Here is a 57,671-nt window from a genome sequence, read left to right on the forward strand (position 1 = left end):
TTTTATCAAAAAGGGAGTCTTCTTTCTATTTTTTTTATGATTCAGTTTTGAATCTCCAAAAGTAATTTTACACTAACAATCATCCCAAGGAGTGTTGCTTATTAAAAATAAAATCCCGCAAGCAGAAAGAAATACTTGCGGGTTTTCATTTCTAAATTATTTTATTAAAGATTCTTTTTAGAGATTATTAGCAGCTAAAATAGCATCTTTAACCATTTCTGCATCTACTTCAAATGGCATATTATGGATTGTTTCACCTTCAGCTGTACTTGCTTTAGCAACCTCTAAAATCTTGTCTTCTTTTACATCAGTTACACCGAGATCAGCTAATTTTGTTGGAAGCCCAACGGTTTTGCAAAAAGCAATAACCTGTTCTATTTCTACAGGATCTCTATCTTCTAAAACCATCTGGACGATAGTAGCAAAAGCTACTTTCTCACCATGTGTATTGCTGTGGGTTTCTTCTAATACGGTTAAACCATTGTGAATTGCATGCGCTGCAGCTAAGCCTCCACTTTCAAAACCTAAACCACTTAATAAAGTATTTGCTTCTACAACTTTTTCTAAGGCTTCAGTAACTACACCTGCTTCTGCAGCTGACTTAGCAGATTTACCATATTTGAGTAGTGTGTCATAACTTAATCTAGCAAGACTAACAGCTGTCATTGTCTGGCTTCCACCAGCAATTGTCGGAGCTTTGGTTTGATCACAGGCAGCTGCTTCAAAGTAAGTTGCTAGTGCATCACCCATCCCAGAAACTAAAAATCTAACTGGAGCATCGGCTACAATTTGAGTATCAATAATTACAACATCAGGGTTTTTGGGTAAGAAGAGATATTCTTCAAATACTCCCTCTTCTGTATAAATTACTGATAAAGCACTACAAGGTGCATCAGTTGCAGCTATTGTTGGTACAATCACTACCGGAAGCTCTGCATAATAAGCTACTGCTTTAGCAGTATCTAAAGTTTTACCACCACCAACTCCAATAACCATTTCTACTGCTTCAGCTTCAGCAACAGCTTGAAGCCTATCGATTTCGAGCTTAGAACACTCACCATTAAATTCTTTCATTACAACATCTTTTCCTTCTAAGCCTGATTCTAGTTCTTCCGAAAATAATTCATCTACAACTGGATCAGCAATCACCAGAACTTTTTCTCCAAAATCCTGAAGATAATCTGCCATTTCAGCAATGACATTTTTCCCCTGAACATACTTTCCTGGAGACTGTAATACTCTTGCCATAAATAACCACTCCTTAATTGAATTATTTTTCACAAACTCTTTCTCATTAACATAAATTAAAGATTTATCCTTCTATTCCTGCCTCAAAACAATTTTTTTTAAAAATTGGACAAAAAATCACTATTGGAAAACAGAATTTAATTGTGATGGTAATTTTTAGTTATTTTGTTGTAGAAAAGCAATTTTTTTCGATTTCTACTTATAATTTGTAAATGCTTTTATTAAATAGTTATTTTTGATATAATCTTTTCAAAGGTAGGTGTTTAATTTGAAAAAATACTATAAAGTAGATGCTTGGCAAGTTATTGAAGAGGGTTTTGATAAAGATTATAATAGAGTTACCGAAAGTATAATGAGCCTTGGTAATGGACATATGGGCTTAAGGGGCAATTTTGCTGAAAAATATAGTGGAGACAGCCTCCAGGGAACATATATTGCAGGTGTCTATTATCCTGATAAGACTATTGTTGGTTGGTGGAAAAATGGTTATCCTGAATATTTTGCCAAAATAGCAAATGCAACAAATTTTATTGGTATTGATCTAAAAATAGATGATACTGTAATTGATTTAAATCAAGTTGAGTTTAGTTCTTTTAAAAGGGTTTTAAATATGAAAGAAGCATATTTAAAAAGATCTTTTATTGTTAATATTAATAATCAAGAACTAGAAATTATCGAAAAAAGATTTTTAAATCAAAAAAATAAAGAAATAGCTGCAATTAACTATTCAATTAAAGCTCTTAGTGGAAAACATAAGCTAGAATTAAAGCCTTATCTAGATGGGAATGTAAAAAATGAAGATGCCAATTATGGCGATTTTTTCTGGAAAGGTGAAGAAGAAATAAATAATGAGCAGCAGTCATTATTAAGTATGAAAACTAAAAAATCGAATTTTAAAGTCAGTACTGCTATGAAATGGGAAGTAAATAAAGAATATCAAGAGCTGAAAAAAATTAAAGAAAAAAATTATATTGCGGATATTATAACTTTAAAGATAGAAAAAGGCGAAACAGTGGAGCTTAAAAAATATATAGCTCTTTGTACAAGCAGAGATTATAAAAAAGATTTAGTTAATGATCAAGCTTTAGAGAAAGTTAAGTCAGCAGCTGCTGATGGTTATCAAAAGCTCTTTGCTGAGCATAAAAAGGCCTGGGCCAAAATTTGGCAGGAAAGTGATATTAAAATCGAAGGTGATCTGGAAGCTCAGCAGGGAATTCGATTTAATATTTTTCACCTAAACCAAACTTATACAGGCCATGATCCCCGCTTGAATATTGGTCCTAAGGGCTTTACAGGTGAAAAATATGGTGGTTTAACTTATTGGGATACAGAAGCTTATTGTTTGCCATTTTATTTAGCAACTCACAGCCAGGAGGTTGCAAAAAATCTCCTAATATATAGATATAAACATCTGGAGAAGGCTATAGAAAATGCCGATAAACTTGGGCTTAAAGGTGCTCTCTATCCAATGGTGACTATCAATGGTGAAGAATGTCATAATGAATGGGAAATTACATTTGAAGAGATTCATCGTAATGGAGCAATTGCTCATGCAATCAAAGATTATATTGATTACACAGGTGACCAGGAATATATCAAAGATTATGGTTTTGAAGTTTTAGCAGAAATCTCTCGTTTTTGGGCTGATAGAGCTCATTTTAATCCCCGCAAAGATAAATATATGATCATCGGAGTTACCGGTCCCAATGAATATGAAAATAATATTAATAATAATTGGTATACCAATAAAATAGCTGTCTGGACCCTCAAATATACCTTAGAAAATAAAGAATATCTAAAAAATAATTATCCAGAAAGATATCAAGAATTAGTAGACAAGCTGCAGCTAAGTGAAGAGGATTATCAGCTCTGGCAGGATATGATAGAAAAAATGTACTATCCCTATTTAGACGACTATGATATTTATGCTCAACAGGATGGTTATTTGGACAAAGAACAAAAACTGGTTTCTGATTTAAAAGAAGAAGATATTCCCCTCCATAAAAACTGGTCCTGGGATAAAATTCTTCGTTCTCCCTATATCAAGCAGGCTGATGTTCTCCAGGGAGTGTATTATTTTGAAGATGAATTTGATCAAGCTAGTATGGAAAGACATTTTGATTTTTATGAACCACGAACAGTTCATGAATCATCCTTATCACCCTGTATTTATTCAATTATAGCGGCAGAAATTGGGAGAAAGGAAAAAGCTTATCAGCTTTATCTCAGAACTGCCAGACTGGATCTTGATAATTATAATTATGATACAGATGATGGCCTCCACATTACAAGTATGGCCGGAACCTGGATGTCAATAGTTAAAGGCTTTGCTGGCTATGAGGTTAAAGATTCTCAGCTGCAATTTAGACCCTTTTTACCAAAAGCATGGGAATCCTATGATTTTATGATCATTTTTAGAGGAAGAAGAATTAAGGTTGAGGTTAATAAAGAAAAAATAATCTTTGAACTTGAAGCAGGTAAAAAGTTGACGCTTAAAGTTTATGCTGAAGAATATCAGTTATCAGCTGAGCAAAAATTAATAATTGAAAAGTAAAATTAAATATAAATTAGCAAAAGGTTGTAATTAAAATTTTTATCAGAAATTAATTACAACCTTTTTTATTAAAGTTCCTTTTTTATTAAGTCGTAAAACTCTTTTAAACTACCCTGCCAGAATAGATCAGCTTCTTTACTTTCATTTTCAATCAAATGATTATTAATTATTAAAGTAGGAATACCAAGCTTTTGAGCTGCAGCATCTTCTGTCATATCATTACCTATCATCAAGCATTGATCAGGCTCTGCATCTATTTTTTCAAGTATTTCCTGATAATAATTAGGATTTGGTTTTGCATAACTCATGTTTTCATAGCTGGTTATTAAATCAAAGTCTTCGGCTGCCAAACCTGCCCAATTCAATCTCTCAATTACTGCCTGACGAGGGAAGAGAGGATTAGTCGCTAAAACAAGACTTTTATTTTTAGCTTTTAAATATGAAATAATATTAGCTGGAGTCTGGCTATCTAATTCAAAATCTTTTTTTAAGCTAGGGAAGACATTTTGGTAAAAATCATGGAAGCGGCCTTTTATTGCTTCCCGATCAGCTTCATTTAAATGAGCTAAAAAATCTTCCATAAATACCTCTTCATTGCTTTTTTGACCATTATTCTTGATCATTTTATGGGTTGAATCCATCAGATTAGCGATAAATTCCTGCTGATCAGAATATAGATCACTAAATTCTGCTGATAAAGCTGCAAAATAGCGATTTAAAAATTCATCTATATCAATTGTTAATAAAGTTCCATCTAAGTCAAATAAATATCTGTCTCTGCTTTTTAACACATTTAAGACCTCCAATTAAAATTTCTCTATTAAGGGTAAAAAATTAGTATTCTCAATAAGTATATCAGTAAATTCTATTAAATACTTTCTTTCCAACTCTCCAAAACGAGCAAGTTTAGGACTATCGATATCCAGGACTGCAATGGCTTCTCCTGCAACAATTATAGGCAGTACTATTTCTGATTTTGAAGCAGGATCACAAACTATGTGGTCGGGGAATTTACTAACATCCTTGACCAGCAAAATTTTGCGTTGACTAAAGGCCTTACCACAGACTCCTTTATCTTCATCAATTCTTACACAGGCTGTTTTACCCTGAAATGGACCCAAAATTAGTTGTTCATTTTTCCAGATGTAATAACCTGCCCAATTAATATCAGTCATAAATTGTGATAATACAGCAGTACTGTTGGCTAGATTTGCCAGCCAATCATCTTCAGATTCTAATAAAGCTTGAAAAGCCTTATTCATTTCTTTTAATTTTTCTTCTTGCTTATTCATATCTTCAACTCCTCCAGGAAATTTAGAAAAATTATTTTTCAGCAGCTAAATTATAAATTCAAAAAAAATGGTACTAAAATTGGAACTAAGGTTGAGAGAACAGCTCCACTAATAAAAGCAGGAATTACAACTGCTTCTCCACCAGCTTCCTTGATTAAGGGTAAGGTTACATCCATGGTAGTTGCTCCTCCAGGTGCAATTGCTGCTAAACCACCCATGTATTTGGCGATAACAGGAATTAAAATAACAGTTAAGAGTTCTCTAAAGACATTGGTCAAAAAAGCTAATGATCCTAGTTCAGGCCCATGCAAATTTGAAATCAACACCCCCGAAAGACTATACCAGCCAAATCCAGAACCAACTGCAGCTGATTCTCCTACAGCAAAACCAAGCAAGAAACCAATTAACACAGAGCCGATTAAAGTCCCTACAGCGATCAAAAAAGGTATTGCTAAAATCTTCCACCCCAGCACTTTAAGATCTGCCAGTATTTCTCTGCTGGCTCCAATATCAACTCCAACCCCAAATAATAATAAGGCAAGCGAATAATTTATTAGAGGTGCTAAAATACTATGAAATTCTGCTTGAAGCCAAAAGCGCCCAATTATTATCCCCATGATTACAGAAAAAAAGATTAAAAAAGTTATATTGCCTCCACCTTCTGGATTATCAACTTGCTTTTTGGTGCCTGAAGTCAACCCTTTTACAAGAATTAATTTAGCAAAAAAATAAAGTAATAAAACACTGAATATTATAGTGAAAATAGCAAATAATAATGCCTGTAGTCCTATCTGACCCAGCTGCCTAAAGATTTCTTCATTACTACCTAGATCTGCACCCATTGCAGCTAAAAGAATTACTAAACCTAATTTAGTAATTTTATCAGACAATTTGAGAAAATAATTATCCTTATTTATCTTCCATCCCAAAAATATACCGCTGAATAAAAAAAATAAAATCAGATAAAAATCCAAGAATATCCCCCCAAAATTAAAGCAAATTATTTATAAAGATAATTTTTCTCAACATAAGCAGAAGTCATCGCTCTTAACATAGCACTATAATTCATTTTGAAAGTTATAATATCTCCCACAGCTAATTCTTTTTTCAAATCTGTTAGATCTAATATTAAATGATCACTGCTTGCTCCTAGCACTTCTATGCCTTTATCAAGAGGATATAAACCATGATAATCAATATCCTGTTTACCAACAGCTGCAATTGCCCTTTTTCTAAGCCCTTTGTCTTTTAAGATCTGATTTCTACCTTTACCATCAAAAGCCATTTCACCTTCTGGATTAGATGGTTTAGCCTGTAATTCAATTATTTCTGCCCGCAAGCGAAAATTATAATGATTTAAATCCTTAAAAAGACGCTCATTAATAATATCTGTGCCAAGCAAAATACCCTCACCTATTCTTAAATTATTAATTTTAGAGCTCAAATCATGATTATTTAACAAGATAGTTGTAGCAGTATTGCCGGCAGAAATTCTATTTAATTTAAGCGAAAACTCTTCTTCTAAATCATGTTTTAATTCAATTAATTTTTTAGTATTATTTTCATCTGGCAACACCCCAGCAAAACAACCCAAATTAGTTCCGATCCCATCTAATTTAAGTCCATCCAATTTTATTATCTCTGCTGCAAGTTTTTGCAAATTTTCAGCTAATACACCCTCTCTTCGATCACCTAAATCTACCATAATTATTACTTTGATTTCTTTATTTGCTTTAACTGCAGCTTCAGCAGCTGCTCTAGCAGTTTTGATCTCACTGAGCAAAGTCGTATCAATATATTTTACCGCTTCTTCAAGCTCAGAAGGCATAGGTATTCTGAGCATCATTATCTCACCCTGATAGCCTGCCTCCCTATATTTTTTTATGTTCTGCAGTCTAGAATCAGCAATACTATTGACAGCAGCATTTTGAAAAGCCTTAAAAACTTTTAAATCCCCAGCAAAACCTTTAACAACTGCTGTTAAATCAATATTTTTTTCTTTTAACATCTTTTGCATTTGTACCGCGTTTTCTTCTATTTTATTTATATATATATCAATAACAGGAAAGCTCAATTAAATACCCCCTAAATTATTTATTATCTATTATAATTTATATCATATTTAAGAGATTTTATACAGTAATTTCACAAAAAAACGCAATATTATATTACTCAACTAAAAATATAACCCGGCAGTAAACTGCCGGGTACTCAATTAATGACTTATATTTGATTTTATAAAACTTTTATCTCTGCAGAGTTAATTGATATCTATTGTCCGCTTTTTAACAACTTTTTTCTCTACTTTTGGCAGATCAATAGTCAAAATACCATCATTATATTCTGCGGTAATTTCATCCTGCTTCACATTTTCTAGATAGAAACTGCGAGCATATCTGCCATGTCTTCTTTCACGGCGAATATAGTTTTCATTTTCTTCTTTTTCTTCTTCTGTGTGATCCACAGAAATTGTGAGATAATCATCATCAAGCTCTAGCTCAATATCATCTTTTTTAATACCAGGCATTTCAGCTTCGATGATATATTTATCATCGGTTTCTTTAATATCAGCTCTGAAACTACGATCAGCAAAATCCATCACATCACTAAATAGTCCTGAAACCATGTTAAATGGATCATCATCACGCTCAGCAACACTTCTACGCTTGCGGTTTCTAAATGGTACTAAATCAAACATAAAACCACCTCCGGTATTTTTTATATGATCATTTTACATCTTCATTCTACTTATATTATAGGATTAAAGTCAGAGAAGGTCAAAAATAATCAAAGCTCATTTTTAATCATTATAGCTTTTTATAGCTTATTAGAGCAGATTAGATGCTCCAATCGCAATAAATCTGCTATTTTTGACCTTAATTAATCAAATATTTTTCTTCAATTTTTCTTATCTTCATCATCTTCTTCATTTGCTTTTTTTGCTTCATTTTCCTCTTCTTCTGCTTCAGATTCAGCTCCATAATTATCTGCTTCTAGTTCTGCATAATGCTGCAGTTTTTCCTGCACAGCAGTATGAATAGTTTCTGCAGCTTTGCCCAGCATGATTTCTAAAACTTCATCAATATCTTCTACCACATATAGCTGGAAAATATCATCTTTAACTGCCTCAATAATATCATCACCTAACATTAGATTATCAAGATTACGTTTAGGAATTATTACCCCTTGTTGACCGGTTAACCCTTTGGATTCACAAACCTTGAAAAATCCTTCTATCTTTTCATTCACTCCACCAATTGGCTGGACAACACCTTTTTGATTCATAGAACCTGTAATGGCAATATCCTGTCTAACACCAATTCCAGAGAGAGAAGAAAGTAAGGCTACAACTTCTGCACAGGTTGCACTATCACCATCAACTCCACCATAACTTTGTTCAAAAGCAACTGAAGCTGTTAGACTGAGAGGATAATCCTGAGCATATTTACCACCTAAATAGCCAGTTAATATCATTACTCCTTTACTGTGTATCCTACCACTCATCTTAGCTTCTCTTTCTATATTAATTACTCCCTCTTTACCAAGATAGGTCCGAGCTGTAATTCTGGCTGGTCGACCAAATGTATAATTCCCTGCCTGATGGACTGACAAACCATTTATCTGACCTATTTCTTCTCCACTTACATCAAGTAAAAGATGATCTCTATCAATTTGTTCTTGAACCTTTTCTTCCAGTAAATTTGCTCGCATTTCTTTTTCTTCAATAGCTTTTCTTACATATTCTGCCTTTACTCTTTCCTCACCAGCCTGTTCTGTCCAAACATCCGCTTCGAATATTATCTCTATTATTTCATTAAATTTAGTAGATAGTTTTTGCCTATCTCCAGTCAAACGGGAGCTGAAATCAATCATTGCAGCTATAGCTCCAGCAGTAAACTCTCTAATTTCATAACGGTTAATAACTGAAGAAATAAAATCTGCAAATTTTTCAATATTTTCTTTGCTTCTTTCCATTACAGTATCAAAATCTGCTTTGATCTTAAATAATTCAGAAAACTCTTCATCAAAATTATAGAGTAGATAATATATATATGGTGTCCCAATCATTATCACTTTAAGGTCTAATTCAACAGCTTCAGGTTTTAAGGTTATAATGGGTACACTTCTATACTGTTCCCCGATGTTTTCAACAGTAATTTCCTGATTTATTAAAGCCCTTTTTAAAGTATCCCAGCAAAATGGATTACGCAAAAGATCTTTAGCATGGACAATTAAAAAACCACCATTTGCTCTGTGTAATGAACCACTTTTGATCATGGTAAAGTTGGTAGTTATTGTACCAAATTGACTGCCGCCTTCAATTTTCCCGAAGAGATTATAATAAGTTGGATTTTTTTCGTAAACAACAGGTGCACCTTCAGTTTTACTGTTATTAACAAAAACATTTATTTTATAGCGATTAAAAAAGTCTCCATCTTCATCTCTTTGCATAGGCAAAAAACTTCTTGACTGACTTTCATCATTTTCATTTCTAAAACGATCTATATGATCTACTATATCTTCCTGTACTTCCTCTAAATAATCAATTATAACTTCTGATTCACTGTATTTTTCTTCAAGATGACAGATTATTGGTTGAACAACTGATAAACCAATCTTTTTCTCAAGTGCAGATAGTTCCTCCTGAGCCTCTTCTTTGATAGATCTAATTTCTCGCATTACCTGAGAAATCTCATTCTGGATTTCTTGACTACGTTCTCTTATTTTTTCTCTTTTTTCATCATCCATTTCTTGAAAATCCTCTCTGCTGAGAGGCTCTCCATTTTCATCTATCGGCACAGGTACCAAACCCTGTGAAGTATTCTGCAGCATAAAACCTCTTTCTTTTGCAGATGCTTCAAACTCTTTCATAATCTTATTTGATTTAGGTTGATATTCATTAAGTATTTCTTTTCTTTCTTTATCATATTCTTCCCCCTCAAAAGCCCGAGGGATTTCTTCTTTCAACTCTTCTACTATTTTTTCCAGATCAGTTTTAAGTTCACTACCAGTTCCAGCTTCAACTTTCATTACTCTAGTTTTTTCTGATTCATAAAAGTTATATACATATAATATATCCTGGGGTTTTCCCATTTCGGCTGATCTTTCTTCAGCAATATTTTCAGCATAGGTTGATTTTCCAGTTCCAGATTCACCGGCCATAAAAATATTATAGCCTTTCTTTTCTACTCTCATCCCAAAACTCAGAGATTTAGCAGCCCGATTTTGACCTACAATTTTTTCATCAATAGGAGATAATTCTTCTGTACTACTAAAATCAAGTTCACTTTCTTGATAGCTATAGTCTAATTTAGAAATAGGGATTTTATATTTATCCATTTTAATCCTCCTCTGCAAATTAAATTAGCTGTTCAGCTTTCATTCTTTAGTTTTAGCTTATATATATTAGTTCTTTAAAAAATTATTTAATCCTGCCTTTTTGCTTATACTAAATTATTATTCTGCTTTGCTCACTTTAATTATAAATATAGTATTTCACAAGAAAATTATGCTAAAATAGCATTTGAAAAATAATATGAAATAGGGTAAAATGATATTAGAAAGTTATTTTTTTAACAAAGTATTTTAAAGAGGAGTTTTATCATGGATAAACGCTCAGAAAATATTCCTAATATTATTATAAGAAGACTGCCGATCTACTATAAACATCTCAAAAAACTAAAAAATAGGGCAAAAGAATATATTTCTTCTGAGGAATTAGCAGAACTGACTGGTTTCAGCAGCTCACTAATTAGAAAAGATTTGAGTTATTTTGGAAATTTTGGCCGAAAGAGTTATGGTTATGATATATATTGTCTTTTACAAGAGCTTAGTATTATAATGGGTTTCAACCATCCCAAAAACCTTATTATAGTGGGAGCAGGCCACCTGGGCCAGGCTTTAGTCCATAACAAAGGTTATGAAGAAAGGGGCTACAAACTTAAAGGGGTTTTTGATAAAAATCCTAAGTTAATAGGGCTTTTTCTTGATGATATAAAAATAAGAAGCGTTGAAGAAATGTGTGATTTTGTAAAAGAAGAAAAAATTGATATTGCAGCATTAACAGTTCCCAAAGGGGTAGCTCAAAAAACGGCTGAGCTCTTAATTGAGGCTGGAGTAATCGGAATTTGGGATTTTACTGAAGTAGCATTAAAAGTTCCTAATAATATCTTGCTTGAAGAACAACATATAAATGAAGGGCTTTGCAAGTTATCCTGCAAAATAAATCAAAATTTTAATTAAAAATACTATTCCTTAAAAAGCGAGGAACTATGAGCTTTAACAAAATTTCCACTTCCTTTTTCAGCTTTAAGTTCATCTTTAAATATTATTTTCCCTCGTCTAATTGTTATAATAGGATAACCCTTAACTTCAAAATTTTTATATGGACTATAAGCAGCTGCAGAATGCAAGTTTTCTGCAGTTAATTTTTTTTGCAGTTCTGGATCGAAAACTGTTAAATCAGCATCACTTCCCAATTCAAGTGAGCCTTTTTGCGGATATAAGCCAAATATTTTGGCAGGATTTACACTTAACATTTCAACCATCTTTTCAAGCGAAATATAATTTCTAGCTACACCATAGCTATATATTAAAGGTAAAAGGGTTTCTGTACCTGGAATTCCCGGCAGAATATCAAAAGCACTTTCTGACTGGAATTTCTGTTCTTTAGTAAAGGCACAGTGATCTGTAGCAAAAATTTGGATTTCATTGCTGCTGACAGCCTCCCATAATTTTTGATTATCATAACTGCTGCGCAGGGGTGGGGTCATAAAGTACAGTTGGGGGTTTTCACCTTTTAAAAGAGCATTATCAAGCATCAAGTAATGAGGAGCGGTCTCTGTAAAAATATCAGTTCCTTTGTTTCGTAGTTCTTTTACTGCCTTATTCCCAGCAGCTGAAGATAGATGGACTATATAAATAGGTATATCTGCCTTTAAAGCAGCCTTCCCCAGCTCCAGTACTGCCAATTTTTCTGCCAAAGAAGGTCTTACTGCTGCATGAACTGCAGGCTCAGTAAGATCTCTTTTTTTATAAGCTGCTTCTAAATCCTCAATTAAAGCATCATCTTCTGCGTGGACTGTCGGCAGAAGCTTTAATTCTTTAAGCCTGGCAAAAAGCTCAGCATAAAGATTTTTATCAAAGATATAACCTTCCTTTTTATAGGTGGTAAATATCTTTATACTTGCTAGAGCAAGTTCTTTTAAATCTTCTAATTTTTTAGAAATATGTGAATCAAAATCTTCTATAACCTGATGAAAGCTGTAATCTATAATAGAATCTTCTGCCTCTCTGCACCGTTCCTTAAAAGCCCTTTTAAAGTCAGCATCTTGAGGGAAATCAATATAATCGATGATAGTTGTTACTCCACCTGCTGCTGCAGATATACTGCCTTTATAAAAATCATCAGCACTTAGAGTCCCTCTAGAATGTAAAGCATAATGAGTGTGGGCATCAATAACTCCCGGGAATATATATTTCCCTTCTAAATCTATTGCTTTTATCTTGTTTTCATTTTCTAATTGAGAAAAATATCCTCTCTCTTCAACAGCAGCAATTTTTTCTCCTTCAATTAACAAATCAGAATTATGTATCCCTTTATCATCTATCAATTTAGCATTTTTTAATAGTAATTTATCCATTTTGCCCACCACCTATTAAACTATTTCTTCTATCGAACTACAAATTCCTGCTCCTAATTGGCTAAAATCAAATTCTTCTCTTGCTTGTGAAGATAAAATTTTCCCTTTTTTTAGATATGCTATTCTATCTGCAAGCTCTTTTATCTGTCTCCTATCATGACTAACCATTACTACAGTCATTTCCTCAGTGACAAGATCAGCAAAATGGGAATTGAAAAAATTAATACTTTCTTCATCTAAATTTGTTGTTGCCTCATCAACAAATAAGATTTCAGGTTCTGTAACCAGTGCTCTAGCAATAGAAACTTTTTGCCTTTCTCCACCTGAAAGTGTATAAACTGACTGTTCAAGCAAATCATCTATCTCTATTTTCTGACTGATGTTTTTTACCTTTTTATGGATTATTTTTTTATTAAACCCCCTTAACTTAAGGGGTAGGGCAATGTTATGATATACATTACCTCTATAAAGGTAAGGTTCCTGCCAGATAACCGAAAATCTTCTTCTCAACTCACAATTTCTTTCCTTTTTACTAATTATTTTACCTTTATAATATATTGTCCCTTGATAATCATTATCTATCATGCTCAAAATATTGAGCAGACTTGTTTTACCAGAGCCATTAGCACCAATAATAAAATTGAATTTACCTTTGATAACAGAGTATTTTCTTATTTGAAGAATCTGTTTATTATTTATGTTTTTATCAATATTTTCTACCTTAAGTATTTTATTACCTCTGTTCATAGTGCTCTCCTTCCTGGAGAAAATATACTAAAAAATTAATTGTAAAAGAAAGTATAAGTAATATTATTCCCAAAGCTAGGGCAAAAGAGAATCTACCTTTATTTGTTTCTAGTGCCATTGCAGTTGTCATTGTTCTGGTAACACCTCTAATATTACCACCTAACATCATAGAAATCCCAATTTCTCCTAAAACTCTTCCAAAACCTGCAATAACAGCTCCAATAATTCCGTATCTAGCTTCCATGATCAGTAATTTAAACTGCTGTTTTTTGGTTGCCCCCAATGATTTAGCTGTTTTATAGAGTTTTTCATCTAAAGAAAAAATGGTGTTTCTAACCAGGGCTGTAATCAAAGGTAAAATTAAAATAGTTTGACCCATAATAATTCCAGTTGAGCTAAATAATAATTGGTATTCCCCCAAAATACCCCTTCTTGAAATTAATGAATAAACAAATATACCAACAACAACAGTTGGCAAGCTTAAGAGAGTATTTAAAATTACATTAAAAAATTTCTTTGCTGAAAAATCTTTTCTGGCGATTATTACTGCCATAGGAACTGCAATAGTTGAAGCAATTATTGTTGATGATGTAGAAAGCCTGAGTGATGTAGCCACAACATTCAGCAGTTCTCTATCCAGAGTAATAATCAGATTAAAAGCTTCTCTAAATGCTTCGCTATAATAGTTCAAAGTTTATCCCCCTGTCAATTACATACTTTTTTAAAACCAAAAAAGGTATTCATCAGTTTTATGATAAACCCAGTTATTCAACTGACAAATACCTTATTAATTATATTACTTTATCTTATTTTAATCAACGAGATTTTCTGAACTAATAGCATCTGGATAAAATAATTGTTCACCATAGCTGCTAAAGTTATTAATTATGTTTTGACCTGCTTGAGAAGTGACAAAACCTACAAAAGCCATTGCCATTGGATAATTTACATGACTATGATATGCAGGGTTAACCGGTATTATACCATAAGGATTAAAGAGCACAGGATCTCCACTGTTTAAAACTTCTAGATCTATTTCACCACTATAGGCCAAAAAAGTCCCTCTATCGGCAAATATATAAGCTTCTCTCTCATCTGCCATAGTAATACTCGCTCCCATTCCCTGGCCCCCTTCTATATACCAGCTCTCAGTTAAATCTACTCCTGCTTCTACCCAAATAGATAATTCTTTTTTGTTTGTACCTGAATCATCTCCCCGAGAAATAAATTCAGCTTCTGCATTTGCAATTGCTGAAAATGCCTCTACAGCTGATTCAAGCTCAGAAATGCCTACCGGGTCATTAGGAGGACCAAGAATTACAAAATCATTATACATTACATCACGGCGGTTAACACCATAACCAGCTTCAATAAATTCATCTTCAGCCTCACGAGCATGAACAAAGATAATGTCAGCATCACCATTTGCACCCAAGCTTATAGCTTGCCCTGTACCAACTGATACTACATCTACCCTTACCTCAAAAATTTCTTCAAAGGGTGGTATTAATTCATCTAATAAACCGGAATTTTCTGTGCTTGTTGTAGTTGCCAGAATCAGCCTGTCTTGAGCAGCAGCTGATCCAGTCAAAACAAGAAAAATTATCAGAATAAAAAATAAAGCAAAATATCTTTTTTTCATCATTATTCTCCTTAATTTTCAGCCAAAAAAATAACTTCCAGTTTTAAGTAATTCAACCGGAAGTAGTTAAAATGGAGTAAAAATCATAATTTATCATAAAAATACTCCTTTCCATTCCGGGAGGCCAAGCCGTTTCCAGGTTGACCCTATCGGTATATCTACCATAATAATATTAAATTACTCAGGTAAATATACTCGGAGTTTTTTGATTATTGCAAATATAATAATATTATCATTTTAACTTTTTGTCAAGCTATTTGTTAAAAAAGGTACATTCTTGCTTCATATGGTTTAAGCTGAGGTTCTAAGCTAAATTCTGGCTCATAATTATAATTGTTCAATAAGAGCTCAGCATTTTCGATCTCAAGCTCATTTTGCAAATCAATTTTAACCGGCTGATCACTAAAATTAAGCATTACAAGCAGATTATTTTCTTCCCCTTCTCTTAGATAAGTGTAGACATTTGGATCAGCTTCTAATAACAATTTATATTTACCATAAACAAATACAGGGTACTCTTTTCTTAAAGCAATTAATTGCTGATAATATTTAAATACTGAGTCTTCAGACTGCAGATCTTTTTCCACATTAATTTCCGGATAATTATCATTCATTTTTATCCAGGGTTCTACATTACTAAAGCCTGCGAATTTGCTGTCATCCCAGTGCATAGGTGTTCTAGCATTATCTCTACTTCTATAATTGGCTATTTCCAGCATTTCTTCTTTGCTCATTTCACCTTTTTCTTTGAGGTCATTTAAATAGCCTCTGGTTTCTATATCATCAAAATCAGCTAAGGAATTAAAACTAATGTTGGTCATTCCTATTTCTTCACCTTGATAAATAAAAGGGGTTCCTCTTAAAGTATGCAGCAGAGTGCCGAGCATTTTGGCTGATTCTTTTCTGTATTTACCATCATCTCCATAGCGAGATACAATTCTCGGCTGATCATGATTGCAAAAATAGAGGCTGGTCCAGCCATTGTTTTGCTGCAGTTTATACTGCCATTCTGTCATTAAATCTTTGAGCTCTTTTAACTCCCACTGAGATATATTTTCCCAGGCTCCCTTTTTATCAAATTCAACATGTTCAAAGGGGATAATCATACTGAATTCCTGCCGTTCTTCTTTAACAAATTTTATTGCTTCATCTTTATCTACAAATGGTGTTTCTCCAACTGTCATAGCATCATAATTATTATAGGTGTTTTCGGCCATTTCTTGAATAAATTCGTGTACTCTGGGTCCATTTGCAAAATGTTCGTGTCCACAAAGCCCACCTTCTTTGCCATCAGGAAAATCCTGGTTTTTAGAAATAAGGTTTATTACATCAAGTCTAAATCCATCTATACCTTTTTCTAACCACCAGTTTATCATCTCATAAAGTTCTTCTCTCACTTTTTTGTTTTCCCAATTTAGATCAGGCTGTTTTTTTGAAAATAAATGGAGATAATATTGATCTGTTTTTTTATCATATTCCCAGACTGAACCACCAAAAAAGGACTTCCAATTATTTGGGGGTGAAGCATTTTTGCCATCTTTCCAAACATAATAATCACGATAAGGGTTATCTTTGCTTTTAGCTGACTCTTTAAACCAGTAATGCTCATCAGAAGTATGATTAATTACTAAATCCATTATTATCTTCATATCCCTTGCTTTTAAAAGTGACATCAATTCTTCTAAATCTTCCATTGTTCCAAACTCATCCATAATGGCTCTGTAATCACTGATATCATAGCCATTATCATCATTGGGAGATTTATAGATTGGATTTAACCAAACTGCATCTACACCCAGCTGCTCAAGGTAATCTATTTTTTCTATAATCCCTCTTAAATCTCCTATTCCATCACCATTACTATCATTAAAGCTCCTGGGATAAATTTGATATACTACTGCTTCTTTCCACCACTGTTTCTCCATTTAATATTTCCTCCTTAGGCTGTCTCTCTTTTGATAAGACTTAAATCTAATTCTTTTTCAAAACGTTCTTTTAAATCTCCTTCAATTGCTTTTAGCAGAACCTCTATTGTCAGCTGGCCAAGTTTATACATCGGCTGCCAGATAGTAGTAATTTTTAAATACTTAGCAAGTTCTATATTATCATATCCTATTAAAGCAATATCATCAGGAGCTTTTAAAGCTCTTTCTTCTAATGCTTGTATAGCACCTATGGCTTGATTATCAGATGCTGCAAAAACAGCACTAGGCCATTGAGATCGCGGCAATTCTAATAATTCCTGCATAGATTGATAGCCATCTTCTGCATAGAAATCACTCTCAATAATATATTTTTCATCAAGATCAAGCTTATGTTTTTTAAAGGCTTTTTTTACTCCTTGAAATCTCTCTTGAGCATTATAGTGCTCAGGATCTCCATTGATAAAGGCTATTTTTTGATGACCAGAATTGAATAAATAGTCAACTGCCATTTCTGCCCCCTTTATATTATCAAAATAGATGGAATGGAAATCCTTTGACCTTTCATCAGCGATTACAACAGGCATCTCACTTTCTAAAAGCTCTTGATAATTGCTATTAGAGATATTCATTGTAATTGCTGCGATTCCATCAACTTTACGGCTGTGAACTATATCCATTATTTTAGAAATTCTCTTTTCATCTACATCTATTTTATATAATATCAAATCTACTTCTTTTTTTTCTAAACTATCCTGAATTCCTTTTAAAACTTCAACAAAGAAATGATCCACAAAACTAGGTAAAATAACGGCTACAGCATTTGATTTTTGTTTTGCTAGATTTTGAGCAACTTTGCTGGGGCGATAATCCAGTTCGTTCATTACCTGAATGATCTTATCTCTTGTTTCTGCTTTGACTTTATCACTATCATTGATCACTCTTGAAACTGTTGCAATTCCAACCCCCGCTTTTTTTGCTACATCATAGATATTTGTTTTGTCTTTAGCCATAATAGAATATCCTTTCGTGTATTCTAAAAAAGATTTGCGTAATTTAAATTAAAGCGAAAATATTTTTTATTTTAAAATCAGGACCCCACTGAGAGATCCTGATTTTATATAATAATTAAATTTATTCTAGCTCACCAGTTTCAAAACCCAATAAATCTTCTAAATCCATTTCTAAATATTCAAGAGCAGTGCTTGCCCCAAGATCACCTGTTAAAACAAAGTATATATTCTCAGAAATCAAGGAAGAAACCTCATTATATAATTCACCTGTCTGACTTGAAGGACGTGGTACTGCATTTTCAAAAACCTCATATAAATCCTCAAAAAACGGATTTGCTGCTAAAACTTCTTCATCTTCATAAAGTTCTTCTATAGTTGGATTAAAAGCACCTTCAACAGCTCTCATTTTTTGTATTCTAGGTCCTGCCATAAATAGTGCTAATTCAGCTGCCAGTTCTTTATTTTCACTAAATCTGCTTACAGCTAAATTCCAGCCTCCTAAAGCTGCTGAACTTTCTCCTTGTTCTCCTGCAGGTAATGGAGCAAGATCAAATTTTCCAGCAACAGCCTTTCCTTCTTCTGAAGCTAGAGCATATACATAAGGCCAGTTGCGTAAAAAGGCAGCATTACCAGCTTCAAAAATTATTCTTGAGCTTTCTTCAACAAGGCCGGTTGTTTCTGGTGGAGAAATCTCTCCTATCCAGTTTCCGGCTCTATTTACTGCTTCAACCGCCTGTTCATTATTAACAGTAATTTCTCCCTCTTCACTTATAATTCTGCCTCCCCCGTGAGAATGAATCCATTCTAGAGCATTACAGGTTAGACCCTCATAGTCATATCCCTGCCAGACATATCCCCAAAAATCAGGATTATCTTCTCTTTCACCTGCTTGAATTACTGCAGCCATCTCTTCTAATTCATCCCAAGTTTGAGGAGGACCATCAAAGCCATATTCTTCTAAAAGATCAGTTCTATAATAGAGTAAACCAGCATCTGTAAACCAAGGTATGGCTGCTAATTCACCATCAATAGTATTATTTTCTATCATTGCAGCAAAATGTTGATCAGCTATTTCTTCAGCTCCATATTCATTTAAATCAACTAAGTAATGACTAAATTCTCCAGGCCAGATTACATCAATTTGATAAACATCGATCTCAGGGCTTTCCCGATCTAAGTGTTGCAGGAAAACAGATCTTCTTTCATCAGAGGTTTCAGGTGCAGCTTGAATATTTACTGTCACACCCGGATTTTCCTCTTCAAAAATCTCTGCAGCCCTCTCAGCTAATTCCTGTTCAATCCCAACAGTACCTACAGCCATGGTAATTTCCACTTCTTCTGCCAAAACTAATGGGTTGAGAGCAAAGATCATCAAAATAAAAAATATAAATAATGTCTTTTTCATTTTAACCCCCCTAGAATTGTTAAAAAAGATATTTTGGAACCGCTTCCATAAATCTAGTATAACAAGCAATAATTATATTGTCAAAAAAATATTAATACTTTTCTGACAAAGAAAAACCAGGGTTAAAAACCCTGGTTTTAGTCTTTGTTTATTTCTTTAATTAGTAACCACTCAACATGTAGTAGTCAATCATAGCTCTGTTTTTAATTTTGTCATGTCTAAGATCGGTGTCAGAACTAACGCTTTTCTTAACCTCTAATCTGCCTCTGTAATTTTTCCGTTGCTTGAGAAATTTTTTCACGATGATGCCCCCCTTAATAAATTGATTTTATTGAGGGAACATACTCGCTACACAGCTGCTTTGTTCCAAAACTAAACCACCGACCTAATAAAGCACTCTGCTACTAATCTTTCTGTCGGTTCACCTTGATTATACAATTATAATAATACTTTTGCAAGAGAAAAAAGAAAATATTTATAATTTTCAGTATTTATATTTATTATATAATTCTGCTCTCCTGTGAGCAAGGAAATATCCCATTTTCAAGTCTTTTATTCTGCTTATTTTTTCAGACTCTAATAAAGCCACAGTATAGCTTTCTTCAGCAGCAGAACTTTGAGCAAGAACTTTTCCTTTAGGATCTATAATTAAAGCTGTTCCTTCCATTCCTGACTCTTGATTAACTAAATTTGCTGCAATAAGATAACAGCTATTATCATAGGCCCTAGCCTGTAAAAATCTTAAAAAACGCTCTTTTTTGCTCAGACAATCTTCCCTAGGACTGGCAAAAGCAACAAATATTATTTCTGCCCCTTTTAAAGCTTGAATAGTACTAAGCTCAGGAAAATGGCTGTCATAACAAATTTGCATAGCAATTTTAGTGTTCTTTACTGTAAAAACTTCTATTTCTTGACCGGCAGAAAATATTTTGCTTTCATTTGGACTCAAATGGGTTTTTCTATATTTAGCAAGAATACCATCTGAAGAAATTAGAAGCTGGGTAATATAATAATTAGCAGCTTCTTTTTCAGCTAAGCCGACTATAAGAATTTGCTGATATTCTTCAGCAATTAAGCTAAGTTCCTTAACTGCTGAAGAATTAGTATTGAGAGCATAATCTTTAATTCTAGGCTCATTAGAATAGCCTGTTACTGCCATTTCGGGAAAAAGAATTATCTCAGCTTTATCCTGCAGTTTAGCTGTCCACTTTCTTATATTTTTAATATTTTTTCTAATATTAAAAGCTTCTGACTCAAAATTTACTGCAGCAGCTCTCAAATCTTCCATTATCTTTGGCTCCCTTCATTATATAGCTATTTAAAATCTCCTGCTTATTTCAAAGCCATAATTTCTTCCTGCTGTTTCAGTTCCAGCTGAACTTTCATATTCTTCATCAAAAAGATTATTGATCGATAATTTAAATTCTGTATCTCTAAATACCTCTCTGCTTAGGGTTAAATCACTGACAATATAGCTGTCTAAAACTTCTCCATCTTCTCTTTCACCAAGATATTTATTGTCAAGACGCAGATTAAAATTATCACCACTATAATCAAAAGCCAAGTTAAAGCTGTGTTCAGGTCTTAAAGGAAGCTTTTCACCACTTTCTTCATCAACTGCATCTAAATACATGTAGCTGAGATCAAGACTAAGATCAGCCGTTATTGCATAGGCCAAAACAACTTCTCCACCCTGAATAGTTGCTTCACCAATATTTTGTTGTATTCTCACATCATCAACAAGTTCACGGTCAATTAAATCTTCCACTTCTCTTCTAAAGAGATTTAGTTCTGCCCTAGTCCTTCCCTCTATATAGCGCAGTCCTGTTTCATAATTACGTGATCTTTCTGGATCTAAATCAGGATTACCTTCTACAGGAATAGTTCCCATTCTTGTCTCAGGAAGATATAATTCTGCATAATCAGGTGCTCTAAAGGCCTCTCCAGCTGAAGCAAAAAAGCTTAAATTAGGATTTAATAAATAATTTATTCCCACTTTTGGGCTGAACTCTGAACCAAATTCATCATGAATATCATAACGGCCGCTGATATGAATTCTGGTTTTATCATTGAACTGCCAATTATCTTGTACAAATACTGCCCCTTCAACATTGCTTCTTTGATCATATGTGTCACTATCAATAGAGCTTCTAGCAATATTAAAGCCATAACTTAAGTTATGATTATCATAATAATTTCTGCGGTTAAAGTCTAAATAGATTTTGTCAGTCTCATGAATTCTCCTACCGCTTCTTCCAGAATCATCTGTATAGGTATGCTCATGATAGGATAATTTTAAGCTCTGCTCCATAGCTTCCTGATTAAGATCCCAGTTGAAATTTAAATTTAAATCTTCATAATTTCTATCTCTTGGGTCACCTCTATCGGTATCAGTATATCTTAAAGAAGCTCCTATTTGGGAATGATTATCTAGCTTATAATCAAATTTAGTAAATAAAGAACTTTGTTTTGTTTGATCTTCATTAAAGCCATCACTCCGATAATTTTTAGCCATTAAATTGTAGCTTAAATTATCTGAAAAGCCAAAATGATTCAGATTATAGCTTTGAGTATTATATGAAGCAAAGTTTGTTCTTAAATTTGTAAACTCCAGATCTTCTTCACCACTTCTGGTAGTAATACTTATTAAGCCACCAACTGCATTTGCTCCATATTGAGCTGAAGCAGGACCCTTGACTATCTCTATATCTTCAATTAGTTCTGCCGGGATTAGTGATAGATCAAATCTACCTGTTCTTAGATCATTTAAGGGCTGTCCATCAACCAAAACTAAAACCTGATTGGGAGCAGAGCCTCTAATACTGGCATTTTTTTCTGCATCTTCATTTCCATCACCTGTAAAAAGCTTAACACCTGGAACATAAGTTAATATATCAGCTGCAGTTTCTACATTTCTTTTTTCTATATCTTCTCTTGTGATAACTTCTATTGAATTAGAAGATTCTAAAAGTCTTTCTCGATGTCTTAATGCCCTAACAACAATTTCCTCTAGTTCTAGAACTTCTGTATTTTCTTCTGCCATCACTACTGCCGTCAATGAAGTTATGATTAAAAACAAGATTAATAATGTAATTGTATATTTTTTCAATTTATACCTCCCATGTTTTTTAAAAATTATTAGCTGCTCAATTCTATAGGCATGATCAACATCCCCTTAGAACTTTCCACTATCTCAACTTTAACCCCATATGTTGCTTCCATATTTTCTTCTGTAAACACCTCCTCTGCTTTACCGGAAATATATTTTCCTTTTTCAGCTATTAAAAATATATAATCAGAAAATCTAGCTGCTAAATTTAAATCATGGATTGCCATCACTACTGCTGCATTTTCCTCTTTAGCTAGTTCAGTAATAATATTCATTACCTCTAATTGATGATTTAAATCTAAATTTGAAGTTGGTTCATCAAGTAAAAAGATAGAGGGTTTTTGAGCTAGACTTCTGGCAATTGCTACTTTTTGCATTTCTCCACCACTTAAATTACTGACCTCTCTTTCTGCTAATTTTTGAAGATTTAATTTCTCCAGTATTTCTTGAACAATAATTTTATCTTCTTGTCTTACTTTCCAGTTAAAATATGGCTTCCTCCCCAGTAGAATACTCTCATAAACACTAATCGAAAAACTATTTCTTTGGGTTTGTGGAACATAGCCTAACTCTTTAGCCAGTTCTTTCGCTTCTATAGAAAGAGTGTTTTTGCCATCTAGGTAAACAAAGCCTGAATCAGCCTGATATATATTTGATAAACATTTAATCAAGGTTGATTTTCCAATTCCATTGGGACCGACCAGAGAAATAATCTTTCCCTTTTCTATTTCTAAAGATAATTCATCAAAAACCGCGGTGTCTTGATAGCAAAATTTGATTTTATCAGCTTTCATTTTCATGACCAATAACTCCTTCGCTTTTTAATTAACATATAGATAAAAAATGGAGCACCAAAAAATGAGGTGATAATACCTACCGGTAATTCAGCAGGACTAATTATCAATCTGGCAGCTGTATCTGCTCCCAGTAAAAATAGTGCTCCAGCTAAACCTGAGCTGATTGTCAAAAATCTATTATCATTACCAATTATCATTCTACAGATATGGGGAGCAACCAGGCCCACAAAACCAATAATCCCAGTAAAAGCAACTACAGAACTGGTTAAAAATGCTGCTGTTACGGTGCCGATTCTTCTTAACTTTCTAATATCAATTCCCAGGTTTTGGGCCACCTCTTCTCCAGCTGAAAGAGCATTTACATCCCATGATATTTTTAGAAGTAAGATTAGGGATAAAATTAATATTGGGGTTAAGATAAAGATATCTCTCCATTCAGCCTGATAAAAACCTCCCATTAACCAGATTGCAAGTTCACGCAGCTGTTCATGGTCAGTAACATATCTGAGAAAAGATACTCCGGCTGAAAATAAATAACCAAGGGCCACTCCTGCTAAAATAAGCATTGCTGAACTACCTTCTTTTAAAGATACAATTAAATTGATGATTAATATTGTCAGCAGACCAAAAGAAAATGCACCTAATATAATAACCCAGGAACTATAAGCAGTGAAGATAGTTTTAAAAATAACATCTCCTAAGACTATTGCTGCTGCAGCTCCAAAAGCAGAACCAGAGGCAATTCCTAAAGTATATGGGCTGGCAAGTGGGTTTTTTAAAATTGACTGCATAATACTACCTGAAGATCCTAATGCTAAGCCTGTTATAATGGCTAAAGCGATTCTCGGCAATCTTAAATTCATCACAATACCTCTACTAAAACTACTATAATCCTGGCTGCCTATGCCAAATAGCTCACCAAAAAGGACTTTAATTGTATCACCGAAAGTAATACTTGCCACACCTAAAGTAATAGAAAAAATAGTTACTATCACTAAGAGGAATATTAAAAACAATAGAAATATCATTCTTTTTTTAAAAGCTCGATCATAATAATTTTCAGATCCTATCTTCTGCATATATAATTACTGCCCCCTAAGTCTACCGCTTGATAGCTAAAATTAATCATTTGGATAAACTGCAATATCAAATTCCTCTTGCTCAAAAAATCTTTTTAACATTTCTTCTCTAATTAAACCTGGTTCTATATCAGCGAAAATATCAGGATGAAAAAATTTAGCATAATATAATTTGCCTATGATAGAAAATATACCATTTTGTACATCCCAGGATATAATATGGACTCGTTCATCCTGAACTGCATTAGTATCTTTTAAAGCATTTCTATTCATCAGCTCATTTCTAGAATTCTGCATATCGGCTAAAGAATCATCTCTGCTAGCCATCTTTATAATTACATCGGGATTTTCTTCCCAGACAAATTCACTTGAAACTACCGGATAACTCCCTTCTAAATCATGGGCAATATTTATCCCCCCAGCAAAATCTATTAATGGATCTACTGTTGCTTTTGAGGTTCCGGTTCTAAATTTACCCCTCCATTCCCAATAAACTAATGGTCTTTGCTCTCTTTCTACAGCAGCCAATCTATTTTCTATTAACTCCTCATATTCAGACATAAAAGCTTTAAGCTCTTCCGCCTTTTCTGAGTTATCTAATATTAAAGCAAAGTTATCTATTACCTGATTTAATCTATCTGGATCTGAGGTGCTCTCAACAACCACATCAATACCAAAGGATTCAAAAACTTTTCTGTTTCTATCACTTAGCATAGTATCTGCAATAATCAAGTCAGGTTCAAGTTCAAGTACAGCCTCTATTTGAGGCCTATTTGAAGAACTACCTACAACCGGAATGTCTTGGGCAGAACTCAATAAATCGGCATCCATTTCAGTTCTAGCTACGACCTTTTCTTCGCCTCCCAAAATTATCAAGATCTCTATCATGGCTGGACTCATACAGATAATTCTTTCAACTGGAGTATCTATTTCCACTAGCTCTGCTTGATAATCTTCAATTACTATTTTTTCAGCTGCTGCATTGTTAAAAGAAAAGATTAAAATTAAAAGCAAAAATAATGTAAGTACTGAAGTAATTTTTTTAAGCAATTTAATCTACCTCCTCCTCCTAAAGGAATTAAAAAAACCTTATCTTTTCGGTAAGATAAGGGTATAGTTTGAGCATAAAAACCATACTGTTCTTGTGACAGAAGAGACAGTGGAAAATAATTAGGCAGGTCTCCTGACTTCTGATCAAAAAGACTTATCCCTTCCCCATTAATTAGAATTAACAGGTGGTTAAAAAAGTCTTCACAAATAACCTATTATAAGATTATTTAAACAGTTACAGTGGCGGGCCCGTTCAGGTTTTTCACCTGATTCCCTATTCACCTTTAACTAAGAGTTAAAGGCACCTAATTATTATTATATTTAATTTAATTTTATATTAACTGGATTATAATTTAGATTTAAGATGTTTTAGGACTTCATAATTTTTATCAATTGTAGTTTCTATATCTTGTTCTGAAATTGCTCTACTTATAAAATTAGCCTCAAATTGTGAAGGAGGCATATAAATTCCTGAGTTAATCATTTCTTTAAAGTAAGCAGCAAAAAGTTCAAGATCACAGTTCTTTACATCCTGATAATTTTTTACTTCTAACTCACTAAAGAAAAGTGTAAACATTGAGCCAACTCGATGAAATACAGCTGGAAATTGCAGTTTTTCAATATTATTTTTGATTCCTGCCTCTAATTTTGCACCTTTACTTTCCAGCTCAGCGTAAACTTTTTTGTCTTTTAATTCTTTTAAGGTGGCTAAACCAGCCTGCATGGCCATTGGATTACCGGAAAGAGTCCCTGCCTGATAAACCGGACCATCTGGAGCTACATAATCCATAATTTCTTTTTTTCCTGCATAAGCTCCAACGGGCATCCCCCCACCGATGATTTTACCAAAGGCACTTAAATCAGGTTTAATATCATATAATTCCTGAGCTCCACCACGAGCAATTCTAAATCCTGTCATAACTTCATCAAAAATAAGTAGTGAACCATTTTCTCTGGTGATTTCTCTCAAAAAATCCAGATAATCTTTTCCAGGATCGATAACTCCCATATTTCCCGTTATAGGTTCAAGAATAACAGCTGCTATCTGGTCACTAAATTTTTCAAACACTTTTTTTATTGATAAACGATCATTATAGGGAACCACGATAGTTTCCAGAGCAGTATTTTTTGTAACCCCTGGACTACCCTTGATCCCTAGAGTTGCGATTCCTGAACCCGCATCGACTAAAAGGCTATCTCCATGACCATGATAACATCCTTCAAGTTTAATAATCTTATCTCTATTAGTAAAACCTCTTGCAAGTCTGATCGCGCTCATAGTTGCTTCTGTGCCTGAATTTACCATTCGTACTTTATCCACAGCTGGATAAAAATCTGTAATTAGTTCTGCTATTTCAGTCTCTATTTCTGTAGGTGCCCCAAAACTTGTACCTTTCTCAAGTTGTAAAGATAATTTTTCTTTTACCTCAGGTGGATTATAACCGAGAATCATTGGACCCCAGGAATTTACGTAATCAAGATATTTATTACCATCTATATCATAAAGATAAGCCCCTTCTCCTCTTTCTATAAAAATCGGCTCCATGTCTACAGCACTAAAAGCTCGAGCAGGACTATTGACACCACCAGGTATGAACTTTTTCGCTTTTTTGAAAGCGTGCTTGGATTTTTTCATCGTTAATCTTTTTAACATCTTATCACTCCTCCAGCCATTCTACAGCTTTATCTGCCCAATAAGTAATAATTATATCAGCACCTGCTCTTTTAATTGAGCATAACATTTCAAGTGCTACAGCTTTTTCATTTATCCACCCTTTTTCTGCTGCTGCTTTAATAATAGCATATTCTCCGCTAACACTATATGCTGCAATTGGATAATTAAATTTTTGATCGGCTCGACTTATAATATCAAGATAAGAGAGTGCTGGTTTAACCATTATAATATCAGCGCCTTCTTCTATATCAAGTTCCAATTCTCTTAATGCTTCTTCTGCATTAGCAATATCCATCTGATAACTACTTCTATCTCCCTGACCAGGGGCAGAATGAGCGGCATCTCTAAATGGCCCATAAAATGACGAATGGTATTTTGCCGAATAAGCCATTATTGAAACATCACCATGACCGGCTTTATCTAGAGTTTCTCTAATTTTAGCAATTCTACCATCCATCATATCAGAAGGGGCAACCATATCTGCTCCTGCTTCGGCATGAGAAAGTGCAACTTTAGACAATCTCTTTAAAGTTTGATCATTTTCAATCTTCCCTTCAGCTAAAATACCACAGTGGCCATGTTCAGTATATTGACACAGGCAAACATCTGTAATAACAAAAAGTCCGGGTAGCTTTTTCTTTAAAGTTCTAACTGCCCTCTGTACTATACCGTCTTCCTGCCAGGCACTTGATCCTTCGGCATCTTTATATTTAGGAAGCCCAAATAAGATTACAGCTTTAATTCCTATATCAACTAACCTTTGTGCTTCTATCAAAAGTTGGTCTAAAGATAAATGATAATTTTCAGGCATTGAAGAGATCTCTTCGCGAATATTTTCTCCATTAACTACAAAAAGAGGCTTGACAAAATCTGATTTGTTTAGATGAGTTTCTCTGACCAAAGATCTTATATTTTCTGAACTACGTAAACGTCTAGGTCTTCTTTTTAAATTCACATCTATCCCTCCATAATTTAGTTGCTTTTGTGCTTAAGTTGTATTTTAGTTGGACAAAATTAATTGTATAAAACATTTATTAGTCAAAGTAAAGTCTAATTGCCTCCATCAAACCCTCTATAGTATATTTTTCCGCCACTACTGCTGTATTCAAACCATTGTTTTTTGCAGTCTCCGCTGTAACAGGTCCAATACAGGCTGCCGGTATAAATTTTATTTTTTTCAATACTTCATTATAAGTAAACTGATCAAATTTTGATGAATTTAGAAGCTCGTTTATTCCCTCAATAAAATATTCCACAGTAGATGAACTGGTAAAAGTCAATAAATCAAGCTGATCATTAATTATCATATCTATTATTTCTGCTTCAACTGCACATCTCTCTGTCCGATAGGTAATAACATTTTTAACACCAGCTCCCATTTCTCTTAAAGCATTTTCCAGTCTTTTGGGAGCGATATTAGCCCTTGGAAGCAGAAAAGAAGCTTTCTCAAAATCTATTTCTCCTTTTGTTTCTAATTCTTTTAAATATTTTAAAATTCCTTCTGTAGAATAATCAGCTGGTATAAAATCGGCTTTTAAACCATTTTCTTTAAGCTTTTCAGCAGTTTTTGGACCTATAGTCATTATTTTAAGACCAGCAAGAGATCTTAAATCTTTGGCCATTTTCTCTAATTCTGCCATAAAGTATTTAACCCCATTAACCGATGTGAAAATAAGGTGGGTATAGTTTTGCAGCTCAGCTAAAGCTTTTTTAAGATCATCATTATCTTTTGCTGACTTTATTTCTATCACCGGTGCGTTAACTGCAGCTCCAGCTTCTGCTTCTATCATTTTCATAAATGATTCTGACTGAGCAGCTGGACGAGTTATAAGTATCTGACGGCCAAAAAGGCTTTTCTTTTCAAACCAGGCCAGCTTTTCTTTTAAATTAACAACCTCTCCGATTATTATTACCGCAGGTGGTTTGAAAGCTATTTTTTTGACTTTATCAGCAATATTAGAAATAGTGCCTACTAATGTCTGCTGTTTTGATCTTGTACCCCAGCGCACCAGAGCAGCAGGTGTGTCCGGACTTCTACCAGCAGCAAGAACCCTCTCTACAATTTTAGGTAAATTACCAACCCCCATTAAAATTACAAGAGTATCAACAGCAGCAGCTATTTTTTCTATTTCAATTGTGCTTTCCTCTTTATCTGCTGCTTCATGACCTGTTATAACCGCAAAAGATGAAGCAGTATGTCTTTGAGTTAGAGGAATCCCTGCATATAATGGTGCTGCTGTAGAAGAACTAATTCCCGGAATAATTTCAAAATCGATTCCAGCATCCCGTAGTTTCAGTGCTTCTTCACCACCGCGACCATAAATAAATGGATCTCCTCCTTTTAGTCGGCAGACAATATTTCCTGCTTGAGCTTTTTCGATCATTAATTCTTCTGTTTCGGCCTGACTTAAATGATGGTCAGCAGCCTTTTTACCAACATATATTTTTTCTGCATCATTGGAAGCATATTCTAAAAACCGATTATTTGCCAGCCTGTCATAAAGTATAACATCTGACTCTTTAAGTATTCTAACTGCTTTAAGTGTTAATAATGCTGGATCACCAGGGCCAGCACCTGTTAAATAAACCTTTCCTTTTCTTTTAGCTTTAGCACTTTCTTTAGAATTATTATTTAATCGGTCAATAATGTCAGCAGCACCTTCTGCAAGCATTTCTTCTGCGAGCTCTTTAGCACCTTTTTTGACAGAATTTAAATTTAAATTGACTATTATTTTTTGCCTTCTCAATAAATTACTGCCGTCAATTTCTGCCGCTGCAGCAGTTAATATCATTTGACCATCATTGATTAGTGCCTGGGCAGCTATTGGAGCATGACAGCCGGCATTCATTGCTTTTAAAAAAGCATGTTCTGCCCAAACTTCAAGCGAAGTATCTTTTTCTTCAAGTTCTTTTAAAATTGATTTTAAACTTTTATCCTGTTTTCTGATTTCAACAGCTACAGCACCCTGTCTGGCAGCAGGTAGACAAATATCTGGATCAACATATTCAGTTATTTTATCTTCAAGATCAAGCCTCAACAAACCTGCAGCAGCAAGTATTAAACCATCTAAATTTTCTTCCTTCATTTTGCGAAGTCGAGTATCTACATTGCCTCGAATAGAAACTATCTCTAAATCAGGCCTATAAGCCAAGAGCTGAGATTTGCGGCGAAGGCTTCCTGTTCCAAGTTTTGCTCCCCTGGGTAGTTCCGCCAGTTTTTTATCAGCCCCAACCAGTACATCAAGACGATTGCTTCTATCAACTACCGCTGCAACTTCAAGTTCTGAGGGTAATTTGGTTGGTAAATCTTTAAAACTATGAATTGCCAGATCAATTTCTCCTTCTAAAAGGGCATATTCAATTTCTCTGATAAATATACCTTCAACATCAATCTCACTAAATTTTTTATCTCTTTCTCTATCACCAGTAGTTTCAATAGTTTTAACTATAAATTCATAGTTTGGATATTTATTTTGCAGTTTGTTTTTGACAATATTACACTGTTTAAGAGCCAATCTGCTGTTTCTGGTTCCAATAATATATTTTTTCACCAAAATAATCATCCTCATCTAAAATAATTTTTAAATATTTTTATCAAAAACAAAGGCCTCGATAATATCTGCTATCTCATCAATAAGATAATCAGCAGCCTTCTGATAAGTAGTTGATTTTTGATTAATATCAAGCTCAGTTATTTTTTCTTTATTTACTATGTTCTTAACTTTCTTCAAAAATATATCTCCAGCTATTTCTCGAAATATTTTCCGCCTAATTTTCATATCAGAAATCTTTTTAATAATTCCTGGCCTCATTTCTGTCATAACTTCTAAAAGCAGCTGATATTCAATTCCATATTTTTCTTCTAGATCTTTTCTAATTTTTCTAGAAAGAGCTGGTAATATAGAATCTGTAGAAGCAGTCAGAAGAAGTTTACCCCTATAATGAGCTGCTGGAACTGTGAAATCCGAAAGACCTGCATTATCTATAATATTAACCAAAATATCTTCTTTACCTGCTAAATATGCAATATCCTCGTTAGTTTTCCGGTTTCCTGTTGCAGCAAATACCAGAAATTTGTTTTTTAGATCATCCTCATCAAAACTTCTCTGCAACAAATTATAATTTTCTTTATCATTTTTAAAATATTCATCAAAAGCAGGATTAAATTCTCGACTTACAACTGTAATATTAGCTCCTACAAAAAAAAGTCTTTTAAATTTTCTAAACCCAACTCTGCCTCCACCAACAATTAGAATATCTTTATTATTTAAATCTAAATTAATCGGATAATCCATAATTTAATCACCAACTGCAAAAATTTTCTTTACCATTTTAAGCTTATCACGTTCTAAGTTTTCTTCTTCTGAAGCCAGATCTTTCAAACCCACTGTAGGCTGATGCATTATTTTATTTAACAGGCGGTGCCCAAGCTCTTCAATAATCTCTTCTGCTTTAAGTTCAGAATTTTTCAGGAGATGAAGTGCTCTTTCAACCTCAGCTTCTTTGATCTGTTTTGCATCACTTCTCATTTGTTTAATAATAGGAACACAGCGTCTCTCTTTAAGCCAGTTCTCAAACTTATATTTCTCTTCTTTAATGATTTTTTTTGCTTTGACTGATTCACTTTCTCTAAAATCTAAATTCTTTTCAACGACCATTTTTAAGTCATCAATATTATAGAGATGAACTCCCGCTATCTCATCGACATCCTGGTCTATATCTCTGGGCATAGCAATATCAATTAAAAACATTGGACCATGTTTCTTTTCTACCGCTTTAAGCATATCTTTTTTGTGAATAAGAGTATGAGGTGCTGCAGTTGAAGCGATAATTATATCAACTTCTGAAGCTTTATCTTTAAACTGCTCCCACCTTATTACTTCACCTCCATATTTTTCAGCAAGTTTGCTACCCCTACTGTAGCTGCGATTGGCCACAAGTATTCCTTCTACTCCATAGTTCATAAGGCTTTTCAGGGTCAATTCTGCTGTTTCCCCAGCACCGAGAATCATTACCTTTTCTCCATTTAATTCTCCAAATAAATCTCTTGCCAGTTCTACAGCCGCATAGCTGACAGAAACCGCTTTCTCACAAATCTTTGTTTGAGTTCTAATAACTTTACCAACTCTAATAGCTTCCAAACAGAGCTGATTTAAATATGTTGAAGTAAGATTTTCTTCTTTAAATTGTTTGTACTGTTCTTTAATTTGAGCCAGAATCTGAGTCTCGCCTTTTACAAGCGAATCAAGCCCTGCCGCTACCTTAAACAGATGCTCAACTACTTCTAAATCACGGTGTTGATATAAATAGTCATTTAAATCATTTGATTTATATTTAAAATGACCTTTAAGTTTGTCATGTAAAAAATTGAAAATATAAATTTCCATTTTTTCTATTTCCGAGTATTCCTGATTGGAATAAATATATATTTCAAAACGATTACAGGTACTCAAAATAAAAATTTCTTCTATTTGTTTGTCTGCAGCATTAAGCTTGAGTTCATGCTTGATTTCTGATTCTTTTTTAGACAGCTGATCTCTAATACTGATAGGTGCAGTTTTATGATTTATTCCAGAAACTAGTAAAAACAATAAAGCCCCTCCCCTCTAAAAATAAATATTCATTAAAGTGATTATTATTGTGAAATTTTATCTCTTATTTTGTTTCATTATAATTTAAAATATTGCTGCTGTAATTAAAAATACTATTTCGGTTAACTCTATAATAGTGCCACAAAGATCTCCAGTTATACCACCAATTTTTTTCTCTGACCAATTAGCTAAATAATAAACAAGTCCCGTGCTAATTACTGCTGCAGTAAAAAGTGTTTTTAGAAATTGTCCCCCAAAAATCAGAAAGATAAAGCTCAGTATTATAAGACTCAGCAAAAATGAATGAAAAACATCTATTTTTTTAGCGTTATCTTCCACACTTTTGGCCCAAACACTAGCTTCGGCAGCTTTAAAAAAACCAAGGGCTGCTGCTGCATAAAATCTTGCCATCACTCCAATAATCAGCAAAAATTCTAATTTAGATTCGATTAACAATTCTTTAAAAAGTAAATATTTTAATATTAAGACTAAAATCAAAGCTACAACTGCATAAATTCCTGAATTTGAATCATGCATTATTTGAACGGTTTTTTCGCGATCTCTATCTGCAAAATAACCGTCAAAAAAGTCTCCTAAACCATCCAGATGAAGTGCCCCCGTCAAATAAACATATAAACCAAGCAGCAGTAGAGCTGTTATCTCATGTGAAAAAATAACTGCCAAAATGAAATGACTTAAAAAAACTATTGAGGCAATAATTAAACCAGAAAGAGGAAAAAATACTAACTTCATTTCAGCAGGATATTCTACTTTGACAGGGATTCTGCTCATAAAGCTCATTGTGTTTAAGAAATTGTTCCAATTTTTGTTTAAATTACTTCTCAAAGAACTTTAACCTCCTCAACTTCTCCAAGATAACTTTCTATTATCTTTAGACCATCTTTTTTAATTTCTTGAGGAAGTCCAGCTCTGACAGTATAAACTCTTTCTGCACTTGCAGCACACAACCTGGCTGCACGACCAGATATATCTCTAAAATACCTGCCGAGTTTATAGCTGGGTACTATCCCCTGACCAACCTCATTGTGGACAATAATTAAATTAAGTTCTTTTTTTAATGCTAGCTCGATAATGTTTTCAACCTCAGATAGTAGCTGATATTCAATTTCTTGATAATCTGCCTGCTCATTTTCCAGGAGCAAATTACTCAAATAAGTTGTTAAACAATCAAAAAGCACCGTTTTTTTTGATGATATTTCTTTGATTTTAGTGCTGATATTCAGAGGTTCTTCAATTGTCAACCAGCTATCAGGTCTCTGTTCTTTGTGAGCTTTGATTCTGGCCTTCATTTCACCATCAACAGCCTGTCCACTGGCCAGATATATAACATCATCACCACCTAATTTTTCAGCTATTAATTCTGCAAAAGAACTTTTGCCACTTCTTGCTCCACCCAGTATTAAGATTATCCCCATTCTATCCTCTCCCATCAGCTAATCTTTTTATTCGTTTTCTTTACTAACACCAGCTTCTTCAAAAGTTGCCATATCTCTGATAATATTAACTGCTTGATCGAAAAATGGCAGTGCCAGTACTGCGCCTGTTCCCTCACCAAGCCTCATCTGCAGATCTATAAAAGGTTCAAGATTAAGTTCTTCATAAATCTTTATATGACCGGGTTCTGCTGATCTATGAGAAGGAAATAAATATTTTACAACTCCAGGGCATAATTTGTAGGCGGTTAGTGCTGCTGCAGCGGAAATTAATCCATCAATAACTACAGCTTTTTTCATTGCTGCTGCTCCAAGCATAACTCCTGCCATACCAGCAATTTCCAATCCTCCAACCGAAGCTAAAACATCGAGAGCATCTTCTTTATCAGGTTTATTATAATCAATAGCTTTTTGAATTACATCAATCTTATTTTTAACACCTTCTTCATTAAGTCCAGTACCTTTACCAACAATTTTATTTAGCTCTAAACCAGTAAATACAGCCAGAACTGCACTACTTGGAGTTGTATTTGCAATTCCTACCTCTCCTGTAGATATAATATCTGCTCCTTCTTCTACAGCTTTTTTAGCCTGTTCAATACCAACTTCCAGAGCTTTAATTGCCTCTTCTCTTGTCATGGCAGCTCCTTTTGTCATGTTTTCAGTCCCAGCTTTGATTTTGGCTTTAACCAGGAGCTCACTATCAATATCTTCTATCATACCAATATCTACAATTTTCAATTTTGCTCCAGAACCTTCTGCTAGAGCATTTATTGCTGCACCATTTGCTAAAAAATTATGTACCATCTGTGTTGTTACAGATTGAGGATAAGCACTAACCCCTTCTGCAGCTACTCCATGATCACCTGCCATAATAATATGAACCTTGTTTTGCAGCTCAGGAAAAAGCTCACCATAAATCCCTGCCAGTTTTACAGCTATCTCCTCCAGCTTACCGAGACTCCCCTGAGGTTTTGTTAGCTGATCCAGCCTTATTTGAGCTTCACCCATCATCTTTTGATCCAGTTCATTAATTTCATTTAAAGTTTTTTCTAGTATTTTCATTTTGTACCTCCACTTAATTGTTTTTTTATTGCTTTATATTTAATTTTCTTAATTAAATTAGATAAATTAAATTTATAAATAACCCTTTCAACTTAAACTTATATCTAACTCAGCTTTTATCTAAAATATTTTGCAAATGAGCAATTAAAAGATCATTATCTTTTCGACTTTTTACAGCAAGACGAATATAATCGTCCTCCAGTCCAGTAAAACTATTACAATTTCTGATCATAATTTTTGAATCCAATAATTTTTTCTGTAATTCCCGGGAAGTAATTCCCGCCCTGGAAATATCAATAAATATGAAATTAGCAGTTGGTCTGTATACTTCTAAAGTATTAATACTGTTTAATTTTGAATAAAGATAAGATCTTTCTTTTGATATTTTATCAAGACTTGTTTTTAGATACTTTTTAATTTCCTCGCTATCCGAAAAAATTATCTCTGCAGCCAGCTGAGCAAAATAATTAACGGACCAGGGATCTCTCTTTTTTTCTAAATCGCAACTTATATTTTCAGCTGCCAGTGTATATCCCAGCCGCAAACCAGGCAGTGCAAATAATTTAGTTAGAGAACGCATAATAATCAAGTTAGTATATTTATTCAGCAGCCTTAAAGCAGTATAATCTTCAGCAGCAGGAAGAAAATCGATAAAAGCTTCATCAAGTATAAGTAAAATATCTTTATCAGCAGCTGCAGCAAGTATCTTTTTTATCTCATTTAAATCTAGAAGAGCTGCTGTAGGATTATTCGGATTGCAGATAAATAATAGATCAATATCTTCAGACAGCTCTGCAATAAGCTCGTCAGTTTTAATCTTAAAATTATTTTCCTTTTTTAAGTTGAACCGTTTTATTTCTGAACCCATACTTTTTGCGGCAAGTTCGTATTCAGAAAAGGTGGGCTCTATCACCAGAACCTTTTTGGGCTGCAGCACTTTTGCAATCTGATAAATTAGTTCTGAGGCCCCACTGCCAACTGTTACTTTCGCCGAGCTTAGTTGATGGCGATTTGCAATTAATTTTTTAATCCTTTTTGCATTAGCTTCAGGATAATTTTTAATTCCCGAAACATTATTTTTGATTTCTTCTAAGATAATATCTGGAGGTCCTAAAAAATTTATATTTGCACTGAAATCTATTAATTCTTCAGTCTCAAAGCCACTTTCTGCTGCTGCTTTAATTAAGTTTCCTCCATGAAGATGTTCCATTGTCAACCCTCATTTCTATACCACCTGAAATCAACTTAACTTTTTTTAAAAACTTTAGTTCAGGTAATTTTTCTTTTAATTCTAATATTAGTTCTTTCTCTCTGAAATGGCTCGAAACCATAATACCTATTAATGTCCCACTATGGGCAATATTGACACCATATATTTCTTTATTGTCAGCTGTAATCTCTATTAATTTTTCAAGAGCTTTTTTGGGAAGAATATGCTGATGAGCAAGACTACTTATTGTTGCAGCTCTTCCAATAAGCTGACAATCCTGTTCTCTAATTCCTTTTTTTAGAATAGTAAGTGCTTTTTTTACCTTTTTTTCTTTACTTTTATTTAAAACAGCAAGTTTTTCATTTTTATTAAACTTCAGAGAGTCTACTCGACCGGGTTCCTTAAAAAGAATGATATCCATTTCAGGTGCTTTCCCTAAATATTCAGCCTCTTTACCACTGCGGTGGTTGAAAATATAAAGTCCATCAAAAAACACACCATCACTTGGTTCAATACTAACTGCAATTTCTTTTAATAAATTTAAATCTATTTCTCTATTGATTAACATCATTATCGCTGCCAGGGTGGCTGAAATATCGGCTGTAGAAGAAGCCATTCCAGCAGCATTTATTAAATCTGAATTAATATTTATTTTCATTCCTTTTTTTGTCAGGCCAAATTCTTTTAACAAAAGTTCTGCAGCCTGTTGAGTTCGAGGTGCAAATTTATTTATTTTTAGCTGTTTAATTGATTCATCAAGCTTAACATTCACCCTGCTGTAGAGATTAATTGGACAGGAAACTAAAAAATCGCTTCCACTAATACTACCCTGAATAAGTTCTCCACAGCTGCCTGGAACCCTGACTGTCACTTCGCGCACAGGAAATCTCCTTTCTACTTAGAAAATACTAATTTTTATTCTAATACTAATTATCATGCTAAAATTAAAATATTATATTATATTATATTATAAATACCTACTTTAAAAATTGCTGCTGCAGCTAAAAATATCAAGACCGATAAGTAAATCAATTTATTCATTCTCAAAATATCATCGTCCTCAAATTCTTTAATTTTGTCTCCAAGATAGGCTCTGAAACTTTTTTCTCCATGATAATAATTATAGCCACCAAACCTTAAAGAAAGTGCTCCTGCTGCAGCTGCCTCTGGATATCCTGCATTTGGACTGGGATGTTTGGCAGCATCTCTTCTCATAATCCTAAATGAAGCTCTAAAATCGTAGGCAAAAATAAAAGAAGCAGTTATAAAACTAAATCCGGTTATCCTGGCCGGTAAATAGTTTAATAAGTCATCTATCCTGGCAGCAGCTCTACCAAAATTAATATATTTCTCATTTTTGTAACCGAGCATCGAATCAAGAGTGTTAACAGCCTTATAAGTTACTGCAAGTGGAGTTCCACCAAGTAGATAAAAAAACATGGGAGCTAAAATTCCATCAGAAGTATTTTCAGCCAGACTTTCTAAAGCAGCTCTTATCACATCTTCTTTACTTGAACTGCTGCAGTCTCTTCCTACAATCTGATTCACCCTTTTCCTGGCAGCTTCTAAATTATCCTCTTTAAGTGCAGAATAAACCTTTTTACCTGAATCAACAAGTCCTTTTAAAGCTAAACAGGAGCTAAAAAGCAGTAAATTAACAGTATAACCAAAATATTGATTTAAATTTAAGGCACCTCTTATGATCAAAGCAGTTATAATATATGCTGCAGCTATAACAATAAGTACCAGCACCAGTCCCCAAAATTTTTGAGAGCTTGGGCTCTGTTCTTTTTTTCTCAATTTCTTTTCCAAAAAATTTATAAATTTACCTGTAATAACAACAGGATGAGGCAAAAATGCTGGATCTGAAATAATAAGGTCAATCAGCAGGGCAGCGGATAATAAGTAAATAGAGTCCATTTTTAACCCTCCCAATTCTGCTTATATTCAAGTGCACTTTGCAGAATATTTTTCACTATTTTAGGATTTGAAGCAAAATGAAGGTGAAGATAAGAGGCCAGCACATTATCATTTACACTATAACCACCTCTAGAATTCTGATATTGAAAATTTGATTCCAGCTCATTGATAGGACCAGATAATTTTGAATAGTGAAAAACATGGCCTCTGGCTTTTTCACCATTTTTAAACAATATATTATTGCTAATTGATTCAATTTCTCTATAACCCATTTCCTGCAGGCTATCTGTCATTTCAACATCGACGGGGAAAAGTGAACACATAGCATAACTTTTTCCATCAAAATTCTTGATACTGCTGCATAAATACATCAAACCACCACATTCAGCATAAAGCGGCAGACCAGATTTAACTTTTGCAAGGAAATCGTTTTTGAAAGCTGAATTTGCTGAAAGTTCTTCTAAAAAACTTTCGGGAAATCCACCACCAAGGTAAAGAAAATCAACATCTACTAAACTCTTATCATTTATAGGGCTAAAATATATTATTTCCGCTCCGGCATCTTTTAACATATCAAAATTACTTTGATAATAAAAATTAAATGCCTGATCATAAGCAACACCGATTTTTATTTGATTATTTAATACTCTATTTTTAAACTCATCAGAAATAAAGTTAGTATCAATTTTTGCTGAAGTAATCTTTTTGCTTTTTGATTCTTCTAAAGTTAAGTCTTTTGCTGAAGAAGCTAAAACTTTTATCCTTTCAAGATCAATATATTCTTCAATCAGTGAACTTAATTTTTCGCCATAATCAATAACCCCACTACTTTCATCAGCTGGAACTAAACCCAGATGTCTTTCGGGAAGTTCAATCTCAATATTACGGGGTAGATAACCAAGTACTTCAACCCCGACCTTCTCTGACTCAACAGCTTCTTTGAGTAATCTATAGTGGCGTTGACTGCTAATATTGTTGATAATTACCCCTTTTAAATTCAATTCAGAATCATAATTTTTATAGCCGTAAACGATAGCGGCAGCACTCTGGGCCAACTTCCCGGCATCTATAACCAGGATAACAGGAGCCTCAAGTATTTTTGCTATTTCAGCTGAACTGCTCTCAGAGTCAGCTCCTCTGCCATCATATAATCCCATAACACCTTCAATTATAGAAATATCGGCTTCAGCTGAATTTTTTAAAAAAATTTCTTTTACACCTTTTCTGCCTAAAAAATAACTATCGAGGTTATAAGAATTATTTTCACACATCAAAGTATGAAAACCAGGATCTATATAATCCGGTCCTACTTTAAAAGGCTGAACTTTGAGTCCTCTTTTTTTCAATGCCCTCATAATACCCAGGGAAATAGTTGTTTTACCGACTCCACTTCTGCTGCCTGCTATCAGCAGCCTGTTTCTATTCATTGCCTAATTCCTCCTCAAATACTGCGAGTGTAATCCCTGAAAACTTTCTTTTATCCATAATTAATTTTCCTTTACCAGAACTTACTATAGCTGCAGGTGCTGCGGCTGCAGCAACTCCGGTTATTTTTTTTACAAATTCGGATTTTTTAATATTCAAATCTGTTTCTATTTCTTTAATCTTAGTCCTGCTGACTATCTCAATTTCTAATTCATTTTTTTCTGCATAATCGAGGATACCCTTTTCATCCTTTTTAAGATCAATAGTTGCAATTTTTTTAATGCTTTTTTTATGAAGCTTTAATTCTTCCAGTAAATTATCTATAGCTTTAGCTATTCTGGCCTCAGGCATGTTTTTTCTACATCCAATGCCGATAACTATCACCCGGGGTATCAACTGTAGTTCTACTGCTTTTAGATCCAGATTTTTATTAGAGATAACCACATTGAAATCTGCCTCTTTAAAACTGTTATTTAATATATTTTTATCATTTCTGCAGCCCTTTTTTTCCCTCAGCTTAAGCGGGTAAATATTTATCTGCTCATTAGTCTCAATTTTTATCTCATAATCAGTAAAGATATTCAACTTTTCTCCATTTACAAGGGCAGCATTGGCATATTTAAGCCTACTGAATGGTTCAATTTCACAGCCAATTCTTTTGGCAAGCAGATCTACTGCTTCTAAATTTCTGCAGTCAGTAGCAGTTGTAATTACCGGATTAGCTCCCAATCTTTTGGCAATATCCAGAGTCAGCTTATTTGCCCCACCTAAATGGCCAGAAAGTGTACTGATGACATTATTTCCGGTTTCATCAATCGTTATAACTGCAGGATCACTTTTTTTGCTCTGCAGATGAGGAGCTATCATTCTCACAACTATCCCAAGTGCCATTACAAAGATAAGTCCATCATAACTATTAAAAAGCTCAGCTGTTAAATCTTTAAGCGAACTATAATAATGAAAATTATCATTATTATTTCTCATCTTTTCAGGCAGATAAACCTCAAAACTACTCATTTCTTTTTTTAAGCTCACTGCTAAGTTCTTTCCACCTGTAGTTAAGGCAATAATAGCTGTTTTAGCTTCAGCTTTATTGTGCTGTCTCATCAATCAACCTCCTCAATTACTTCTAAGATGATCTATCAGTTTATTAATCTCTTCAAATTTCTCCGGATAAACGACTTCTGGCCGCTCGATAATTATAATTGGCAGCTCCAGTTCAAGAGCTGCTTCAATTTTTGTTTTCAAGCCACCCCTGTTTCCACTTGCTTTAGTGACAACCACATCTGCCCTGTATTCTTTAAAAATAGCCCGATTAAATTCTCTGCTGAAAGGACCCTGTAAAGCAGCAATATTGGCAGGAGTTAATCCTAAGTTTATTAATTTAGCAAGAAATTTCTCAGCCGGCAGGATTCTAAAAAAAAGCCTTTCTTTATAATTTTCAATATTTTCTACAAAAATATTTGCCGTTTTAGAACCTGTGCTTAGAAAAATTCGCTGAAATTTATTGGCTTTCTCAGCTGCTTCCAGATAATCTTTTGCTTTTATCAATCTATTAGCTGGATATATACTCAAATCAAGGCTTTGCCTCTCATAACGCAAATATTCTCTACCACTTTTTTCTGCAGCTGAGATTGCATTTCTGGACAGTCTTTCAGCAAAAGGATGACTGGCATCTATTATATATTGAATATCATGTTCATTTATAAAATGCACCATTTCATCTTCTTTTAGTTTTTTTCTGATAGCCTTTACTGCATATTTTTCTTCCAGGAGTTTTTTCCCGTAATCAGTAGCTGTGGTCGCAATTATATCAATATCTATATTTTCTTTTAATTTCTCAATCAAACAATAGCTGTCAGAAGTACCAGCAAGTATCCAGATCATATTTTATAACCTCTTGGTGTAATTATTTTATCATCCGAAATATAAGTATTTGAGTTCCCAATTATAACTGTTGTCAGCATATCAACTTTTTCTAAAGGCATCTCGACAAGAGTAGTAATCATTATCTCTTCTCCATCTCTTCCTACACTGCGGACAATTCCGACAGGTGTATCTGGACTCCGATGTTTAAGAAAGATTTTCTTCGCTTCTTTAAGCTGCGTTTTTCTTTTGCTGCTGCGAGGATTATAAAGGGTTGTAATAAAATCAGCTTCTGCAGCAGCTTTTAACCTTTTTTTAATCTGTTCCCAGGGAGTTAAGATATCGCTTAAACTGATCACCGCATAATCATGCATCAGTGGAGCTCCAAGAACAGCAGCCGCAGCATTTGCAGCAGTTATGCCTGCGATAACTTCAACTGTGATTGAAATATCATTTTTTTCAATCAATTCAAAAGCTGGCCCTGCCATTCCATATACTCCCGCATCACCACTGCTTATAAGTGCTACTTTTTTACCCTCAGCAGCTAACTCAACCGCTTTTTCTACTCTTTCTACTTCTTTTCTCATTCCACTGGAATAAAGCTGTTGGTCTTCTCCTATTAATTCTTTTATGCATTCGATATATTTTTTATAGCCAACAATAACATCTACCTCATTTAAAACTTGATAAGCTCTACGGCTAATATCGGATAAATTACCAGGACCAATACCAATTATATATAAGTCTTTATTTAACTGCATTTAATCATCCTCTCTGTAAACAACATTTTAGAGAATACTATTCTACCAGTAATGAATTCACCTTTTCTGCATATTTAGCTTGAACTCCCTCGTATTCTCCCAGCCCTTTAAGCTGTATTTCTACCTCATAACCTTCATTCTCTAATATATTTTTCCAGCTATCTTCATCTTCGCCGGCCATATCATTTTGAGCATGGTCTCCTGCTACCAGCATGAGAGGAGCAAGTTTTATTTTTTTGTAATTCTTTTTCTTAAGCTGTTCAATCACTACCTTTATTTCTGGATAGCCTTCTACAGCTCCGACATAGTAGTTTTCCATACCTCTTTCCTTTAAAACATAATCTAAAGCAGCATAATCTGAGTTAGCCGCATGGGAACTTCCATGTCCCATTAATACAACAGCCTGATCTTGCTGATCATTTTTTACTTCAGCTTTTAATATTTCTACTACATCAAAATAATCGCCAGTTTTAGATAAAAGTGCATTTCCCCATTTCAACTTTCTAAAATTGTTTTTAAAAGTTTTTAGAGTCCGAACAAGGTCATGAAACTCACTACCATTAATAATATGAAGTGGTTGAACAACTACCTCCTGATAGCCTTCTTCGTATAATTTTTTTAGAGCCAGCTCAGGACTATCAACAATTATCCCGTCCCGCTTTTTTAACTTTCTGATAATCATTTTAGAAGTAAAAGCCCTTTTTAGATCATATTCTGGAAATTGTTCTGCTATTCTTTCTTCACATGCCTTAATAGTCTTCTTTCTGGTTTCATGATAACTTGTCCCAAAACTAACTACCAGAACAGCTTTTTTTTCAGCTTCTGCAGTTCTATACTCATGGGCATAGTTTTTATCATATAGTTTTGATTTCGCATATTCCGGATCCAGGAAATCTCCAACCATAATTAAAGCAGTTTTTTTAATACCCGCTGACTTAACCTTATGGGCAATATCTGCTAAAGTTCCCCTAATAATCAATTCATCAGGCCAGGAAGCTTTAGCAACAACCACAGCAGGAGTATTTGGAGTATATCCTTCTAAAAGTTCAGCAACTACATCTTCTATCATCTGCACACTCAAGAAAACAGCCATCGATGCCTGATGTTCAGCAAGTCGAGAGAGCTTTTCTTTTTCGGGTACAGGAGTCCTTCCAGCCTGTCTGCTGAGAATAACCGTCTGAGATACTTCAGGAAGAGTAAACTCTGCAGATAACGCTGCTGCAGCAGCAAGAAAAGAACTTACCCCTGGAATTACCTGATAATCAATATTATTTTTTTCTAATAAATCTATCTGTTCTTTAATCGCTCCATAAATGGAAGGGTCACCGGTATGTATTCTGGCTACATTTTTATTTTCAGCAGCCGCTTTTTTTATTATCGAAATCACTTCTTCGAGACTTAAGGAAGCACTATTATAAATATCTGCTTCAGAATTATAATTTAATAGTTCGGGATTAACAAGAGAACCAGCATAAATTATAACTTGAGAATTTTCAACTGCCTTTTTACCCTTAATTGTTAATAGTTCCGGGTCACCTGCTCCTGCCCCAATTAGATATACTTTCATCTATATCCCCTTTCTCTTGACAATCATTAAAGTTAAATAGTCAATTTCTTGATTTTTAAGTACTTCAATATTTTCTGTGTAAGATTCTTCTTTAAGACCACATCTGCTGCCGATAAGCACCCTGTCTTTTAGATTGAGCTTCTCCAGCACTGGATAAACCTTAGCAAAATTTCTGCTCAATTTTAAGATAACTACTGTATCAAAAATTGAAAATATTTTTTCGAGCTGTGCCTCATTCTCTAAACTTGAAATAATAGCTATGTTTTCTCTACCTTCAGCAAGTGGTAGGTTTTGGGCAGCTGTACAGGCTGTTATAGAGCTAATACCTGGAATCGTAGTTATTTCTACTTTTGGATTCCATTTCTTAATTTTTTTCATTATATAAGTATAAGTGCTGTATAAAAATGGATCTCCAAGGGTTATAAAAGCTACTTTATTATTTGCAGTTAATTTTTCATTGATTTTTTTTGCTGCTTTTAGACGCGAATCTTTTAATTTATTGAGATCTTTTGCCATTTCGAAATTTAATTTTATGACTTTATTTTCTTTTTGCAGCAGAGAATCCTCAAATAAAGTATCAATAATCTTTAAAGCATTGCTGCTACTGCTTTTAGCAGAAACTGGTGTGAATATATAATCAACTTTTTTTAAAGTTTCTACAGCTTTCAGGGTTAATAATTTTGGGTCACCAGCTCCAACGCCAATTCCATATAGTTTTGCCGGCATTATTTTTCCTCCTTTTGAGCACTTATTATATAAACTGGGTTTAGGGCTTTAAACATATGATAATCCCTTATTTTTTTGGTTTTGGTTACAGAAATATTGGTAATATCGATTAGATAATTTAGCTGCTCAAATTGAGATACAGCAGTGCTCAATGTATTTACAGTTATAGCTGTTAAAATAATTTTCCCATCTTCTTTTAAATTTTTATCTGAACGAGATATTATTTCTTTTAAAAAGCCTCCACTTCCACCGATAAAGATTCTATCAGCAGATGGTAATTCTTCCAGTCCATCAGGAGCTTCTTTTTCTATTATTTTAACATTACTTAGCTTAAATTTATTACAGTTCTTTTTTATCAAATCAACTGCTTCTTCTTTTTTTTCAACCGCATAAATTATACCAGCTGTTGATTTAAGGGCTGCTTCAACTGTTATGCTGCCACTACCAGCACCAATATCATAAACAATATGGTTTTTCTTCAATCGCATTTTTGATATTACAACAGCCCTGATTTCTTCTTTAGTCATCGGCACTTCCCCTCGAATAAACTGCTTATCAGGTATGCCGGCAGTCCTGTACTTCCACTCACTCATTATTATCCACCTTTTTCTATACTATCTAAGATTATCATTACCGTTAATTTTGAAAATGATTTTTGGCTAATTTCTTTTAAACTACCCGATGTTATTTTTTCATCTGAATAGGATAAATTTTCAAACACATAAACCCGCTTTTCATCAACACCCATTTCCAATAAATATTCTGCAATTTTTGCAGGAGGAAACCTGTTGTCAGTAAATAAACCGACTTTAGAATTATTCTTAACTAATTCCAATACTTTAGTTTTATTGTCCGGGTTACCATGCAAACTGCTGATCTGCATATCATTCCAGCTCAGCTTTATTTTTGCTGCTGCAATCTGAAGTGAACTTATACCCGGTATAACTTCTAGCCTTTTTGGACCAAGCTCTCTTCTTAAATAATTGAGCAAACTGTAAAGACCGGGGTCTCCAGATACGAGTACTGCAATATTTTGGCTTTGATAATTTTCTAAAATAAAAGATTTTATTTTATCAAGTTCAGAGCTGATCTTAATTTTTTTCTTTTCTGAATCACCAAACAGTTTTAGGGCTCTCTCTCCTCCTATTAGTACATCAGCTGCTTCTGCTGTTTTTTCTGCTTTTTTAGTTAAATAATCTCTACTTCCTGGTCCTATGCCAAGCACATATATTTTATTCAAAGTCAAATTCCTCCTCTGCACCTTTAGATACAGCAATTATCCCATGTTTAAAGCTGAATATAGCAGCATTAAGCTCTATTTCTTTATCTATTTTTTCTGCTGCCCTTAAAGCAACGGCTTCAACTATACTTTTTAAAACATCTCTCATGTTTTTTTCTATCAGATAATCAGCTGATTCTTCTGCAGTGTTCTGAGCAAATATATCTTTTATAATTTGTTGATCAGCTCCAGATAGAGCTGCATGGGCAGCGATGATTTCTTTTCTGCCATCCGCCTTTTTGCTGTGGGTGTTAAAAATACCTCCTGCTACTTTAACGATTTTACCGATATGACCAAAGATAATAATTTCTTCTAGATCAAGACCGGAGCTCTGTTCAAGCATGAAGCCAACAAAATTGCTCATCCGTATTATCTGTTCTTCTCTAATACCTAACTCAAGCAACCTATCTCTACCATTATTGCCGAAGACAAAATATAATTTTTTCTCCCCCAGGGCAGCTGCCTGTTTTAACTCTACTGAAAGAGATTCTTTATAGGCAGATTCTGACATTGGTTCGACTATTCCACTGCTGCCGAGTATTGAAATTCCCCCTTTGATACCAAGCCTGGGGTTAAAAGTTTTCTCTGCAGCTTCTTTACCTCCAGGAACCGAAATTGTCAGCTTAAATTTATTGTTTTGGGGAAAAACTTCTCTAACTGCTTTTTTAAGCATTTTACGTGGAGTAGGGTTAACTGCTGCAGAACCCACGGGAAGTTGAAGCCCTTTTTTAGTTACCGTACCAACACCTTCACCGGCAGCTATATTAATAATACTTTCTTCAAGCTGTTCATCATAAACCAGCCTCTCTAATACAGCATATATTTTCAATCCATCTGTTACATCAGGGTCATCACCAGCATCTTTAACAACTGCTGCTTTAGCTCTATCGGCACTATACTCAGCATCACAGATATTCATTTCCACTTTTATGCCATAAGGAGTATTTATCATTACCTGTGAGACCATTTTTTGATTGAAAAGCATCAATGCTGCGGCCTTAGCTGCTCCAGCTGCTGCAGTACCAGTGGTATAACCAAGTCTGTATTTTTTTCCTCCTTTAGTAATATACTTTTCAAAAGTCATCCTTAATCTCCCATCATATATAGAATAGAATTGACAATTGAAGCAGCAACAGCACTACCTCCCTTTCTTCCTTTTAAAGAGATATGAGGGATATCACTCTGCATAAGCTCTTCTTTCGATTCTGCTGCCCCAACAAACCCAACCGGAGTCCCAACAATAAAATCTATTTTTAGCTTTTCTTCTTTTTTTAACCTAAGAAGTTCAAATAGTGCTGTTGGTGCATTGCCAATAGCAAATATTTTTTTACCAGGCAGTCTGGCAGCTTTTCTGGCAGCCATTATTGACCTTGTCAGACCGGTTTTTTCTGCTTCTTCCATAACTTTTTTATCCCTGATAAAACATTTAAGCTTTCCACCATACTGAGCCAATTTTCTTTCATTTATTCCAGATTTAAGCATTGTTACATCCGTAATTATGTCTGCACCTTCTCTAATAAGCTGTTGAGCTTTTTCAACGGCTCTGGGAGAAAAACTGACCTTAGTTGCCAGCTCTGTATCTGCAGATGCATGGACTACTCTTTTTATAGTCTTTCTTTCTGCTTTTGTACAGTTTAAATTTCCAATTTCTTCATCAATCATTCTCATGCTTTTTGCTTCTATTTCTCTGGGATTGTTTTCTTCCATCATTTACCTCCTTCAAGAGTAAAGTGTTCAAGTGGTTTATTTTTCAATGCCCTTACGAGCCTTAATACCTTTTTTATAATAATGCTTGATTTCCTTCATCTCTGTAACAAGATCTGCATATTCTATCAGCTCTTCTGCTGCATATCTTCCTGTAATAACTACCTCAATATTTTTCTGTCTTTTATCTAAAATAGAGATTAAGTTGTCAATAGAAAAGAAATCATAATGAACAGCTATATTTGCTTCATCAAGTATTATTAAATCATATTTGCTATTTTTCAGCAGTTCTTCAACCTCTTTAAGACCCTGTCTGGCTGCTTTTTTATCTTTCTCTGAACTTTTTCCTTTAATAAAATAATTGTGCCCATACTGTTTTAAATCAATATTTTCTATTTCTGAAATGCTTTTTAATTCACTGTACTGCATCCCTTTAACAAACTGGGCAATAAACACCCTTTTATCAGCTCCTACCGCTCTAAGAGCTAAGCCCAAAGCTGCTGTTGTTTTGCCCTTTCCACAGCCAGTATATACATGTACCATAGCTTTCATAAAATCACCAGCTTTTATTTTCAAAAATTATTTTGTAAAATGATTCCATATCAATATATTTCCTAAACATATCTGCCAGATAATTATAATTCTCTTCTCTGATTTCTAAAGCAGTTTTATTATTGGCCTCAGGAGGTGTTAAACCTTTCTTTGCAAAAAGATGGCTTATTAAAGCCTTTCTAAATTCATCATTTTTGAAAATATCATGAATATATGTACCCCAAATATTACCTTTATCATTAATCGCACCATCGGGCTGACTCTTAACTGAATCAAAAGTTTCTAACTTTCTCTGCAGTCTAAAAACAGGCTTAACATTAGAATCTCTGATCGTCCTACCCTGATGAATCTCAAAACCACTCAAATTTTTATAAGCAGCATCAGCCTCAAAAGGTAAATTATTTATCGAGTTTGCCGTTACCTGATTGGTCACTTTTTCTGCAGCCAAAACTGTTTTAATATTAAGTAGATTTAAAGCATTTATACTTCTGGAACTTATTTCAAAATTTTCAGGATCTCTAATTTCCTTACCAAGCATCTGATAACCTCCACAGATTCCGATTATATCTTTGTCTTTTCTGGCAAGTTCTTTTATTTGCTCAGCCATTTTTGAACTATAAAGATATTTAAGATCTTTAATAGTTGTTTTGCTTCCCGGCAAAATAAGCAGGTCTGGATTAGCAATTTCATCTGCCCTTCTGACATAGCGAAGCTGCACTCCTTTTTCAGCCTTAAAATAATCGAAATCAGTAAAATTAGACATCTGAGGATAGGCAATAACCACTATGTCAAGTTGATCATTTGTATTGTTAAAAATATTATTTTCGAGACTGTCTTCAGCAGGAAGGTCCAGCTCTTCTAAATATGGCAGAACACCAAGCACCTTTTTAGAAGTAAGTTCTTCAATCAGCTTTACTCCCTGCAAAAACTTCTCTGGATCACCTCGAAACTTATTAACTATAATTCCTTTGACTCTCTCTCTTTCTTCTTCAGTTAACAGATCAAGAGTACCAATAATAGAAGCAAAAACTCCCCCTTTATCAATATCAGCTATCAGAATTACTGGGGAATCTGCAAGTTCAGCAGCTTTCATATTTACCAGGTCTTTATCTCTTAAGTTCACCTCGGCAGGGTTTCCACCACCTTCAAGTACCAGTACCTCATAGTTGTTTTTCAGTACAGCCAGCGCTGCTTCGATTATCTCAAGCAATTTATCTTTAGAGGCAAAATAATCTGCGGCATTCATATTTTTATACAGTTTTCCCTTTAAAATCACCTGAGAATTATTATCTGCATTTGGTTTTAGAAGTATTGGACTCATTTCTACAATTGGCTCAACCTGAGCGGCTTCTGCCTGCACTGTCTGGGCAACCGCTATTTCTTTACCATCTTTTGTTATCCAGGAATTTAAAGACATATTCTGTGATTTAAATGGTGCCACAAGATATCCATCCTGAGCTAATACCCTGCAGGCTGCTGCTGTTATTATACTTTTACCTGCATCTGATGCTGTACCTTGAAACATAATAGCTGCTGTCATAATTAACTCCTTCTGCTTAAATTTAAAAGTTTATCAATATCTACTCTGCTTTCAACAATGTCTGCTAGCCTGTTAAGCTCTTTCTGCAGATTATCATGATAAGAGTTTTTGAGACTTTTAGCTTTCTCCTTATTTAAAGAAAGATTTTTCTTTTCTTTTAAATAATTAATTAAAGATCTGCGAAAACTGTCATTATCAAACAAACCATGCAAATAACTACCAATACAGTTACCTTCTAAATCGACAGCACCATCCATTATTTTTACCTTTTCTCCAGAGCGTTTCTGCAGCTCAAATAATGGTTTGCTCTTCTCTAAATATTTTGTAATACCCATATGAATCTCATAACCCTTTAAGTTTTTATTAAAATCAAAACCAGAAAAAGGCTCAATTTTTTCTAGTTTATTATTCAAAACTGCTTCAACCTGATGAGTTGTTTTATCAGGCAAAAATTCTGTATCAATTGGAAGTAAATTTAAACCTTCCATCTTTTTGCTGCCACCTTCTGTCTGATGTTTGTCATAAAGACTGCGGCCAAGCATTTGAAATCCTCCACAGATTCCCATAATCAGTGTTCCTGTCTGTGCTGCAAGCTTTATTTTAGCAGCTAAACCTGAGCGCTTTATAAAATCAAGATCTTTAGTTGTGGTTTTACTGCCGGGTATAATAATCAAATCAAAGTTATTTAAACTCTGAGCCTTTTCAATATATTCTAAATAAACATCAGCCTCCATTTTTAGACTATTAAAATCACTGAAATTTGAAATATGAGGAAGTCTAATTATCCCGATTTTAATTTTATTACTGCAGTTTTTTTGACTTCTTTTTTTAAGCGATGCTGAATCTTCCTCAGGTAGATTAAGATCTTTAAGATAGGGAATGACACCGAGAACTTCCTTGCCCGTATATTCTTTTAAAAAGCCAAGAGCAGGTTTTAAAAGTTCAAAATCTCCTCTAAATTTATTTATTAAAAGTCCTTGGACTAATTTTTTTTCTTTTTCAGAAAGAAGTTTTAAAGTTCCCACCAGAGAAGCAAGTGCTCCCCCGCGATCAATATTGCTGATCAGAAGTACAGGAGAATTATAAATTTCTGCAGTAAACATATTTGCAAAATCTGGACCACTGCGGTTTATTTCGGCAGGACTACCAGCGCCCTCAATAATTATCAAGTCATTTTCCTGTCTCAATTTTTGCAGAGAATTCCTGATCGTTTCTGCAAATATTTCTCTATAATCTTTTTTCTCCTGAGAATAATATATATTTTTATCTGCTTTTCCTCTGATTATAACCTGGGTCTGGCCATCTCCCATGGCTTTGATCAAAATAGGCTGCATATCTACCTCGGGCTCCCGTCCGGCAGCCTCAGCCTGCAGTGCCTGAGCAATACCAATTTCTCCTCCGTTTTTTGTTACATATGAATTAAGCGACATATTCCAGGCTTTAAAAGGGACGGTTTTTATCCCCCTCCGACTAAAAATCCTGCATAAAGCTGCTGCAAAAAGACTTTTACCAGCATCAGAGGCTGTAGCCTGAATCATTAATGTATCTGCTCTATTTTTCACTGCAAATCTTCTCCTTATCATAATTTCTATTGAAAACTGAAAAAAATTAAAAAAACTCAGCCCAGGGGCTGAGTAAAATAACAGATAATCATAAAAAAATTCTGATCAGCAGAGAAAATAAAATGCTTATAATTCAGAATTTATGAGCACTATTAATTCCTGTTCCCGAGGATTAGATAGATAATACAAAAGGCAGGTCTCCTGACTCCTGACATTAGCAAACAAATTTATATCCTTCCCCAGGCTAAATATTGAGTGGATTCAAAAAAATGTTCTGTCAGTTACAGTGGCGGGCCCGTCCAGGTTTTTCACCTGATTCCCTATTCTCTTTCAGCCTTAGCTGAAAACACCTTGCTGTATTAATATATTTAATTTTATAAATAATTAGTAAACTAATGGCAAGAAAAAAATATTGTCTCTTAATTTAAATATTCAATACAAGGATTAAATATCCTGCAAAAAGCAGAAATTATTTAAAATTATCGCCACAAAGGAAATTGAGTTTGCTTAAAATAGCGGAATCGGCAAAGAATTTTATCTCGGTAAGAGAATTGTTTTCAATTTGAAACTGCCAGAACCTATTTGGGGGTACTTCAATTATCTCTGTTAAATAAGTCTTAATAACCCCTCCATGTGTGACAACAATAATTTTTTCTCCTTTATGTTTTTTTATAATATTATTAAAAAATTTATTTACTCGGTGATTAAATTTACTTACCTCTTCCCCACCGGGAGGATGATTTTTCAGAGGATCCTCCTTCCAGGCCTTAAATTCTTCAGGGTATTTATTTTCTATTTCTTTAAAGCCAAGACCTTCCCATTCCCCAAAATTTAATTCTCGTATTTCTTTTGCTTCAATAATTTCTTTACCCATTTCTCTAGCTATAAAACGGGCCGTCTTTTTAGCTCTTTTTAAATCACTACAATAAATATGATCATAACTAAGCATTTTTAAAAATTCTGCATTTTTTTTAGAGTTTTTCCGACCTCTCTCATTTAATTCTATATCACTCTGTCCCTGAAAAATTAACTTTTTGTTCCACTCTGTTTCTCCATGTCTTATTAAAAGCAGCTCAGTTTTCAAAAGCTGTCCTCCTTTATCATCTATAGTTACTTTTAGTTCTTCATAATCATAACCAATGCCAAATCTAAAGAGCACTCTCGTCGGAAGTGCCTATCTGAAAATTAATTTTGAAATTAATTGAAAATTCTTTCCAAAAAGCCTCTTTCTTCTTTAACTTCTATATATAAGGCGGTATTAAAACGTCTTCTATCATATTCCTGGCCCTGATATTCTCCGCTCTTATTTTCATCTGTTAAGTTTGAAATATGTACCATCCAGCGACCTTCAGTTTCAAGAACAAAGGAAACAAAACCGTCTTCATCACTATTTAAAGACTGGCTCTGTTCTATTGGATCAACAACTGTTAAAGATTGATCACTGACAGCTTCACCCTCATATATCAACTGTAAAGTAATCTCTTCTCCAGCATTATTATAAAAGCCTTCTTCATTAACAATGTTAACTTTAAGCCCTGTTTCTGGAATAGTTATCTTATCAACATCTCCTACAATTAAAGGAGCTTTAGCATTATAATCTCTTAACTGCAGACCATCCCCATCTTCAGTACCATCCATAACATCTCTAGTGCTGTTAAAAACGATCCAGTAAAGTCCCTGCTCTTCAGGCTGGTAAGCGGCATAATACTTTTTTTCATTAGCTCTAAAGTCAATATCATTTTTAGAGCCATCTGGAGATATAATAGTTAGGATTCCTTCCTCTAAATTAGTAAAATGAGAATGTTCGGAATCATATGTATCGGGAAAATGGCCAAAACTAATTTCTATATCTACAGATTCTCCTGTATTAACTTCCTGGGGGAACTCTAACAATATTTCATGTGCTGCTGCTGTTTGAATTGATAAAGCAACAGCTAATAAAATAGCAAAAATGTATATAAGATTTCTTTTAAAATTTATTTTTTTCATTTTATTGTTCACCTCTCCTGGTTTTTTTGAAAATATAGTAAAAAGCAGCTATAACTAAAATTAGTAATATTCCTCCCATGGTTCTAAACCAGAGGGGCAAACTATCCATCAGAGACGTCTGCTGGCCCTGACCAAATACCAAAACTGCTCTATGTCCCATTCCATCATCTGCAATCATCTTCTGGGCTTCGGTTTCAGGACTATATTCATAATAGCCTTCTTCATCACTATAACCCTCTTCAACTATTTCGCCAGCTTCTGTTTCAAGAACAATTTTAACTTCCGAGGCCTGACCGCCATCATCAAAACTAAGCTTAACTAAACCCGCTTCCTCTTCTTCAATAATCAAACGATGAGCTGAAGCTGTATCAACCTGCAGAAATATTAATGCAATAAATGCTAAAGTAAATATTAAAGCAATATAAGCAGTTTTCTTTTTAATTTTAATCAACTCCTTCTAATTTTATTAAAATAACAATTTATGAAAATAAAGAAAAAACATTATAATTAAATCAAATTAAAAATCTGGTATCAATTAAAACAAAACAAAGCAAAATAACTAAAAAACCAACTAAAAAGGTTAGATCTGAGGCTTTTAAATCAAAATCCTGTTTAATATAAATTTTATTGTTAAAACCTCTGGCCATCATAGCCTGATAAACCCTCTCTGAACGATCATAACTTTTTATTAAGAGCATTGCAATTAAATAACAATATCCTGTATAAGTTTTAAAACAAGATTTATTTTCTAAACCTCTAGCTTTAGCAGATCTTATCAATTTAGTTAACTCTTTTTTTAAAACAAAAAGATAACGATAAAGAAAATAAGCCAAATAGATCATTTTTTTAGAAAACTTAAAATAATTTAAAGCCTGTAATAAATCTGTTACTTTAGAAGTTGCAAGCAAGGCTATAACAGCTAACATTATGGAATTGGCTCGCAAACTTATAGTTAAAGCATAATATATTCCTTCAAGTGAAGCCGTTAAAGGACCTATATGCAAAATTGCCTCTCCTTTATAACTAAAAGGAATAAATAGCCAGACACTACCTGTGAAAATATTAACTAATATAATACGTTTTAATACTTTTTTAAATTCCAGTCTAGCAATGCTCAGCAAAACTATACTGAGAAAAAGAGCCTGACCAAGCATCAAAATACTGCTGCTTACAGCAATAATAAGGGCATATAAAAATATTATTATCAACTTAATCCGTGGATCAATTTGATGTAAAATCGAATTTCCACTGGCAAAGCTTTCGTTAATTGCCTCCATTTTAATCACATCCTTTAATTCTACAGTTACTTTTTCTAATTAATTCTTAATATTTCAGGTTTGTTTTTTAATAAAAAAGAGATAATTACAGCTGTTAAGCTGCCTTCTAATAGAGCTAGAGGAATATAAGATAATGAAATTACTATTGCTAATTCCCTAAATGATCCCTCTGTTATTATAAGCGCTGACATCAATAACAGAGCAGAACCAAGTACTGCAATAAAACCTGCTCCAAAGCCTGCAATAATTATTTTTTTTCCTTCTTTAGCTCTGCTTCCTGCTGTAATTCTAAAAAGCAAAAATGCTAAAAAGCCTGGTAAAGCTGTCAAAATAGTATTTACACCAATCACTGTTAAACCTCCAAACTGAAATAAGACTGCCTGTAAAAATAATACCAACAAAAAAACAGGAAAAATCTTCCACCCTAAAATCACACCACCAAATCCATTTAGAATTAAATGAACAGAAGTAGGTCCTAAAGGAAGATGAAGCAAAGAAGCAACAAAAAGAGCAGCTGATACTATTGCAGTCTTAGGAATATCTTCTTCATCCAATTTTTTAAGTCCATATGCTGATCCAACTGCAGCCCCGGCTGCTCCAGCTGCTAAAACAGGAGCTGAAAGAACACCTTCGGCTATATGCATTTTAAAACCTCCTAAAAAAATTATTTTTTATTTATATATTCATGAATTCTAGCTTGAGCTTCTTTTGTATTTAAAGGCAAAGGACTGCTGTTAAGCTCAGGAAAATCACAAACAATCTGGCTTGCAGTACTTAAGCTGAGATTTGCCCTGGTTAGTAAAGATTTATTTTGAAGAAGCTCTCTTTTGCCTTGAGCCAATAATTTACCATCTTTTAAAATCAAGAGGTTTTCAGCCCATTGAGCTGCAAAATCTATGTCATGACTGACAATTATAAGGGTTTTACCTGCCTCATGTAATTTATTTAAAATAGAAATCAAATTATCTTTTCCAGCTGGATCGAGAGCAGCTAATGGTTCATCAAAAACCATAATTTCAGGATCTACAGCTAAAACTCCGGCAATAGCAACTTTTTTCTTCTGACCATAACTTAATTTGTAGGGAGCCTTATCTCTTAAATTAAAAATATTGAGTTTTTTTAAAACTTTTTCAATAGCCTTATCAACTTCATCTTGAGGAACCCTATTAAAATTTGTTAAACCAAAGGCTATATCCTCATAAACTGTTGGGCAGAAAACCTGATCATCAGGATCCTGCATAATTAAACCTACATTTTCTCGAATCCAGGCTTTATTTTTTTCATTAATGTACTGATTAGCTATTTTCAGTTCTCCCTCTTGAGGAAAAATCAAGGCATTTAAGTGGAACATTAATGTTGTCTTGCCGGCTCCATTAGGACCTAGCACAACTGTTTTACTACCTTTGTTAATTTGAAAAGAAATTTCTTTAAGAGCCTTAGTACCATCATCATAACTATATGTTAAATTTTTTACTTCAATAATTGGCTGCAAATAATCACCTCAAATCTATAATTAAATTAAATAAAAAAATCTGACCTCAATAGTAAGATCAGATACAGATAACAGCCGGACTTAAAATATAAAACCTCAATCCACAGTAGATTGAGGGAGTTTGAACATCCAGCTAATCACCTACCTTCCTTGCCATCGAAGATATAGCAGGTATAATAAACAGGTAGGTCTCCTGACTTCTGACATTTGAACTTAACCTTCCCTGAGTTTAAGGCTCAAGTGGTATTTAATAGTCCAAACTTAATTATCAGTTACAGTGGCGGGCCCGTTCAGGATTTACACCTGATTCCCTATTATCCTCTGACTGTGGTCAGAGGCACCTGTTAATTATATATTTAGTTTTATTGTCCTCAATATGTAATATTCTTCATTAAAATAATAATTCCTGCCTGCAATTTTAATTTATTAGAATTTTTAAAAATTTTGCAACTAGTTCTATAGATCACAAAATTGATAAAAACTCTTTATTTTTAAACATTCTTGACTATTCTTTTTCATTATAAAAAGAATATAATAATATTTCTAAATTATAATTATTGGAGTTCATCCAAAAAACAAGCACATCCGGTTTTCTGCCGATAAATCCTATAACAAATATTAACTAGAAAAAAAGGAGTAATGCCCAATTTTCTCGAAATCAATAATAGAATTAAAAAGATAACGTCAAATAAAATATGATAGTTACCATAAAATGTAAGCAAATAGTAATAGAGAACCACTAATTATGATTATAATGAAAATGATAGAAAAGTCAAAAGTTTGAAGTTGTAAATAATTCTAAAAAATGGTATTTGGTAATTATAAATATCCAAAAGAATTTAGTCTGTTTTTCAAAAAACTATCTATTTACTGATCAGTTTTGCTGATCCACTTGATGAGATGAGCCCAGGATTCAATAGGTTGACCTCTTGAGCCCTCTACTATCAGCGGTGGTTTATCATCAAAAGAACTATGAGGTTTTAAATAGTTGAAATAAAGCTGATATAGAGTGATATGTGAAAGAGCACCATCAAAAGAACTAAAGCTTTTATGACGCTTGTAATGAGCTTTATAAGTACCGAAAAACCTTTCGATGATGTTTTTATAGGGTCTGTAGACTTCATCTGAATTATCATAATCAGTAAAAAGGCCTTTGACCTGTCGGTGATCTATATCAGTTTTAAAAAAGATTTTGGCAGCATGCACAGCAGCTCTATAAATTGGAGCCATATCTGAAACTAAGACAAAATCTTGACACTGGTATTGGTCAATAATTCTTTTGAGGATGGTAATTGCTCCTTTAGCATCTCTGTGTTCAGAGAGATGCTGAGCAATAACACAGCCATTTTTACCATCGATGGCGGTAAAGAGATAATGCCAGCTGCCTTTGATTTTAACATATGTTTCATCAACAGCAACAATACCAGATAAAGGGAGATCAAGGTCATTGATCTTAGGACCAAGTCTGTAGGCTAAAGAGACAGTCCAGTTCTGAATGGTTTGAGCTGAAGGTGA

General features: G+C 33.9%; 52 protein-coding genes and 4 riboswitches (1 of these 56 running past the window's edge). Of the genes, 2 read left to right on the forward strand and 50 right to left on the reverse strand.

Annotation, left to right across the window (positions count from 1 at the left end; genetic code table 11):
- Window positions 1-177: 177 nt before the first annotated feature.
- Window positions 178-1,248: a glycerol dehydrogenase gene (locus tag LJ207_RS08920; protein ID WP_229346148.1), complete on the reverse strand. Its 1,071-nt coding sequence runs from the start codon at window positions 1,246-1,248 to the stop codon at window positions 178-180.
- Between the two features lie 268 nt (window positions 1,249-1,516).
- On the opposite strand from LJ207_RS08920, the gene LJ207_RS08925 reads away from it, so the two are divergent.
- Window positions 1,517-3,802: a family 65 glycosyl hydrolase domain-containing protein gene (locus tag LJ207_RS08925; RefSeq protein ID WP_255666829.1), complete on the forward strand. Its 2,286-nt coding sequence runs from the start codon at window positions 1,517-1,519 to the stop codon at window positions 3,800-3,802.
- A 68-nt stretch (window positions 3,803-3,870) separates the two neighbouring features.
- On the opposite strand, the gene LJ207_RS08930 is transcribed toward LJ207_RS08925, so the two are convergent.
- The 6 genes from LJ207_RS08930 to LJ207_RS08955 all read right to left on the reverse strand — a co-directional run bounded on the left by LJ207_RS08930 (window position 3,871) and on the right by LJ207_RS08955 (window position 10,434).
- Window positions 3,871-4,593, reverse strand: a complete 723-nt coding sequence (locus tag LJ207_RS08930; protein WP_229346150.1) for an HAD family hydrolase — start codon at window positions 4,591-4,593, stop codon at window positions 3,871-3,873.
- Window positions 4,594-4,608: 15 nt separating this feature from the next.
- Window positions 4,609-5,094, reverse strand: a complete 486-nt coding sequence (locus tag LJ207_RS08935; protein ID WP_229346151.1) for a free L-methionine (R)-S-oxide reductase MsrC — start codon at window positions 5,092-5,094, stop codon at window positions 4,609-4,611.
- A gap of 50 nt (window positions 5,095-5,144) precedes the next feature.
- Complete coding sequence (locus LJ207_RS08940; RefSeq protein WP_229346152.1) at window positions 5,145-6,068, reverse strand: LysO family transporter; 924 nt, start codon at window positions 6,066-6,068, stop codon at window positions 5,145-5,147.
- Window positions 6,069-6,094: 26 nt separating this feature from the next.
- Complete coding sequence (locus LJ207_RS08945) at window positions 6,095-7,168, reverse strand: alanine racemase (RefSeq protein ID WP_229346153.1); 1,074 nt, start codon at window positions 7,166-7,168, stop codon at window positions 6,095-6,097.
- A 186-nt stretch (window positions 7,169-7,354) separates the two neighbouring features.
- The gene (locus tag LJ207_RS08950; protein WP_229346154.1) at window positions 7,355-7,792 is read right to left on the reverse strand and encodes an Hsp20/alpha crystallin family protein; all 438 of its coding nucleotides are present in this window, start codon (window positions 7,790-7,792) and stop codon (window positions 7,355-7,357) included.
- A gap of 200 nt (window positions 7,793-7,992) precedes the next feature.
- A complete protein-coding gene (locus LJ207_RS08955; RefSeq protein WP_229346155.1) occupies window positions 7,993-10,434 on the reverse strand; it encodes an ATP-binding protein in 2,442 nt (813 codons plus the stop codon).
- A gap of 264 nt (window positions 10,435-10,698) precedes the next feature.
- Between LJ207_RS08955 and LJ207_RS08960 the strand changes: the two genes are divergently transcribed.
- Window positions 10,699-11,337, forward strand: a complete 639-nt coding sequence (locus LJ207_RS08960) for a redox-sensing transcriptional repressor Rex (RefSeq protein ID WP_229346156.1) — start codon at window positions 10,699-10,701, stop codon at window positions 11,335-11,337.
- A gap of 5 nt (window positions 11,338-11,342) precedes the next feature.
- On the opposite strand, the gene LJ207_RS08965 is transcribed toward LJ207_RS08960, so the two are convergent.
- The 43 genes from LJ207_RS08965 to LJ207_RS09175 form a co-directional block, all read right to left on the reverse strand.
- The gene (locus LJ207_RS08965) at window positions 11,343-12,737 is read right to left on the reverse strand and encodes an amidohydrolase family protein (RefSeq protein WP_229346157.1); all 1,395 of its coding nucleotides are present in this window, start codon (window positions 12,735-12,737) and stop codon (window positions 11,343-11,345) included.
- Window positions 12,738-12,752: 15 nt separating this feature from the next.
- Window positions 12,753-13,484, reverse strand: a complete 732-nt coding sequence (locus LJ207_RS08970; RefSeq protein ID WP_229346158.1) for an ABC transporter ATP-binding protein — start codon at window positions 13,482-13,484, stop codon at window positions 12,753-12,755.
- Complete coding sequence (locus tag LJ207_RS08975; protein WP_229346159.1) at window positions 13,471-14,175, reverse strand: ABC transporter permease; 705 nt, start codon at window positions 14,173-14,175, stop codon at window positions 13,471-13,473. Before LJ207_RS08975 ends, LJ207_RS08970 begins: the two co-directional genes overlap by 14 nt.
- A gap of 120 nt (window positions 14,176-14,295) precedes the next feature.
- Entirely contained in the window at window positions 14,296-15,126 is an 831-nt protein-coding gene (locus LJ207_RS08980) for an ABC transporter substrate-binding protein (RefSeq protein ID WP_229346160.1), read from the reverse strand.
- A gap of 88 nt (window positions 15,127-15,214) precedes the next feature.
- Window positions 15,215-15,339: riboswitch (molybdenum cofactor riboswitch) on the reverse strand.
- Between the two features lie 47 nt (window positions 15,340-15,386).
- Window positions 15,387-17,051, reverse strand: a complete 1,665-nt coding sequence (locus LJ207_RS08985) for a glycoside hydrolase family 13 protein (RefSeq protein WP_229346161.1) — start codon at window positions 17,049-17,051, stop codon at window positions 15,387-15,389.
- Between the two features lie 14 nt (window positions 17,052-17,065).
- Entirely contained in the window at window positions 17,066-18,061 is a 996-nt protein-coding gene (locus tag LJ207_RS08990; protein ID WP_229346162.1) for a LacI family DNA-binding transcriptional regulator, read from the reverse strand.
- 121 nt (window positions 18,062-18,182) lie between these two features.
- Window positions 18,183-19,466 carry an ABC transporter substrate-binding protein gene (locus tag LJ207_RS08995; RefSeq protein ID WP_229346163.1) on the reverse strand — a complete coding sequence of 428 codons (1,284 nt, stop codon included), beginning with the start codon at window positions 19,464-19,466 and terminating at the stop codon, window positions 18,183-18,185.
- A gap of 484 nt (window positions 19,467-19,950) precedes the next feature.
- Window positions 19,951-20,754 (reverse strand): nitrilase-related carbon-nitrogen hydrolase, encoded by an 804-nt coding sequence (locus tag LJ207_RS09000; protein WP_229346164.1) that lies wholly within the window; start codon window positions 20,752-20,754, stop codon window positions 19,951-19,953.
- Window positions 20,755-20,784: 30 nt separating this feature from the next.
- Complete coding sequence (locus LJ207_RS09005) at window positions 20,785-22,575, reverse strand: TonB-dependent receptor plug domain-containing protein (RefSeq protein WP_229346165.1); 1,791 nt, start codon at window positions 22,573-22,575, stop codon at window positions 20,785-20,787.
- Window positions 22,576-22,604: 29 nt separating this feature from the next.
- Complete coding sequence (locus LJ207_RS09010) at window positions 22,605-23,375, reverse strand: ABC transporter ATP-binding protein (RefSeq protein ID WP_229346166.1); 771 nt, start codon at window positions 23,373-23,375, stop codon at window positions 22,605-22,607.
- Window positions 23,372-24,451, reverse strand: coding sequence for a FecCD family ABC transporter permease (locus LJ207_RS09015; RefSeq protein ID WP_229346167.1), 1,080 nt, complete (start codon window positions 24,449-24,451; stop codon window positions 23,372-23,374). The genes LJ207_RS09010 and LJ207_RS09015 overlap by 4 nt, the downstream gene beginning before the upstream one ends.
- Before the next feature lie 42 nt (window positions 24,452-24,493).
- Window positions 24,494-25,501: an ABC transporter substrate-binding protein gene (locus tag LJ207_RS09020; RefSeq protein WP_229346168.1), complete on the reverse strand. Its 1,008-nt coding sequence runs from the start codon at window positions 25,499-25,501 to the stop codon at window positions 24,494-24,496.
- Window positions 25,502-25,607: 106 nt separating this feature from the next.
- Window positions 25,608-25,825: riboswitch (cobalamin riboswitch) on the reverse strand.
- 22 nt (window positions 25,826-25,847) lie between these two features.
- Window positions 25,848-27,155, reverse strand: coding sequence for a glutamate-1-semialdehyde 2,1-aminomutase (gene hemL / locus LJ207_RS09025; RefSeq protein ID WP_229346169.1), 1,308 nt, complete (start codon window positions 27,153-27,155; stop codon window positions 25,848-25,850).
- A 4-nt stretch (window positions 27,156-27,159) separates the two neighbouring features.
- Window positions 27,160-28,131 carry a porphobilinogen synthase gene (gene hemB, locus LJ207_RS09030; RefSeq protein ID WP_229346170.1) on the reverse strand — a complete coding sequence of 324 codons (972 nt, stop codon included), beginning with the start codon at window positions 28,129-28,131 and terminating at the stop codon, window positions 27,160-27,162.
- A gap of 79 nt (window positions 28,132-28,210) precedes the next feature.
- A complete protein-coding gene (gene hemC, locus LJ207_RS09035; protein WP_229346171.1) occupies window positions 28,211-30,727 on the reverse strand; it encodes a hydroxymethylbilane synthase in 2,517 nt (838 codons plus the stop codon).
- A 30-nt stretch (window positions 30,728-30,757) separates the two neighbouring features.
- A complete protein-coding gene (locus LJ207_RS09040) occupies window positions 30,758-31,471 on the reverse strand; it encodes a precorrin-2 dehydrogenase/sirohydrochlorin ferrochelatase family protein (RefSeq protein WP_229346172.1) in 714 nt (237 codons plus the stop codon).
- A gap of 3 nt (window positions 31,472-31,474) precedes the next feature.
- Window positions 31,475-32,767 (reverse strand): glutamyl-tRNA reductase, encoded by a 1,293-nt coding sequence (hemA, locus tag LJ207_RS09045; RefSeq protein ID WP_229346173.1) that lies wholly within the window; start codon window positions 32,765-32,767, stop codon window positions 31,475-31,477.
- An 84-nt stretch (window positions 32,768-32,851) separates the two neighbouring features.
- Window positions 32,852-33,613, reverse strand: coding sequence for an adenosylcobinamide-GDP ribazoletransferase (cobS, locus tag LJ207_RS09050; RefSeq protein WP_229346174.1), 762 nt, complete (start codon window positions 33,611-33,613; stop codon window positions 32,852-32,854).
- Window positions 33,610-34,203 (reverse strand): bifunctional adenosylcobinamide kinase/adenosylcobinamide-phosphate guanylyltransferase, encoded by a 594-nt coding sequence (gene cobU, locus LJ207_RS09055; RefSeq protein ID WP_229346175.1) that lies wholly within the window; start codon window positions 34,201-34,203, stop codon window positions 33,610-33,612. Before cobU ends, cobS begins: the two co-directional genes overlap by 4 nt.
- Before the next feature lie 27 nt (window positions 34,204-34,230).
- Complete coding sequence (gene cobT / locus LJ207_RS09060) at window positions 34,231-35,286, reverse strand: nicotinate-nucleotide--dimethylbenzimidazole phosphoribosyltransferase (RefSeq protein WP_229346176.1); 1,056 nt, start codon at window positions 35,284-35,286, stop codon at window positions 34,231-34,233.
- Window positions 35,287-35,395: 109 nt separating this feature from the next.
- Entirely contained in the window at window positions 35,396-36,496 is a 1,101-nt protein-coding gene (cobD, locus tag LJ207_RS09065; RefSeq protein WP_229346177.1) for a threonine-phosphate decarboxylase CobD, read from the reverse strand.
- Window positions 36,465-37,376 (reverse strand): GHMP family kinase ATP-binding protein, encoded by a 912-nt coding sequence (locus LJ207_RS12515; protein ID WP_229346178.1) that lies wholly within the window; start codon window positions 37,374-37,376, stop codon window positions 36,465-36,467. The genes cobD and LJ207_RS12515 overlap by 32 nt, the downstream gene beginning before the upstream one ends.
- Window positions 37,377-37,453: 77 nt before the next feature.
- The gene (gene cbiB, locus LJ207_RS09075; RefSeq protein ID WP_229346179.1) at window positions 37,454-38,416 is read right to left on the reverse strand and encodes an adenosylcobinamide-phosphate synthase CbiB; all 963 of its coding nucleotides are present in this window, start codon (window positions 38,414-38,416) and stop codon (window positions 37,454-37,456) included.
- A gap of 2 nt (window positions 38,417-38,418) precedes the next feature.
- Window positions 38,419-39,843, reverse strand: a complete 1,425-nt coding sequence (locus LJ207_RS09080; RefSeq protein ID WP_229346180.1) for a cobyrinic acid a,c-diamide synthase CobB — start codon at window positions 39,841-39,843, stop codon at window positions 38,419-38,421.
- Window positions 39,836-40,948 (reverse strand): cobalt-precorrin 5A hydrolase, encoded by a 1,113-nt coding sequence (locus LJ207_RS09085; RefSeq protein ID WP_229346181.1) that lies wholly within the window; start codon window positions 40,946-40,948, stop codon window positions 39,836-39,838. Before LJ207_RS09085 ends, LJ207_RS09080 begins: the two co-directional genes overlap by 8 nt.
- Window positions 40,949-40,960: 12 nt before the next feature.
- Window positions 40,961-41,728 (reverse strand): precorrin-6A reductase, encoded by a 768-nt coding sequence (gene cobK, locus LJ207_RS09090; protein ID WP_229346182.1) that lies wholly within the window; start codon window positions 41,726-41,728, stop codon window positions 40,961-40,963.
- Complete coding sequence (gene cobJ, locus LJ207_RS09095) at window positions 41,725-42,468, reverse strand: precorrin-3B C(17)-methyltransferase (protein ID WP_229346183.1); 744 nt, start codon at window positions 42,466-42,468, stop codon at window positions 41,725-41,727. Before cobJ ends, cobK begins: the two co-directional genes overlap by 4 nt.
- A 37-nt stretch (window positions 42,469-42,505) precedes the next feature.
- On the reverse strand, window positions 42,506-44,035 hold the full coding sequence (gene cobM, locus LJ207_RS09100) for a precorrin-4 C(11)-methyltransferase (protein WP_229346184.1): 1,530 nt from the start codon (window positions 44,033-44,035) through the stop codon (window positions 42,506-42,508).
- Complete coding sequence (gene cobI / locus LJ207_RS09105; RefSeq protein WP_229346185.1) at window positions 44,036-44,761, reverse strand: precorrin-2 C(20)-methyltransferase; 726 nt, start codon at window positions 44,759-44,761, stop codon at window positions 44,036-44,038.
- Window positions 44,761-45,354, reverse strand: coding sequence for a precorrin-6Y C5,15-methyltransferase (decarboxylating) subunit CbiT (gene cbiT / locus LJ207_RS09110; RefSeq protein ID WP_229346186.1), 594 nt, complete (start codon window positions 45,352-45,354; stop codon window positions 44,761-44,763). Before cbiT ends, cobI begins: the two co-directional genes overlap by 1 nt.
- 2 nt (window positions 45,355-45,356) lie before the next feature.
- On the reverse strand, window positions 45,357-46,001 hold the full coding sequence (gene cbiE, locus LJ207_RS09115) for a precorrin-6y C5,15-methyltransferase (decarboxylating) subunit CbiE (protein WP_229346187.1): 645 nt from the start codon (window positions 45,999-46,001) through the stop codon (window positions 45,357-45,359).
- A complete protein-coding gene (gene cbiD, locus LJ207_RS09120; RefSeq protein ID WP_229346188.1) occupies window positions 45,994-47,124 on the reverse strand; it encodes a cobalt-precorrin-5B (C(1))-methyltransferase CbiD in 1,131 nt (376 codons plus the stop codon). Before cbiD ends, cbiE begins: the two co-directional genes overlap by 8 nt.
- A 2-nt stretch (window positions 47,125-47,126) precedes the next feature.
- On the reverse strand, window positions 47,127-47,747 hold the full coding sequence (locus tag LJ207_RS09125) for a precorrin-8X methylmutase (protein ID WP_229346189.1): 621 nt from the start codon (window positions 47,745-47,747) through the stop codon (window positions 47,127-47,129).
- A 36-nt stretch (window positions 47,748-47,783) separates the two neighbouring features.
- Entirely contained in the window at window positions 47,784-48,296 is a 513-nt protein-coding gene (gene cobO / locus LJ207_RS09130) for a cob(I)yrinic acid a,c-diamide adenosyltransferase (protein ID WP_229346190.1), read from the reverse strand.
- A 4-nt stretch (window positions 48,297-48,300) separates the two neighbouring features.
- Complete coding sequence (locus tag LJ207_RS09135; protein WP_229346191.1) at window positions 48,301-49,836, reverse strand: cobyric acid synthase; 1,536 nt, start codon at window positions 49,834-49,836, stop codon at window positions 48,301-48,303.
- 2 nt (window positions 49,837-49,838) lie between these two features.
- Window positions 49,839-51,398, reverse strand: a complete 1,560-nt coding sequence (locus LJ207_RS09140) for a cobyric acid synthase (RefSeq protein ID WP_229346192.1) — start codon at window positions 51,396-51,398, stop codon at window positions 49,839-49,841.
- A 174-nt stretch (window positions 51,399-51,572) separates the two neighbouring features.
- Window positions 51,573-51,768, reverse strand: a riboswitch (cobalamin riboswitch).
- A gap of 99 nt (window positions 51,769-51,867) precedes the next feature.
- Window positions 51,868-52,557 (reverse strand): alpha-ribazole phosphatase, encoded by a 690-nt coding sequence (gene cobC, locus LJ207_RS09145; RefSeq protein ID WP_229346193.1) that lies wholly within the window; start codon window positions 52,555-52,557, stop codon window positions 51,868-51,870.
- Between the two features lie 38 nt (window positions 52,558-52,595).
- Entirely contained in the window at window positions 52,596-53,387 is a 792-nt protein-coding gene (locus LJ207_RS09150; RefSeq protein WP_229346194.1) for a DUF4198 domain-containing protein, read from the reverse strand.
- 1 nt (window position 53,388) lies between these two features.
- Window positions 53,389-53,838, reverse strand: coding sequence for a hypothetical protein (locus LJ207_RS09155; protein WP_229346195.1), 450 nt, complete (start codon window positions 53,836-53,838; stop codon window positions 53,389-53,391).
- Between the two features lie 61 nt (window positions 53,839-53,899).
- Complete coding sequence (gene cbiQ / locus LJ207_RS09160) at window positions 53,900-54,664, reverse strand: cobalt ECF transporter T component CbiQ (protein WP_229346196.1); 765 nt, start codon at window positions 54,662-54,664, stop codon at window positions 53,900-53,902.
- 35 nt (window positions 54,665-54,699) lie between these two features.
- On the reverse strand, window positions 54,700-55,308 hold the full coding sequence (gene cbiM / locus LJ207_RS09165) for a cobalt transporter CbiM (RefSeq protein WP_229346197.1): 609 nt from the start codon (window positions 55,306-55,308) through the stop codon (window positions 54,700-54,702).
- A 20-nt stretch (window positions 55,309-55,328) separates the two neighbouring features.
- Entirely contained in the window at window positions 55,329-56,156 is an 828-nt protein-coding gene (locus LJ207_RS09170) for an ATP-binding cassette domain-containing protein (RefSeq protein ID WP_229346198.1), read from the reverse strand.
- A gap of 166 nt (window positions 56,157-56,322) precedes the next feature.
- Window positions 56,323-56,516: riboswitch (cobalamin riboswitch) on the reverse strand.
- Window positions 56,517-57,023: 507 nt separating this feature from the next.
- Window positions 57,024-57,671, reverse strand: partial view of a DDE-type integrase/transposase/recombinase gene (locus tag LJ207_RS09175; RefSeq protein WP_229346199.1) — the final stretch only. Its footprint extends 717 nt past the window's final position; 648 of the gene's 1,365 nt are visible here — the last part of the coding sequence; its start codon lies off the right edge, out of view; its stop codon occupies window positions 57,024-57,026.

It is taken from the genome of Halanaerobium polyolivorans (genome assembly GCF_020711195.1).
In the GTDB taxonomy this organism is placed as follows: Bacteria; Bacillota; Halanaerobiia; order Halanaerobiales; family Halanaerobiaceae; genus Halanaerobium; species Halanaerobium polyolivorans.

Coding starts and splice junctions, on each gene's coding strand:
- LJ207_RS08920 (WP_229346148.1), bottom strand. CDS start 1,248: ATGGCAAGAGTATTACAGTCTCCAGGAAAGTATGTTCAGGGGAAAAAT.
- LJ207_RS08935 (WP_229346151.1), bottom strand. CDS start 5,094: ATGAATAAGCAAGAAGAAAAATTAAAAGAAATGAATAAGGCTTTTCAA.
- LJ207_RS08950 (WP_229346154.1), bottom strand. CDS start 7,792: ATGTTTGATTTAGTACCATTTAGAAACCGCAAGCGTAGAAGTGTTGCT.
- LJ207_RS08955 (WP_229346155.1), bottom strand. CDS start 10,434: ATGGATAAATATAAAATCCCTATTTCTAAATTAGACTATAGCTATCAA.
- LJ207_RS08960 (WP_229346156.1), top strand. CDS start 10,699: ATGGATAAACGCTCAGAAAATATTCCTAATATTATTATAAGAAGACTG.
- LJ207_RS08965 (WP_229346157.1), bottom strand. CDS start 12,737: ATGGATAAATTACTATTAAAAAATGCTAAATTGATAGATGATAAAGGG.
- LJ207_RS08970 (WP_229346158.1), bottom strand. CDS start 13,484: ATGAACAGAGGTAATAAAATACTTAAGGTAGAAAATATTGATAAAAAC.
- LJ207_RS08980 (WP_229346160.1), bottom strand. CDS start 15,126: ATGAAAAAAAGATATTTTGCTTTATTTTTTATTCTGATAATTTTTCTT.
- LJ207_RS08985 (WP_229346161.1), bottom strand. CDS start 17,051: ATGGAGAAACAGTGGTGGAAAGAAGCAGTAGTATATCAAATTTATCCC.
- LJ207_RS08990 (WP_229346162.1), bottom strand. CDS start 18,061: ATGGCTAAAGACAAAACAAATATCTATGATGTAGCAAAAAAAGCGGGG.
- LJ207_RS08995 (WP_229346163.1), bottom strand. CDS start 19,466: ATGAAAAAGACATTATTTATATTTTTTATTTTGATGATCTTTGCTCTC.
- LJ207_RS09000 (WP_229346164.1), bottom strand. CDS start 20,754: ATGGAAGATTTGAGAGCTGCTGCAGTAAATTTTGAGTCAGAAGCTTTT.
- LJ207_RS09010 (WP_229346166.1), bottom strand. CDS start 23,375: ATGAAAATGAAAGCTGATAAAATCAAATTTTGCTATCAAGACACCGCG.
- LJ207_RS09015 (WP_229346167.1), bottom strand. CDS start 24,451: ATGCAGAAGATAGGATCTGAAAATTATTATGATCGAGCTTTTAAAAAA.
- hemL (WP_229346169.1), bottom strand. CDS start 27,155: ATGTTAAAAAGATTAACGATGAAAAAATCCAAGCACGCTTTCAAAAAA.
- LJ207_RS09040 (WP_229346172.1), bottom strand. CDS start 31,471: ATGGATTATCCGATTAATTTAGATTTAAATAATAAAGATATTCTAATT.
- cobU (WP_229346175.1), bottom strand. CDS start 34,203: ATGGGGATAATCTTAATACTGGGTGGAGCAAGAAGTGGCAAAAGTTCT.
- cobT (WP_229346176.1), bottom strand. CDS start 35,286: ATGAAAATACTAGAAAAAACTTTAAATGAAATTAATGAACTGGATCAA.
- cobD (WP_229346177.1), bottom strand. CDS start 36,496: ATGGAACATCTTCATGGAGGAAACTTAATTAAAGCAGCAGCAGAAAGT.
- cbiB (WP_229346179.1), bottom strand. CDS start 38,416: ATGGACTCTATTTACTTATTATCCGCTGCCCTGCTGATTGACCTTATT.
- LJ207_RS09080 (WP_229346180.1), bottom strand. CDS start 39,843: ATGAATAGAAACAGGCTGCTGATAGCAGGCAGCAGAAGTGGAGTCGGT.
- LJ207_RS09085 (WP_229346181.1), bottom strand. CDS start 40,948: ATGAGACAGCACAATAAAGCTGAAGCTAAAACAGCTATTATTGCCTTA.
- cobK (WP_229346182.1), bottom strand. CDS start 41,728: ATGATCTGGATACTTGCTGGTACTTCTGACAGCTATTGTTTGATTGAG.
- cobJ (WP_229346183.1), bottom strand. CDS start 42,468: ATGCAGTTAAATAAAGACTTATATATAATTGGTATTGGTCCTGGTAAT.
- cobM (WP_229346184.1), bottom strand. CDS start 44,035: ATGAAAGTATATCTAATTGGGGCAGGAGCAGGTGACCCGGAACTATTA.
- cobI (WP_229346185.1), bottom strand. CDS start 44,761: ATGCCGGCAAAACTATATGGAATTGGCGTTGGAGCTGGTGACCCAAAA.
- cbiT (WP_229346186.1), bottom strand. CDS start 45,354: ATGAGTGAGTGGAAGTACAGGACTGCCGGCATACCTGATAAGCAGTTT.
- cbiD (WP_229346188.1), bottom strand. CDS start 47,124: ATGACTTTTGAAAAGTATATTACTAAAGGAGGAAAAAAATACAGACTT.
- LJ207_RS09125 (WP_229346189.1), bottom strand. CDS start 47,747: ATGGAAGAAAACAATCCCAGAGAAATAGAAGCAAAAAGCATGAGAATG.
- cobO (WP_229346190.1), bottom strand. CDS start 48,296: ATGAAAGCTATGGTACATGTATATACTGGCTGTGGAAAGGGCAAAACA.
- LJ207_RS09135 (WP_229346191.1), bottom strand. CDS start 49,836: ATGACAGCAGCTATTATGTTTCAAGGTACAGCATCAGATGCAGGTAAA.
- LJ207_RS09150 (WP_229346194.1), bottom strand. CDS start 53,387: ATGAAAAAAATAAATTTTAAAAGAAATCTTATATACATTTTTGCTATT.
- cbiQ (WP_229346196.1), bottom strand. CDS start 54,664: ATGGAGGCAATTAACGAAAGCTTTGCCAGTGGAAATTCGATTTTACAT.
- cbiM (WP_229346197.1), bottom strand. CDS start 55,308: ATGCATATAGCCGAAGGTGTTCTTTCAGCTCCTGTTTTAGCAGCTGGA.